The organism is Flavobacterium sp. SH_e, assembly GCF_025717045.1.
Taxonomy (GTDB): Bacteria; Bacteroidota; Bacteroidia; order Flavobacteriales; family Flavobacteriaceae; genus Flavobacterium.
The window spans coordinates 115,166-172,836 of sequence record NZ_JAOVZN010000007.1 but is presented as its reverse complement, the minus strand read 5'-3'; the positions used below and the strand labels follow the sequence as shown (position 1 = coordinate 172,836).

Annotated in this window: 50 protein-coding genes (1 of these 50 cut by a window edge); 19 read left to right on the top strand and 31 right to left on the bottom strand. The window is 33.3% G+C overall.

Going from position 1 to position 57,671, the window contains the following annotated elements; translation table 11 throughout:
- Nucleotides 1-113 precede the first annotated feature (113 nt).
- From nadD to OD917_RS17790, 5 genes are all read right to left on the bottom strand, one after another.
- Nucleotides 114-695, bottom strand: coding sequence for a nicotinate (nicotinamide) nucleotide adenylyltransferase (nadD, locus tag OD917_RS17810; RefSeq protein ID WP_263524780.1), 582 nt, complete (start codon nucleotides 693-695; stop codon nucleotides 114-116).
- Between the two features lie 111 nt (nucleotides 696-806).
- Nucleotides 807-1,379 carry a guanylate kinase gene (gene gmk / locus OD917_RS17805; RefSeq protein WP_263524779.1) on the bottom strand — a complete coding sequence of 191 codons (573 nt, stop codon included), beginning with the start codon at nucleotides 1,377-1,379 and terminating at the stop codon, nucleotides 807-809.
- 68 nt (nucleotides 1,380-1,447) lie between these two features.
- Nucleotides 1,448-1,828, bottom strand: a complete 381-nt coding sequence (locus OD917_RS17800; protein ID WP_263524778.1) for a hypothetical protein — start codon at nucleotides 1,826-1,828, stop codon at nucleotides 1,448-1,450.
- 52 nt (nucleotides 1,829-1,880) lie between these two features.
- Complete coding sequence (locus OD917_RS17795; RefSeq protein ID WP_263524777.1) at nucleotides 1,881-2,741, bottom strand: YicC/YloC family endoribonuclease; 861 nt, start codon at nucleotides 2,739-2,741, stop codon at nucleotides 1,881-1,883.
- Nucleotides 2,742-2,836: 95 nt separating this feature from the next.
- Complete coding sequence (locus OD917_RS17790) at nucleotides 2,837-3,184, bottom strand: arsenate reductase family protein (RefSeq protein WP_263524776.1); 348 nt, start codon at nucleotides 3,182-3,184, stop codon at nucleotides 2,837-2,839.
- A 79-nt stretch (nucleotides 3,185-3,263) separates the two neighbouring features.
- Here OD917_RS17790 and OD917_RS17785 point away from each other — a divergent pair, with 79 nt between their 5' ends.
- The gene (locus tag OD917_RS17785; RefSeq protein ID WP_263524775.1) at nucleotides 3,264-3,719 is read left to right on the top strand and encodes a DinB family protein; all 456 of its coding nucleotides are present in this window, start codon (nucleotides 3,264-3,266) and stop codon (nucleotides 3,717-3,719) included.
- A gap of 31 nt (nucleotides 3,720-3,750) precedes the next feature.
- Here the strand turns inward: OD917_RS17785 and OD917_RS17780 are convergent, their stop codons facing one another.
- The 13 genes from OD917_RS17780 to uvrC form a co-directional block, all read right to left on the bottom strand.
- Nucleotides 3,751-4,242, bottom strand: a complete 492-nt coding sequence (locus OD917_RS17780) for a septal ring lytic transglycosylase RlpA family protein (RefSeq protein ID WP_263524774.1) — start codon at nucleotides 4,240-4,242, stop codon at nucleotides 3,751-3,753.
- A 90-nt stretch (nucleotides 4,243-4,332) separates the two neighbouring features.
- A complete protein-coding gene (locus OD917_RS17775) occupies nucleotides 4,333-4,755 on the bottom strand; it encodes a hypothetical protein (RefSeq protein ID WP_263524773.1) in 423 nt (140 codons plus the stop codon).
- A gap of 104 nt (nucleotides 4,756-4,859) precedes the next feature.
- Nucleotides 4,860-7,514 (bottom strand): TonB-dependent receptor, encoded by a 2,655-nt coding sequence (locus tag OD917_RS17770; protein WP_318013905.1) that lies wholly within the window; start codon nucleotides 7,512-7,514, stop codon nucleotides 4,860-4,862.
- A gap of 334 nt (nucleotides 7,515-7,848) precedes the next feature.
- Nucleotides 7,849-9,492 (bottom strand): glucose-6-phosphate isomerase, encoded by a 1,644-nt coding sequence (gene pgi, locus OD917_RS17765; protein WP_263524771.1) that lies wholly within the window; start codon nucleotides 9,490-9,492, stop codon nucleotides 7,849-7,851.
- Nucleotides 9,493-9,610: 118 nt separating this feature from the next.
- The gene (locus OD917_RS17760; protein ID WP_263524770.1) at nucleotides 9,611-9,937 is read right to left on the bottom strand and encodes a hypothetical protein; all 327 of its coding nucleotides are present in this window, start codon (nucleotides 9,935-9,937) and stop codon (nucleotides 9,611-9,613) included.
- A 6-nt stretch (nucleotides 9,938-9,943) separates the two neighbouring features.
- A complete protein-coding gene (locus tag OD917_RS17755) occupies nucleotides 9,944-10,564 on the bottom strand; it encodes a hypothetical protein (protein ID WP_263524769.1) in 621 nt (206 codons plus the stop codon).
- A gap of 40 nt (nucleotides 10,565-10,604) precedes the next feature.
- Nucleotides 10,605-11,825 carry a M23 family metallopeptidase gene (locus OD917_RS17750; RefSeq protein WP_263524767.1) on the bottom strand — a complete coding sequence of 407 codons (1,221 nt, stop codon included), beginning with the start codon at nucleotides 11,823-11,825 and terminating at the stop codon, nucleotides 10,605-10,607.
- A gap of 26 nt (nucleotides 11,826-11,851) precedes the next feature.
- Nucleotides 11,852-12,793, bottom strand: a complete 942-nt coding sequence (locus OD917_RS17745) for a tryptophan 2,3-dioxygenase family protein (RefSeq protein WP_263524765.1) — start codon at nucleotides 12,791-12,793, stop codon at nucleotides 11,852-11,854.
- Complete coding sequence (locus OD917_RS17740; protein ID WP_263524762.1) at nucleotides 12,793-13,563, bottom strand: DUF3108 domain-containing protein; 771 nt, start codon at nucleotides 13,561-13,563, stop codon at nucleotides 12,793-12,795. Before OD917_RS17740 ends, OD917_RS17745 begins: the two co-directional genes overlap by 1 nt.
- A 298-nt stretch (nucleotides 13,564-13,861) precedes the next feature.
- Nucleotides 13,862-15,022 carry a 4-hydroxyphenylpyruvate dioxygenase gene (gene hppD, locus OD917_RS17735; RefSeq protein WP_263524761.1) on the bottom strand — a complete coding sequence of 387 codons (1,161 nt, stop codon included), beginning with the start codon at nucleotides 15,020-15,022 and terminating at the stop codon, nucleotides 13,862-13,864.
- Between the two features lie 172 nt (nucleotides 15,023-15,194).
- On the bottom strand, nucleotides 15,195-16,352 hold the full coding sequence (locus OD917_RS17730) for a homogentisate 1,2-dioxygenase (RefSeq protein WP_263524760.1): 1,158 nt from the start codon (nucleotides 16,350-16,352) through the stop codon (nucleotides 15,195-15,197).
- Between the two features lie 320 nt (nucleotides 16,353-16,672).
- Complete coding sequence (locus OD917_RS17725) at nucleotides 16,673-18,943, bottom strand: patatin-like phospholipase family protein (protein ID WP_263524758.1); 2,271 nt, start codon at nucleotides 18,941-18,943, stop codon at nucleotides 16,673-16,675.
- 7 nt (nucleotides 18,944-18,950) lie between these two features.
- The gene (gene uvrC / locus OD917_RS17720; RefSeq protein ID WP_263524756.1) at nucleotides 18,951-20,744 is read right to left on the bottom strand and encodes an excinuclease ABC subunit UvrC; all 1,794 of its coding nucleotides are present in this window, start codon (nucleotides 20,742-20,744) and stop codon (nucleotides 18,951-18,953) included.
- Nucleotides 20,745-20,881: 137 nt separating this feature from the next.
- Between uvrC and OD917_RS17715 the strand changes: the two genes are divergently transcribed.
- The 3 genes from OD917_RS17715 (at nucleotide 20,882) to OD917_RS17705 (ending at nucleotide 24,305) form a co-directional block, all read left to right on the top strand.
- A complete protein-coding gene (locus tag OD917_RS17715; protein ID WP_263524754.1) occupies nucleotides 20,882-21,859 on the top strand; it encodes a succinylglutamate desuccinylase/aspartoacylase family protein in 978 nt (325 codons plus the stop codon).
- A complete protein-coding gene (locus OD917_RS17710) occupies nucleotides 21,846-22,415 on the top strand; it encodes a 5-formyltetrahydrofolate cyclo-ligase (protein WP_263524753.1) in 570 nt (189 codons plus the stop codon). Before OD917_RS17715 ends, OD917_RS17710 begins: the two co-directional genes overlap by 14 nt.
- A 339-nt stretch (nucleotides 22,416-22,754) precedes the next feature.
- Complete coding sequence (locus tag OD917_RS17705; protein WP_318013904.1) at nucleotides 22,755-24,305, top strand: VWA domain-containing protein; 1,551 nt, start codon at nucleotides 22,755-22,757, stop codon at nucleotides 24,303-24,305.
- An 82-nt stretch (nucleotides 24,306-24,387) separates the two neighbouring features.
- On the opposite strand, the gene OD917_RS17700 is transcribed toward OD917_RS17705, so the two are convergent.
- The 9 genes from OD917_RS17700 to OD917_RS17660 form a co-directional block, all read right to left on the bottom strand.
- Complete coding sequence (locus OD917_RS17700) at nucleotides 24,388-25,134, bottom strand: tetratricopeptide repeat protein (protein ID WP_263524751.1); 747 nt, start codon at nucleotides 25,132-25,134, stop codon at nucleotides 24,388-24,390.
- Between the two features lie 87 nt (nucleotides 25,135-25,221).
- Nucleotides 25,222-26,970 (bottom strand): BatD family protein, encoded by a 1,749-nt coding sequence (locus tag OD917_RS17695; RefSeq protein WP_263524747.1) that lies wholly within the window; start codon nucleotides 26,968-26,970, stop codon nucleotides 25,222-25,224.
- 98 nt (nucleotides 26,971-27,068) lie between these two features.
- Nucleotides 27,069-27,839 carry a tetratricopeptide repeat protein gene (locus OD917_RS17690; protein WP_111287448.1) on the bottom strand — a complete coding sequence of 257 codons (771 nt, stop codon included), beginning with the start codon at nucleotides 27,837-27,839 and terminating at the stop codon, nucleotides 27,069-27,071.
- A gap of 38 nt (nucleotides 27,840-27,877) precedes the next feature.
- A complete protein-coding gene (locus OD917_RS17685) occupies nucleotides 27,878-28,912 on the bottom strand; it encodes a vWA domain-containing protein (protein WP_263524721.1) in 1,035 nt (344 codons plus the stop codon).
- A gap of 74 nt (nucleotides 28,913-28,986) precedes the next feature.
- Entirely contained in the window at nucleotides 28,987-29,988 is a 1,002-nt protein-coding gene (locus OD917_RS17680; RefSeq protein ID WP_263524719.1) for a vWA domain-containing protein, read from the bottom strand.
- Complete coding sequence (locus OD917_RS17675) at nucleotides 29,988-31,625, bottom strand: hypothetical protein (protein ID WP_263524717.1); 1,638 nt, start codon at nucleotides 31,623-31,625, stop codon at nucleotides 29,988-29,990. Before OD917_RS17675 ends, OD917_RS17680 begins: the two co-directional genes overlap by 1 nt.
- Before the next feature lie 88 nt (nucleotides 31,626-31,713).
- Nucleotides 31,714-32,070 (bottom strand): four helix bundle protein, encoded by a 357-nt coding sequence (locus OD917_RS17670; protein WP_263524714.1) that lies wholly within the window; start codon nucleotides 32,068-32,070, stop codon nucleotides 31,714-31,716.
- A 74-nt stretch (nucleotides 32,071-32,144) separates the two neighbouring features.
- Nucleotides 32,145-33,008, bottom strand: a complete 864-nt coding sequence (locus OD917_RS17665; RefSeq protein WP_263524712.1) for a DUF58 domain-containing protein — start codon at nucleotides 33,006-33,008, stop codon at nucleotides 32,145-32,147.
- A gap of 80 nt (nucleotides 33,009-33,088) precedes the next feature.
- Nucleotides 33,089-34,093 (bottom strand): AAA family ATPase, encoded by a 1,005-nt coding sequence (locus OD917_RS17660; RefSeq protein WP_091494435.1) that lies wholly within the window; start codon nucleotides 34,091-34,093, stop codon nucleotides 33,089-33,091.
- 212 nt (nucleotides 34,094-34,305) lie between these two features.
- On the opposite strand from OD917_RS17660, the gene OD917_RS17655 reads away from it, so the two are divergent.
- The 3 genes from OD917_RS17655 (at nucleotide 34,306) to OD917_RS17645 (ending at nucleotide 37,296) form a co-directional block, all read left to right on the top strand.
- Nucleotides 34,306-35,181, top strand: coding sequence for an aldo/keto reductase family oxidoreductase (locus tag OD917_RS17655; protein ID WP_263524710.1), 876 nt, complete (start codon nucleotides 34,306-34,308; stop codon nucleotides 35,179-35,181).
- Nucleotides 35,182-35,282: 101 nt separating this feature from the next.
- The gene (locus tag OD917_RS17650; RefSeq protein WP_263524708.1) at nucleotides 35,283-36,038 is read left to right on the top strand and encodes an SDR family NAD(P)-dependent oxidoreductase; all 756 of its coding nucleotides are present in this window, start codon (nucleotides 35,283-35,285) and stop codon (nucleotides 36,036-36,038) included.
- Between the two features lie 112 nt (nucleotides 36,039-36,150).
- The gene (locus OD917_RS17645) at nucleotides 36,151-37,296 is read left to right on the top strand and encodes an ATP-binding protein (RefSeq protein ID WP_263524706.1); all 1,146 of its coding nucleotides are present in this window, start codon (nucleotides 36,151-36,153) and stop codon (nucleotides 37,294-37,296) included.
- Nucleotides 37,297-37,465: 169 nt separating this feature from the next.
- Here OD917_RS17645 and OD917_RS17640 read toward each other — a convergent pair whose 3' ends face one another.
- Nucleotides 37,466-38,209, bottom strand: coding sequence for a DUF3298 and DUF4163 domain-containing protein (locus tag OD917_RS17640; RefSeq protein WP_263524704.1), 744 nt, complete (start codon nucleotides 38,207-38,209; stop codon nucleotides 37,466-37,468).
- Nucleotides 38,210-38,313: 104 nt separating this feature from the next.
- Here OD917_RS17640 and OD917_RS17635 point away from each other — a divergent pair, with 104 nt between their 5' ends.
- The gene (locus tag OD917_RS17635; RefSeq protein ID WP_263524702.1) at nucleotides 38,314-39,456 is read left to right on the top strand and encodes a cystathionine gamma-synthase; all 1,143 of its coding nucleotides are present in this window, start codon (nucleotides 38,314-38,316) and stop codon (nucleotides 39,454-39,456) included.
- Between the two features lie 85 nt (nucleotides 39,457-39,541).
- Here the strand turns inward: OD917_RS17635 and OD917_RS17630 are convergent, their stop codons facing one another.
- The gene (locus OD917_RS17630; protein ID WP_263524700.1) at nucleotides 39,542-40,336 is read right to left on the bottom strand and encodes a THC0290_0291 family protein; all 795 of its coding nucleotides are present in this window, start codon (nucleotides 40,334-40,336) and stop codon (nucleotides 39,542-39,544) included.
- A gap of 323 nt (nucleotides 40,337-40,659) precedes the next feature.
- Here OD917_RS17630 and gdhA point away from each other — a divergent pair, with 323 nt between their 5' ends.
- The 5 genes from gdhA (at nucleotide 40,660) to OD917_RS17605 (ending at nucleotide 49,134) form a co-directional block, all read left to right on the top strand.
- The gene (gene gdhA, locus OD917_RS17625; RefSeq protein WP_263524698.1) at nucleotides 40,660-42,003 is read left to right on the top strand and encodes an NADP-specific glutamate dehydrogenase; all 1,344 of its coding nucleotides are present in this window, start codon (nucleotides 40,660-40,662) and stop codon (nucleotides 42,001-42,003) included.
- A gap of 127 nt (nucleotides 42,004-42,130) precedes the next feature.
- Nucleotides 42,131-44,413 carry a T9SS type A sorting domain-containing protein gene (locus tag OD917_RS17620; RefSeq protein WP_263524696.1) on the top strand — a complete coding sequence of 761 codons (2,283 nt, stop codon included), beginning with the start codon at nucleotides 42,131-42,133 and terminating at the stop codon, nucleotides 44,411-44,413.
- Nucleotides 44,414-44,500: 87 nt separating this feature from the next.
- Nucleotides 44,501-45,214, top strand: coding sequence for a DNA repair protein RecO (gene recO / locus OD917_RS17615; RefSeq protein ID WP_263524694.1), 714 nt, complete (start codon nucleotides 44,501-44,503; stop codon nucleotides 45,212-45,214).
- A gap of 130 nt (nucleotides 45,215-45,344) precedes the next feature.
- Complete coding sequence (ileS, locus tag OD917_RS17610; RefSeq protein ID WP_263524692.1) at nucleotides 45,345-48,746, top strand: isoleucine--tRNA ligase; 3,402 nt, start codon at nucleotides 45,345-45,347, stop codon at nucleotides 48,744-48,746.
- Nucleotides 48,747-48,753: 7 nt separating this feature from the next.
- A complete protein-coding gene (locus tag OD917_RS17605) occupies nucleotides 48,754-49,134 on the top strand; it encodes a TraR/DksA family transcriptional regulator (RefSeq protein ID WP_012022792.1) in 381 nt (126 codons plus the stop codon).
- 250 nt (nucleotides 49,135-49,384) lie between these two features.
- Here OD917_RS17605 and OD917_RS17600 read toward each other — a convergent pair whose 3' ends face one another.
- Both OD917_RS17600 and OD917_RS17595 read right to left on the bottom strand, forming a co-directional pair.
- Nucleotides 49,385-49,765, bottom strand: coding sequence for a hypothetical protein (locus OD917_RS17600; RefSeq protein ID WP_111425195.1), 381 nt, complete (start codon nucleotides 49,763-49,765; stop codon nucleotides 49,385-49,387).
- 36 nt (nucleotides 49,766-49,801) lie between these two features.
- Entirely contained in the window at nucleotides 49,802-50,158 is a 357-nt protein-coding gene (locus OD917_RS17595) for a roadblock/LC7 domain-containing protein (protein WP_091494460.1), read from the bottom strand.
- A 180-nt stretch (nucleotides 50,159-50,338) separates the two neighbouring features.
- Between OD917_RS17595 and OD917_RS17590 the strand changes: the two genes are divergently transcribed.
- The 6 genes from OD917_RS17590 to OD917_RS17565 all read left to right on the top strand — a co-directional run.
- Nucleotides 50,339-50,554 (top strand): hypothetical protein, encoded by a 216-nt coding sequence (locus tag OD917_RS17590; RefSeq protein WP_263524688.1) that lies wholly within the window; start codon nucleotides 50,339-50,341, stop codon nucleotides 50,552-50,554.
- A gap of 120 nt (nucleotides 50,555-50,674) precedes the next feature.
- Nucleotides 50,675-51,274: a lipoprotein signal peptidase gene (locus tag OD917_RS17585; protein ID WP_263524687.1), complete on the top strand. Its 600-nt coding sequence runs from the start codon at nucleotides 50,675-50,677 to the stop codon at nucleotides 51,272-51,274.
- 139 nt (nucleotides 51,275-51,413) lie between these two features.
- A complete protein-coding gene (locus tag OD917_RS17580; protein ID WP_263524686.1) occupies nucleotides 51,414-54,572 on the top strand; it encodes a UvrD-helicase domain-containing protein in 3,159 nt (1,052 codons plus the stop codon).
- Between the two features lie 83 nt (nucleotides 54,573-54,655).
- Nucleotides 54,656-55,849 (top strand): glycine C-acetyltransferase, encoded by a 1,194-nt coding sequence (kbl, locus tag OD917_RS17575; protein WP_263524685.1) that lies wholly within the window; start codon nucleotides 54,656-54,658, stop codon nucleotides 55,847-55,849.
- Nucleotides 55,850-55,962: 113 nt separating this feature from the next.
- Nucleotides 55,963-57,429, top strand: coding sequence for an OmpA family protein (locus tag OD917_RS17570; RefSeq protein WP_263524683.1), 1,467 nt, complete (start codon nucleotides 55,963-55,965; stop codon nucleotides 57,427-57,429).
- 63 nt (nucleotides 57,430-57,492) lie between these two features.
- On the top strand, nucleotides 57,493-57,671 hold the 5' end (the start) of the coding sequence (locus OD917_RS17565) for a PD-(D/E)XK nuclease family protein (RefSeq protein WP_263524682.1). Its footprint extends 2,584 nt past the window's final position; the window shows 179 of its 2,763 coding nt (coding positions 1-179); its start codon is at nucleotides 57,493-57,495; its stop codon lies off the right edge, out of view.

Genomic DNA, 57,671 nt, shown 5'->3' with positions numbered 1-57,671 from the left:
ATTTCGACCGAAGGGAGAAATCACACTAGAAACTCCGCACAGAAAATTGCCAATCTTTATCGAATCCCGAGTGTGATTTCTTCCTTCGGTCGAAATGACAAGATTGTGTTTAATTACTTCTTATAAAAATTATTATGATCAATATATTCCCAAACCTTTGGCGGTAGCAAAGGCTGAATATTTTTGCCTTCTTTAATGCTGTTTCGGATAAAAGTTGAAGAAATTTCTACAATTGGCGCATCGATTACATGAATTTTCGGATGCGATTTTAATTCTACATTTTCTGGTTCATCAGAAATTCTTGGATAAACATAAATATCATGATTTTCTAGAATTACTTCATAGTTTCTCCATTTGTGGAGTGTCTTCAAATTGTCTTCGCCCATAATCAATGAAAACTCATGATTTGGATATTTCTCTTGTAAATGAGCGAGCGTGATAACGGTGTAACTTGGCTGAGGTAATTTAAACTCGATATCAGACGGTTTTATTTTCGGATAATCTTCTGTTGCCAGAAAAACCATTTGCAAGCGCTGTTGGTCGTCTAATAAAGTCGCTTTCTTTTTTAACGGATTATGAGGCGTAACCACCATCCAAATCTGATCTAAATCTGCAAACTCAGCCATGTGATTGGCAATGATCAAATGACCAACGTGTATAGGATTGTATGTTCCGAAATATAGACCTACTTTCATTTTTTATAGTTTCACAGAGAGTCGCTAAGATAGCACAAAGATTCGCAAAGTTTAAAATAATACTTTTGCGAATCTTTATGTTTTTCTTTGGGTATCTCTGCGGAATAAAAATTATTTATTTACGAAGTCTTTAACCAATTGATGAGCTTCTTCTAAGGCTACAGGCAAATCATAATTTTTGATAATTACGTCAAATTGAGGAGCTGTTGCCAATTCTACAGAAGCTTTTGCGATACGCATATTGATTTTGTCTTCACTTTCTGTAGAACGTTGTTTTAATCGACGTTTTAATTCGTCAACACTAGGAGGTTTTACGAAAACAGCCAGAGTTTCTTCTGGAAATTTATGTTTAATACGAAGACCGCCAACTACGTCAATGTCAAAAATTACATTTTTCCCTAAAGCCCAGATTCTTTCAATCTCCGATTTTAAAGTTCCGTAGAAGTTATCGCGGTAAACTTCTTCCCATTCCAAGAAATCCTCTGCTTTAATGTGCTTTTTGAATTCTTCTAACGAAATGAAATAATAATCTTTTCCGTGTACTTCTTCGCCACGTGGCGCACGAGATGCTGCCGAAATCGAAAATTCAAGATTTAAATCTTCTTGACCTAATAAATGTTTTACGATAGTTGTTTTTCCTGAGCCTGAGGGTGCCGAAAAAACAATTAATTTTCCTTTGTTCATTATATGTGCTTTTATTTTAGGCTTTTGAGCTAAGCCTTAATTCAATATTTTATTTATATTGAAATTGTTTATTGTATTTTTTTGTATAAAAAAGAGCAACCTTCATCACAAGCAATGCTATAATATTCATCTGCTGGTGTTAAAAACATTTTTTCAGGGTCAGTTTTATGACGATTGATGATGTAATAGTATTCTTCTTTTGGGAATGAGATATGAAGACTATTTTCAAAAGCTTCATAAGTATTATTTCTTAATTTGTCTATTGCGATGTTCCCCTTCTCAAAAGTTATTTCATTTCCATCTTCAATTCTGATCTCAAACATCTTGTTTGCATCACTTCCGCTTGATTCGATTGCTTTCCATTTTCCTATAAGAGTAAATTCTTTAGGAGGAAAATTACAGCGATCTGCTAAAATCGTTATGCAAATTAGCAGGAAAACTTTCTCCATGATTTTAAAAATAGTTTTCATGCTTAAAAAAGATCAATAAAGGATTTTTAATTTAAAGAACATTCAAAACTTGCTCTTTAATTTTCTCCAATTCATCTTTCATCATCACAACCAATTTCTGCATTTGAGCGTGATTCGATTTTGAACCCATGGTATTGATTTCACGCCCCATTTCCTGAGTAATAAAGCCAAGTTTTCTTCCGTTAGCTTCAGAACCATTTAAAGTTTCTAAAAAGTAATCCAAATGGTTTCCTAAACGCACTTTTTCTTCCGTGATATCTAATTTTTCTAAATAATAGATTAATTCTTGTTCAAAACGGTTTTCGTCAACATTAACTTGCAGTTCTGAAATTGCCGTTTGCAAACGATCTTTAATAGCTTGAACACGTTCAGGATCTAAAGCCAATGTATCGTTCATATACTGACGAATATTTCCAATTCTTAGATTGAATTCTTTTTCAAGCGATTCGCCTTCATCTTTTCTAAAACTTAAGATGTTTTGAAGCGCTTCGTCTATAATAACCTGAATTTGATCCCAATCATCTTCATCGATTTCTTCACGTTCTGTTTTTAATGTATCTGGCATACGAACCGCCATTTTCATTAATTCAGTTTCATCAGCATCAGGGTTAACTTCTTTTAACTGTGCGATATAATATTTTACAACAGGTACATTTACTTTAGTCGAAGTTTGTTCTGCGGTATTTTCGATGTAAATCGCAAAATCAATTTTTCCTCTTTCTAATTTAGTCGAAATCTGAGTTCGTAATCCAAGTTCCATTTCGCGGTAAAGCGATGGCATTCTTACATTCAAATCTAAACCTTTACTGTTTAGGGATTTTACTTCAACGGTAATTTTTTTTGTAGGCAATTGCAAAGAAGCTTTGCCAAACCCTGTCATAGATTGTATCATATAATTGAGTATAAAGGCGCAAAGATAATTAAAAGTTTGATGCCTTGTGTTGTAAATTGTGAATCAGTTTTGTAGGTCAAAATTTACGGTTATTCTTACGTTAGTGCATTTATAACTTCTGCTACATTTTTTTGGCTGTTGCCAATGTAAATTTTACCGTTAATGATAAAAACTGGACGACTTAAGAAAGTATAATGTTCTAAAATATATTTTTTAAAATCAGCTTCAGTTAAAGACTTGTTTTTTAAGTCCATTGATTTGTATAATTGAGCTTTTTTACTGAATAATGCTTCATAACTTCCTGAAAGTTTGTACATTTCTTCAAGCTGATCTTCTGTAATAGGATCTTGTCTTATGTCTTGAAAAACTAAATTGTTTTCGGGTAAACTTTTAATGATTTTTCTGCAGGTATCACAAGATGATAAATAATATATTTTGTTCATGATTTTTGAATTTTATTAGAGTACAAAGAAAATTCATTTGAAACTTAAAAATGCCTAATTTTAGAAAAAAAATAAAATTATGAGTTCAGTTTTTGATGTACAAAAAACGATTAGAGAAATTCTTTTGAAAATTTTAGATAATCATTCATTAGAACAATTAAACAAAATTCCAGATGGTTTTAATAATAATATTATTTGGAATATAGGCCATTGTATTTCTTCGCAACAGGTTTTGGTTTATAAATTATCTGGTCTTCCAACAATGGTTTCTGAAGATTTCATTAACAAATACAGAAAAGGAACCAAGCCTGAAGGCGATGTTACTCAGGCTGAGGTTGACGAAATTAGAACATTGCTTTCGACAACATTAGAAAAAACAAAAAATGATTTTGAAAGTGGTCTTTTTGTTGATTACCACGAATATACTACAAGTGTCGGATTTACGCTTCGTCATGTCCAAGGTGCTTTAGATTTTAATAATTATCACGAAGGACTTCACAGCGGAATTGCAATGGCGTTAAGAAAATTGGTTTAAATAAAAAAATCCCGCTTTATGCGGGATTTTTTTATTCTACTATGGTTTCTATGGTAACCTTCATTGCTCCGGCACCTTTGCTTTTTGTGATGTCCATAAAAGCTCTTTTTGACAAATCGATTTCGCGGGTTTTTACAAAAGGTCCGCGATCTGTAATTTTTACAATAACGAATTTGCCATTGGCTTCGTTTGTTACTTTTACCCTAGTTCCGAAAGGAAGTTTTTTGTGGGCTGCAGTGTAACTGTTGTTGTTGAATCTGCTTCCGTTAGCGGTTCTTTTTCCGTTAAAACGATCTGCGTAGTAGGATGCATGAGCGTTTTTCTTGTATGGTCTAAGCTTTAAACCTTTGTCTGTAAAAACAGAGTCCTCTGGTAAGGGAACGATAGTTGGTTTTACATTTTTAACAGTGTCTTGAACAATTTTAGGTTCTGTTGTAGGTTTGGTTTGGCTTATAACATAGGTAAAGCCGCTAAGTAACGTTAGAGCAATTGTGGCGAATAAAATGTTTTTTTTATTTCTCATGGGTTATTCTTTTTCAGACTTGGGGGGAGTTTGTACAAATAATATGCCGAGATAAAAAAAGCCCTGTAGGAGGGCTTTAATTGGTATTTTTTAGAACCAAAGGTTCCAAGGAATTCTACTTAAAATAAGCAATAATCCTAATCCGTAAAAAATAGCGAAGGTTTTAAATTTAGCTTCACTATTGATTAGTTTTTTATGTTTAGACCATCCAATTGTAATTAGGACGATAGCGATAATATTAATTAGAGGGTGTTCTAATGATGTTAATCTTAATTCTGCGTTAGACATTTGTCCAAAAGCAGCTTTTCCAAGAGGAGAAACAAAATATAAGATTAAACCAATTAATAACTGAGTATGAGTTCCAATTAAAGCAAATAAAGCGATTTTACGATCTTTAACTGTAAACTCTTTTTTGGAAGTAAATCCGATGATTGCATTAACAACTGCAACAAGTAAAAGAAGCAATGCTAAGTACGCCCAACCGGAGTGGAATTTTTGTAGAAAATTATACATAAACTTTGTTTTTTGTTTAAAAACAAATATAGCAAAAAAGGCTATAAAAAAACGGCATTAAACTTAAAAGTCAATGCCGTTTTTATTATTTATTATGGTTCTTATTAGAAGTTGTAACGTAAGCTAAAGTTCCAAGTTCTTCCTAAACCAAAGAAACCTGTATTTGCAACATTGATTCCTTTATAGTTAGTTGAAGTAGCTGTTGTAGCGGTAGCAGTAGTTAATTCAGATAAATAAACTTCATCAAATACGTTGTTTACGTTAAATCTGAAACCAATTGAATCATGGTTGCCTTTACCGATAAACAATTTGTATGAGATACCTGCATCAACTAAATCGTAGCTTGGTAACTCTAAGTTGTTTTTTACAGCACCAACGTTTGAGAACAATTTGTCATAATATCTCCAGTCAGAATCGATTGAAAGGTTTTTAACAAATTCATATCTGAAACCTAAACCGTAAGTAACTTGAGCAGCATCTCCAACTTTTCCACCATCAACATCTTGTTTTGCTTGGTCTAAAGTAGATAAGCTTTCGTCTCTAGTTGTAGTAACTACCTCACCTTTGTATTGCCAGTCTCCAAGAGAAAAGAATCCTGTTAAACTAAGATCTTGCATTGGTTTTGCAGTAAAGTCAAGCTCAAGACCAGTGTGTACTTGTTCTACGCCTTCGTTAGTTTTGTAAATTAAATCTCCTAATTGTAAAGAAGGGTATTTAGTTACATCAGCTGCTGTAGCAGTAGTAGATGTTGTTGTAACTCTGTCTTTCCAAGAGGTTCTATAAGCATTTAAACTTGCAGAGAATACTTTTGAAGAGAAAGTATATCCAGCCTCAAGACCAAAGATTTTTTCGTTTTCTGTCAATGGGTTTACTGCGTTTGTAAAGTTTAAATAGATATTATCGTGGTAAGGTTGACGGTTGTAGTAACCAGCGTTTGCATAAACAGTATGGTGCTCAGCAAATTTATAGCTAGTTCCTCCTTTAACATTGTATCCTACGTTATTAACTTTTTGAGAATCTTGATTTTCTGGTAAGTAATCAAATCTGTCCTCTCTTTGGTGTGATTGATTAGAAAGAGATCCTTGGAAGAATGCAGAGAAATTGTCATTAGAATATTCTAACTGGCTAAATACACCTCCGTAAGAAATTGTTTCTCCATAATCATAATCAATTCTTTGGTCTTCAGCAATTGTATTGAAAGTTGCTGGCCAAGGTAATGCTCTACCAGAATCAGTAACATAGTTGCTTTTCATTGTACCACTTGGGTTGCTATTACCATCTTTAAGGTTTCTTGTATCTGTCCAGCTTGATAATCCCATGAAGTCAGAAACTTGTCTGAAGTGTGTTCCTTTGTAAGTTCTTAAATCAAGACCAACATTTAATGCTAAATTTTCAGTAAGTTGGTTTTTTAAGTTAGATACTAATCCGTACCAAGCATGATTATTAACACTTGATCTAATTACGTAAGCACCATTTGTACTTCTCCCATCAGCGTTTCCTGTACCATCAACAATAGCTTGGTTACTAGCAACAATACCGTCAAAATTAATTTGACCTCCAGCAGGAGTAGCTGGTTTAGTACCGTAGCTTCCAGTTCCTCCACCTCTTCCCCAAGATCCGTATAATACAGTAGAAAGTTGTGTTTTCTCACTGATATCATAATCCCAGTTTAAGTTAGCAACTGGTTTGTGGTAGTAGTTAGTTCTCTCAGATTTGTATTCTCCGTTTTGAGTTCCCCAGTTATTGTTATATTTTCTTCCGTATTTTAAATAACTGTCAATAGACTTTGTAAAGTTTTGATCGTGCCATTGTGGAGCACCAGTTAACAAGAAGTTGAAACTGTGTTTGTCATTAGCTTTGTAACCAACAGAAATGAAGTAAGTTTGTCCTTCACCTCTAGTTCCATCATTGTAACCATCACCTTGCCAGTGAGAAAGCATAACGCTTGTTCCCCATCCGCTTTTGCTAACACCTGTGTTGTAAGCAGCAGTAGTTTTGAAATAATTGTCATTAGCAACACCTAAAGATACAAAACCACCTTCTTGTTTTTCAGTAGCTCTTGTAATAAAGTTTACAGTACCTCCTACAGAAGAAATAGCTAATTTAGAAGAACCTAAACCTCTTTGAATTTGAATTGCATTAGCAATGTCAGACATACCAGACCAGTTAGACCAGTACATTTTTCCGTCTTCCATTCCGTTAATTGGCTGTCCGTTCAATAAGAAAGCCGTGTTATCTTGAGCAAATCCACGTACGTTAACTCTTGAATCTCCATATCCTCCTGATTGTCCTGCAACGTATACAGAAGGTGTGTTAACCATTGTTTGAGTAACGTCTGCAGTACCAATTTTTGCTTGGATATCTGCAGCTTTAATCGTTGAAACTGCGATAGGAGTCTTTCTGTCTTTTGCTAAGTCGATGATTCCTTTACCCATAACTACAATCTCTCCCAATTCATTTGAGTTAGAAGCTAATGTGATAGTTCCTAAGTTTGTAGATGAGCCATTTGTCACTGTGAATTTCACAGTTTGGTTTTCATAACCTAAAAAAGAGATGATAATCTCTCCTGTGCTTGATGGCGAGTTAAGTGTAAATTTACCATCAAAATCTGTTGAAGTTGATATAGTAGATCCTTTGATCACTATATTTGCTCCTGGTAATGAACCTGTTCCGTCGGTAATAGTACCAGTAACTTTTCCTTGAGAAAATACGGTTGAAACTATCATAAAAAATAGTCCGGTCAGTAACCAATTTTTCATTTTCTTCATTTTGTTATTGAGTTAATTGTTTTTGGCAAAATTATAACAAATAACTCAGATAATGTTATCGAAATGTTAAGAAAACAAAGTTTTGTCTTTTGTGCTGCGTATTAAAATGAATTATTCTTTTTTCTTTAAATAAAATGTCGTTTTATTGAATTTATTTGGATGTTTTTTGTTAAAAATATAATTTTTCCAATTGCCTTGTAAGCGAAAACGTGCAATTTAGCGATTTTTTTAAGCTTTTTGTCGGTATTTTAGTAAAAAAAACGCCTTAATTTGAGCTAAATTAAGGCGTTTCAGAATGTTATGAAAAATTTAATTTTCTGTTTTTTTATTTATGTTTCAAGAAATGATTCAATAAAAATGAAGTTGAACTGTCATGATTTTTAACAGTCTTAGAATTGATTTCATCTAAAATAGAATTAGCCAATTGTTTTCCTAATTCAACTCCCCATTGGTCAAAACTAAAGATGTTCCAAATTACTCCTTGAACGAAAATTTTATGTTCGTATAATGCGATCAAAGAACCTAAACTTTTTGGCGTAAGTTTTTGAATCAAAATAGTATTAGTAGGTTTGTTTCCTGTAAAAACTTTAAAAGGTCTTAAATAAGAAGCTTTTTCTGCAGAAAGTCCTTGTTTGTCAAATTCTGCCTGAACTTGTGTTTCTGTTTTCCCATTCATTAATGCTTCTGTTTGTGCAAAAAAGTTCGACATTAATTTATCATGATGATCTTCGTTTCCGTAAAGTGGTTTTACAAATCCGATAAAATCTGTTGGGATCAATTTTGTTCCTTGGTGAATTAATTGAAAGAAAGCGTGTTGCGAATTTGTTCCTGGCTCTCCCCAAATAATTGTTCCAGTTTGGTAATTAACAGGTTTTCCGTCACGGCCAACACTTTTTCCATTACTTTCCATTGTTGCTTGCTGCAAATACGGAGCTAATTTTGATAAATATTGAGTGTACGGAATTAAAGCTTCACTTTCAGCGCCATAAAAATTGTTGTACCAAACACTTAATAAAGCTAAAGTTACTGGAATGTTTTTGTCAAATTCTGCAGATTTAAAATGTTCGTCCATTTCATTTGCTCCAACTAATAATTGGTTGTAATTTTCAAAACCAATTGCCAAAGCGATACTCAAACCAACTGCGCTCCAAAGAGAAAATCTTCCCCCAACCCAGTCCCACATTGGGAAAACGTTGTCTGGATTAATCCCGAATTCTGTTACATTTTTAATGTTTGTAGAAACCGCTGCAAAGTGTTTCGCAATATCTTCCTGAGTTGCCGATTTCAAAAACCATTCTTTTATAGTCTCAGAATTTGAAAGCGTTTCTTGAGTTGTAAAAGTTTTAGAAACAATTACAAACAAAGTTGTTTCTGGATTTAATTTTTTAATTACTTCATTTACGTGATCGCCGTCAACGTTTGAAACGAAATGAAGGTTTAAATGATTTTTGTAAAATTGTAAAGCTTCAACAGCCATAACAGGACCAAGGTCAGAACCACCAATTCCGATATTTACAACATCAGTAAAAGCTTTTCCTGTGTAGCCTTTTCTCTGACCAGAAATTACTTCGTCAGTGAAATTTTTAATTTTATTTTTTACTTCGTATACTTCTGGAATTACGTTTTCTCCATCAACTTTAATCACTGCCGATTCTGGAGCACGTAAAGCAGTATGTAAAACAGCACGATTTTCAGTTTGGTTGATTAATTCTCCTCCAAAATATTGTGCGATAGCATCTTTTACTCCAATTGAATTTGCTAATTCCAATAAAAGAGAAACAGTTTCTTGACTGATATTATTTTTTGAATAATCTACTAAAAAGTCATTCCATTGTAAGTTGAATTTTTCAGCACGAGCACTATCTTGTTGAAACAATTCTTGTATGGTGGTTTTATGAATTGCGTTATAGTGGTTTTGGAGATTTTTCCACGCTTCAGTCCCAGTTGGGTTTGTTGTGTTTAAAGCCATTTTTATCTATAATTGAGTTTGTTTTCTGAAATACAAAAATACTGAAATAACTTTTAAATGCGGAGTGGTTCACGATTATATAACAATTAGTTACGAAAACGTTTTATAGATTCCTAGATTAAATTTTAATGGTTATAATTATTGCGCCATCATTTTCTTTTTCATTATATATTATGCGACTGCTATTTTTGTTTAAAAACTCTAAACTAGATATGTCTGTTTTTTTTAAAGGTACTATTATAGTGTCTTTGTTTTTATCGTAAATTAAAGGTTTTCCGTTTATTACAATTAAAGGTGAAGTGCCTATTTCATTTTGTTCAAAAGTATTATTTACGAATTCTGAAACATAATATTTGCTTTTTCCAGTATCATTTAAGAGAAAAGTTTTTGGTTTAGAACATCCAATTGTAATTGTAGAGAGAGAGATTAATAAAATGTGTTTCATGAAATGTTACCAAAATTTCCACCAAGGTTTCTTGTTAATTGCTATGATTTTTTTAGCTACATCAATGTCAATTCTTTTTGGAGATTCTGTTTTTATTTTAGAATCATCAAAAAACAATTTGCCTTGCTCGTCCATTCCAAGAGGAAGTTTAGTTCTTTCTTTCCAATTTTCAGTTTGTAATTCGGGAATTAAGACAGCATCGATTTTTTCGCGAAAGCGTTTTTGAGCTTTTTCGATAATTTCTTCTTCTAAGTTTGAAGATGAATTTTTGAAAAGTGAAATCGAGTTGTCTGGAATACTTAAAAGAAAAATCTGTGTTTTATCGCCAATTTTCTGAATATCCAATACTTTAAAATAGGCAATTGAATCTAAAAGGAAATGACCAATTTTTGCCGAATCAGGATTAAATTTTGATAAATCTTTGGCGTGAGCACTTGCAATTAAATATCGCAAATTTCCAGAAAGTCCGCCGCCAAGCGAACTCATATCTGTAAAGCCTCTTTCTTGAATTATCTGGCCAATTTTATAGTTTGAAATTAAATTCTCTGAAAGATTAGTGTCTCTGTAAAATAGTTTTAAACCAGAAAAAGTTTCATGATACATGGTTTTGAGGCGCGAATTTTTCATGGTTTTCAATTTAAAAACTAAAATTTTAAAAGTGAATTATTTACAAATTGCCAATGCTGTCCAATTCTCTTTTCAAAGGTTCAATCTGTTTCATGAAACGAGTTCTGTCATTTCCTGTCAAAGATTCTCCAGTTGGAAGGTTCAATCGAAGTGCATCTACTTGAACGCCATTTTTCCAGAAACGATAACAAACGTGAGGACCAGAAGCCAAACCTGTACTTCCAACTAAACCAATTGTCTGGCCTTGAGTAACGCGCTGTCCGCGGCGAACCAAGATTTTAGACATGTGTAAATATTGAGTAGAGTAGGTTCCGTTGTGTTTTACTTTTACGAAATTTCCATTACCTGCAGTATATCCAGTAGTTTCAACAACTCCAGAAGCGGTTGTAGAAATTGGCGTTCCTGTTGGTGCAGCATAATCGGTTCCTTTGTGTGCTTTCCAAGTATGTTGAACAGGGTGAAATCTATTCATTGTGAATCTTGAAGTGATTCGGCTGAATTTGATTGGAGTTTTTAAGAAGAAGTTTTTAAGTGTTTTTCCTTCGTCATCATAATATTCAATCTTTCCTGAAGTAGTATCTTTTTCAAAAGGGAAAGCATAAACGATTTTACCTTTATACTCAAAAAATGCAGCTTCAAGATCTTCAACACCATCATATGTTTTTCCGTTGATGAAACGTTCTGTGAAAATTAATCCGTAACGATCTCCTTTTTTAAGTTTAAAGAAGTCAATCGACCAAGAAAATACTTTTGTAATTCTGCTAGCCAATGCTGTTTCAACATCTTCACCTCCTAAAGTTTCAGACAATGAAGTTTTTAAAACGCCGCCAATCATTTTCCTTTTTAAAGTAACAGGTTTTATTTTTTTGTAAGCTTTGGCTATGCTGTCTCTTAAATCGATAACATAGTAGCTTAAAGCGTCTGGCTGATAAATGAAAACCTGTAAATCATTGGTTTTGTTTTTTGAACGAAGTAAAGTAAAAGGTTTGCCGTAACGAATACTTCTTACATTAAAAGAATCTTTAACTTGTTCAACAATATCAAAAACTTTTTTGTCTCCAATATTTTGGCTTTGAACAATTGACCCAAAAGAATCTCCTTTTGAAATAGTATCATTTACAACATTAAAATCTGCGTAATTAAAACCGAATTCTATTTTTTTGGTTGCTGGTTTAGTGATTTTGGCTTCTACTTTTTCTTCTTCTTTTTTACAAGAAAAAACAGAAAACAAGACAATTAAAATTACGACTGCTTTTTTCAAACTTTATAGATTTTTTGGTGGAGAAATTATTCTTCATTTTCATTCCCCCAATTGGACAATTCTTCTTCGGTCCACAATTTAGGAAAAAAGATGCGTTTTTGGTATTTTGGATGCATATATTTTTGCCAGTCGCTTCCTCCAGTTGCTTCGCCATTTCCTTTTCCGCTTTCTAAAATGTATTTTCTAGCGGTATTTAGGTGTTGCATTACCCAAGTAATATTTACCGTTTGGTCGTAATGGCGCATTGCTGCAATTAATGCTGCATTTTGCTGATCTTCAATTGGTAATTGCGTGAATTTTTGCCAAATATTTTTCGTTTTAAACGAAGCCATTTGTCTTAAAAATTGCCCTTTATATTTTTTCTCAAACTCATTTAATAAGTAAGATTTTTCACCAGTATGATAATCTTTTCCAGCTGCCTGCCAATAAAGATGTTCGAAACTAGTTTCTAAATCAGTGTTTTCGTCAAAGGTTGCTTTGTATCTGCGGTCTGTTAAATTGATAACGTCAGTCGAAGCAAATTCGATCATTCTATATTGTGCACTCTGAAAACCACTTGCTGGAGTAAGAGTATTTCTAAATTTCATGTATTGATCTACTTCCATTCCGTTTTCCATTATACTGAACGAATTGGTAAGCATATCAAAATATCTTGTGATTCTTGATAATCTTTCGCTGAAAAAATCTACTTGGATGTTTTCTGTTTCAGCAATCTGCTCAATTTCCCACAGAATCATTTTGAAAATTAATTCGTTTACCTGATGGTACATGATGAAAACCATTTCGTCAGGAAGTGTGGTGCGTTGTATTTGTAAATTTAAAAGTGCATCAGTTTGAATATAATCCCAATATGTAATTGGTTTAGCCCAAAGCAATCCTTCCAATTGAACATCAGTTTTTTGATTTATGGCTTGAAATTTAAGATCAATTTCTTTTAAAATTGCTTCAGAATTATCTGTAGGGTTCATTATTTTTTTACTTTAAGTGGACTTTTTAATCCTTTATATTCATCAAGATCAGCCTTAAGAGAACCTACTGCTAAATCTGCTTTAATTCTAATAGGAACTTTGTTTACATCATCTGTTATCCAGAGTGTTAAGCTCTCTTTTTCTTTAAATACTCTACCTGTCTGTACTAGTGGTTTGAAGACCATTGTAGAAACCGTGCCAAATTTAGTCGTAATATCTTGACGGCCTACAAATTTTAACTTAAATTTTGTGATTTCTTCATCAAAAAACATGTCTATTGTAATGGCTTCTCCAGATTTCAATTTGTCAATATTTGGATGGTTTCTCAAAAAGTAAAACGCAGATACAATATCTTGTACTTCTTCGGTAACAATAATCGTTTTTTCTGATTTACGTTTATAGTCTTTTACTAAAACTCGGTTTTCATTTTGATTAAAAAAGCCTTCTTGATTTTTGGTGTAACCACCTTCGTCAATTTTTCTAACATATCGATAAGGTTTCCCCGTTTCTTTGTCAAAATAACTTTCGTATAAATCTTCTACTTTAAAGAAAAATTTAGACATACCAGTTGTGTAACCTTTTCCAACAGAATGAAATACTTTTTTATTATTTATGGTAGCATCTTTAACTTCGAGAGTTGCGTAGCCAGCATTTACGATTCCGTAATGTATTCTAAATTTGAAATATTCTCCAGTATCGAAAGCATCTTCTTTTTGAGGCGTAAAAGAGAGTATTGTTAGTGCTAATATAGTGAGGACGAACTTTTTCATAGTATAATCTTTACGTTTTATTATAAAGGTAGATAAATGCAAATTCTATTCCAAATGTACCAAAACAAAAAAACTCAGTCAAAGATGACTGAGTTTTTATGCTATTAACTAACCAAAAAACTATAAATTATGAAATTTATATCAATTCGGAAGGAAACCACCCCTTCCTGATTTGCGAGTGCAAAGATAGATAGAAAGTTCAAAAATCAAATAGCCAAAGTCAAGTTTAACATAACATTTGCAAAAAAAGCATCGTTTTTTAGAGAATTATACTGTTTTGTGTATGAAAATTAACAGTTTACAGTGTTCCTCGCAATTCTTGCTCTCTTTCAATTGACTCAAAAAGGGCTTTAAAGTTACCTGCGCCAAACCCTTTTGCACCCATTCTTTGAATAATTTCGAAGAAAAGCGTAGGTCTGTCTTGAACTGGCTTTGTAAAAATCTGTAATAAGTAACCATCTTCGTCGGCATCAACCATGATCGCCAATTTTTCGATTTCGTTCAAATCTTCTTTCATCATATTCATATGAACACCCAATCTTTCTGGGATTGCTTCGTAATAAGTATGAGGTGGAGCTGATAAAAATTCAACACCACGTGCTCTTAATTGAGATACGGTTTTGATAATATCATCTGTAGCAATGGCGATATGCTGAATTCCAGGACCACCATAGAAATCTAAATACTCTTCAATTTGAGATTTTTTCTTTCCTTCAGCTGGTTCGTTGATTGGAAATTTAATTCTTCCGTTTCCGTTTGACATTACTTTACTCATTAAAGCAGAATATTCTGTAGTAATTTGTTTGTCGTCAAATGATAAGAAGTTTACGAATCCCATAACTTCTTCATAGAATTTTACCCAAGTATTCATTTCGTTCCAGCCTACATTTCCAACCATGTGGTCAATGTATTTTAATCCCGTTGGTTCTGGATTAAAATCAGATTTCCATTCTCTGTAACCTGGCAAGAACACTCCATTGTAGTTTTTTCTTTCTACGAAAATGTGAACTGTTTCTCCGTAAGTATAAATTCCAGAACGAACTACTTGTCCAAATTCATCTTCTTCAACTGTTGGTTCCATGAAAGAACGTGCGCCACGTTTCATAGTTTCTTCGTAAGATTTTGTAGCATCTTCAACCCAAAGAGCCGCAACTTTTACTCCGTCACCATGTTTTTTCAAATGTTCGTTGATTGGTGAATCTGCCGTTAGAGGCGTAGTTAAAACAATTCTGATTTTGTCTTGTTTCAAAACATAAGACGCTCTGTCTTTTACTCCAGTTTCTAATCCCGCATAAGCCAATGACTGGTATCCGAATGCAGATTTATAATAGTGTGCTGCTTGTTTAGCATTCCCTACATAAAATTCTACATAATCTGTTCCTAATAATGGAAGGAAATCTTGTGCTCCTTCAAATATTTTCTCTAATCCGTATTCTACTGATTTTACTTCTTTTGACATAATGTTTATTTGTTTAATCGGTTAATCGTTTAACTGATTTTTCCGAAATGTTGTGTTTAGGTTGTTTTTTTACCGCAAAGAGCGCAAAGGCAATCGCAAGGTTCACAAAGGTTTTTATATCGATCTTTGCGCAAAATCCTTGCGAACTTTGCGGTTAGATCGAAAGTGAAATTTATTCACACCACGATTTATAGTACTGACCGTCATCAAGACCCATTGCTTCTTCGGTAACCATTAATGGACGGAAAGTATCCACCATAACAGCTAATTCTTGAGTTTCTTTGTGACCAATACTACGTTCCATTGCGCCTGGCGCTGGTCCGTGTGGAATTCCTTTTGGGTGTAAAGTGATGTGACCTTGCTCAATATTATTACGGCTCATAAAATCACCATCTACATAATACAGAACTTCATCAGAATCTATATTGCTGTGATTGTATGGCGCCGGAATTGCTTTCGGATGATAATCGTAAAGTCTTGGGCAGAATGAACAAACGACAAAAGTGGCCGTTTCAAAAGTTTGGTGTACTGGCGGCGGTTGATGAACACGTCCCGTTATAGGCTCAAAATTGTGAATTGAAAATCCGTATGGAAAATTGTAACCGTCCCATCCCACAACGTCAAAAGGATGTGTAGCATAAACCACTTCGTGAAGCATGCCTTCTTTTTTGATTTTAATTAAAAAATCACCTTTTTCGTCGTGCGTTTCCAATTCGCTTGGCAAAATAAAATCACGCTCGCAAAATGGAGAATGTTCTAAATGCTGACCAGATTGGTTTTTATATCGTTTTGGAGTATAAAATGGAGAATACGATTCTACATAAAATAGACGATTATCTTCCGTTTCAAATTCTATTTGGTAAATAATGCCACGCGGAATAATTAAATAATCGCCATATTCAAACGGAATATTTCCTAACATGGTTCTTAATTTTCCTTTTCCTCTGTGAATGAAAAGCATTTCATCAGCATCAGCATTTTTGTAGAAATAATTTCTAAGCGATTCTTTCGGTGCAGCCAAACCGATAATGCAGTCTTTATTAACCAACATTGCTTTTCGGCTGTCCAGAAAATCATTTTCAGGATTCAATTCAAAACCTTTAAAAAGAAGTGATTTTATATTTTTTCCGATTGCAATTTTAGGTTCAACTGAATAGGAATTTAAAATTTCTTTGACCTGTGTTGGTCTGTGTATGTGATATGATAACGACGAATGCCCGTGAAAGCCTTCGGTTCCAAACAATTGTTCGTAGTAAAAACCTCCATTTGGTTTTTCAAATTGGGTGTGTCGCTTTTGAGGAAAATCCCCAAGTTTATGATATAGTGGCATGGCTTTTTCAATTAGATAATTAGTAAATTAGATAATTCGAAAATTTGAATTGCAGAGATAAATAATCGGTTCAATTTTTTGTAATTGACTGATTATTTCAATTCGATAGAGCCATTACTCAGGATTTCTCTTGATGAGGAATTGAAGATACTCTAATAAACCTGTCCAATTTGTTTTCATTATAACAAATGTCGTAATTTTTTCGGAGTAAAAATAAAAATTATATTATTTATAACTATAAAATAACTTAGTTTTTTTGATATAATTTTTAGGATGTAAAAAAATAGGCAGAATTTATTGAAGTATTCTCGATTATACTACTAAAATTGAAATCCTATACTAAACCACGTAAAACTTTTTGACATTTCTGGAGACCAAGATTGTTTTACTTCTATAGGGCCAATTATAGTTTCTAAACCATAACCAATTGCGTATCCTGTATATTTTGGCATAGAGACCCAATCGACAGAAGAGAAAATATCATCTCCTAAGTTGGCAAAATTAGCAGATACATTGATGTGATTTTTTTTGAAGATTTCGTAATCAATATTAATATCAGTTTTAATATAACTGTTGCCGGCAATACTTAGAAAATCATATCCGTAGAAATAATTAAAATTATTTATTTTGTTGTAGCCATAACCTCCAAGTATAAAATCAAAAAACGGAACGCTATCGCTGCCAATATTAAACCCAGCATCGGCTCCAAATTTTATGGTTGCTTTTCTAAATAATGGTCTAACAACTGACACCTCGGCTTTTGCAATCGAAAAAGGTTTAAATTGCTGAGTATAATCTGATGATGCCATATAAGTTTGCAAATCTGTAGAAAAATATAATCCAGAACTTGGGTAATATTTTTCATCTAGCGAATCGTATTTTAAATAGGCAAAGGCACTAAAATAATTGCTTTTTTCAATTATGTTGTCTTCGTTGGTAAGGGTTGGTGAGCTAATTTTTAGATATTTATATTCTAATCCACCGCCCATTAAAAATTTCTGCACAAAAATAGTCTGGAAATAAGCTTGATTGGTCACATCCATGAAATCAACATTAATAAGGTTGACATTTGGATTTTCTTTAAGAACGCCACTCAAACTAGTAGTTACATTTCGATTAAATTGATTCAATCTGGAACGGAAACCAAAACTGATATTAAAACCATTCTCAACATAATAATTAAAATCATATCTAAAATTATCACCTAAAATGATATCCAGAGAAGTAACATCGTTTTTTAAGAAAGTCTTTTTATGAGTAAGATTTAATAAAACGGCACTTTTGTAAAGACCATCATAATGAAGTCCAAGTTTTAAATAAGTCTGCGTCGGATTTTCTCTTAGAACCAAATCAAGATCATCTTTGCCTCCGTTTGGCTGAAGACAATATGAAATAGTGCTAAAGTTTTGAGTAGCATTTAAGTTATTGATTCCGGTTTTAAGACCGTCGTAAGTTATAGTGCTTCCAGGCTTAAAACGAAGTTTTCCGCGAATATATTCTTTGGTGTAATTTTCTAATTTATCAGTATTTATATTCTGTATTTGAAGAGTGTCTGTGCCAATTTTCAGTTTTGGTTTTTTATAAAAATTGTTTTCATCTGTTAATGATTTGATTTTTTCATAAACAGCAAAAGCAGCTTCTTCACCTTTTCTAATAATTTCTTCACCTCTGTCAAATGAAATTACGCCAAAATCACGAATATCTGGTCTTATGTAAATATCCGTGTCTTTAATTTTGCTTTTCATTTTTTCTATAGATTGCAGATTGGTGATCTGAACTAAGATTCGAGTGGCATTTTTCAGATTTTTTCTTTTCATCAAATCGTCCTGAACATCCACACCAATAATTATATCAGCACCAAGATTTCGAACTTCTTGTATTGGATAATTGTTTACAACACCACCGTCAACTAATAAATTTCCATCAATCTCTACAGGAGTAAATAGGGAAGGGAAAGCCGCACTCGCCATCATGGCTTGAACAAGATTTCCTTTATTTAATAAAACTTCTTCACCCGTTTCAATATTAGTTCCGATACATAAAAAGGGAGTTGGTAGTTTATTGAAATCACGAACATGACGCACATTTCTAGTTAAACTACTCAATAAATTGTAATTGTACATTCCTTTTGAAAGTGCTTCTGGAATGCCTACTCTGAAATTACTAAAAGGCAAAACGACAGCATATAATTCGTCGTTCTTTTTACCATAAAAATTCTTAGAAGAACGCGGAATATAATCGTTTATTAATTCGTCAAAATTGGTTTGTTTGAAAATGGAATCTATTTGCGAAGCATTGTAACCAGAAGCATAAAGTCCGCCAATTACAGATCCCATGCTGGTTCCGCCAATGTAGTCAATTTTGATTCCGGCTTCTTCCAAAACTTTTAAAACTCCAATGTGCGCAAAACCTTTGGCGCCACCGCCACTTAAAACTAATCCGATTTTTGGTCTTTTAACACTGTCTTTTTTTATTTCCTGAGAAAATGATTTTTGCGAAAAGAAAAATGCTGTAAAAAAAACAAATGCAAATATGCCCCAAGAAACTCCTTTTGACCAAATATTTGAAATGTACAGTTTTGATGGGTGCATAAATTCTTTAGTTGGTTTTGTAAAAATCGACAATTTTTTTGGCTTTAGAAACACCTATAACGTCTGAAATTTCTTTTTCTGTGGCTAATTTTAATCTTTTAACACTTTTGAAATGTTGTATTAATGTTGTCATTGTCTTTTCGCCAATTCCAGGAATGCTTTCTACCGAAGAATTAAGCGCCGATTTACTTCGTTTATCTCTATGAAAAGTAATTCCAAATCGGTGTGCTTCATTTCTTAAATGCTGAATCACTTTTAAAGTTTCTGATTTTTTATCCAAATACAACGGAATAGAATCTCCGGGATAAAAAAGCTCTTCGAGACGTTTTGCGATTCCGATAATGGCCACTTTTCCTCGTAATCCTAAATCATCAATACTTTTTAGCGCTGCCGAAAGCTGTCCTTTTCCACCGTCAATAATAATCAATTGCGGAAGAGGTTCATTTTCGTCCAACAATCTTTTGTAGCGGCGGTAAACAATTTCAGTCATCGAAGCAAAATCGTTCGGTCCTTCAACGGTTTTGACATTAAAATGGCGGTAATCTTTTTTGCTTGGTTTTCCGTCTTTAAAAACTACACAAGCCGCAACAGGATTCGTTCCTTGAATGTTCGAGTTATCAAAACATTCGATGTGTCGAGGTTCAGAAGGAAGACGTAAATCTTTCTGCATCTGAGCCATAATTCGATTTACGTGGCGATCGGGATCTACAATTTGCAATTGTTTCAATTGTTCAATTCGATAAAACTTGGCATTTCGAATTGATAAATCTAAAATCTGTTTTTTATCTCCAAGTTGCGGAACTGTTATTTTAATGTTTTCACCCAAATCCAATTCAAAAGGAACAATGATTTCTTTTGATAATAATTGAAAACGCTCACGAAGTTCTACAATCGCAAGTTCTAATAATTCTTCGTCGCTTTCGTCTAGCTTTTTTTTCATTTCTAAAGTGTGCGAACGAATAATCGAACCATGAGAAATTTGTAGAAAGTTGACATAAGCCGCACTTTCGTCAGAAACAATCGAGAAAACATCAATATTAGTAATCTTCGGATTGATAATCGTAGATCGAGATTGGTAATTTTCCAGAACTTCAATCTTTTCTTTGATTTTTTGCGCTTCTTCAAATTGTAAATTCTGCGCATAAGTGTTCATCAATTTTTTAAAATCCTTTAAACTTTCTTTGAAGTTTCCTTTTAGGATTTCGCGAATCGCATTGACTTGTCTTTGATATTCTTCTAAAGGTTCTAGACCTTCGCAAGGACCTTTACAATTGCCAATGTGATATTCCAGACACACTTTAAATTTTCCCGAATTAATATTCGACTCGCTCAAATCATAATTACAAGTTCGAAGCGGATATAATTCTTTAATCAAATCCAAAATTGTATACACCATTTTAAAATTGGTGTATGGGCCAAAATATTCAGAGCCGTCTTTGACCATTCTTCTAGTTAAAAATATTCTAGAAAAAGGTTCTTTTTTAATGCAAATCCAAGGATAACTTTTGTCATCACGAAGCAATACATTGTATCGTGGCTGAAGTGTTTTAATTAAATTATTTTCTAATAAAAGCGCATCGGTTTCCGTTGGAACTACAATGTGTTTTATAGTCACGATTTTTTTTACCAATACATTAGTTTTGGCTGTATCGTGAATTTTATTGAAATAAGAAGAAACCCTTTTTTTTAAATTTTTGGCTTTGCCTACATACAAGATTTTCCCGTCTTTATCATAATATTGATAGACGCCAGGATTATCTGGTAAAGTTAAAATTTGAAGATCTAAGGCTGGTTTTTGCATTCTTTTTTATGTCTGAAGATACTCGAAAAGCTTTTTTCAAAAACCATTCCGATTTCTAAAAGAAGCTTAACATTGAATTAGTTTCAAATTTACGAAATCAAAAGAATAATTTCTATATTTAGATTTTATAATTCTACATGAAAAATAGTGCTCCATTGGTTATTTTCGGCGAATCGATTTTGCCGGGAGAACATAGAACCATAAACGTCGAAATTGCTAGACTGCATACCACAACTAAACTGAATATTCCTGTTATTGTGCGCCGTTCCAAACATGAAGGCCCAACTGTTTTATTTTCTGCGGGAATACACGGAGACGAAATTAACGGTGTTGAAATTGTCCGTCAGATTATCAGTAAAAAAATAAATAGACCAGCTCGCGGCACAATAATTTGTATTCCAGTCATCAATATGTACGGTTTTGTGAATAAATCTCGAGAATTTCCAGACGGGCGTGATTTAAATCGTGTTTTTCCAGGAAGTAAGAAAGGGTCGCTTGCCAGTAGATTTGCTTATCATATTGTCGAAGAAATTCTGCCGATTTTAGATTATGCAGTCGATTTTCATGCTGGTGGAGCAAGCCGTTTTAATGCGCCGCAAATAAGAATTACCGAAAATAATCCTGAACTGAAAGTTTTAGCAGATGTATTTAACGCGCCATTTACGTTATATTCCAAAAACATAAATGGTTCTTTCAGAAAAACTTCTGAAAGCGCCAATGTGAAAATGCTGCTTTTTGAGGGCGGAAAATCTTTAGATATCAATAACGAAATTGCAAATCAAGGTGTTTTGGGAACCAAACGTTTGCTTCATTATTTGGGAATGTTGGATTCTAAACAAATTATGGAACCTGCCTTAACTCCTTCAATTTACATTAAACAATCAGTTTGGCTTCGTGCTAAATGTTCGGGTTTGCTGCATGATTTTAATTTAGTTGGAAAATATGTAACCAAAGGTACTATCTTGGCTATTATTACAGATCCGTTTGGGAAATTTGAACAAAAAGTCAAAGCGCCGCATGATGGTTTTGTAATTAATGCCAATCATTCGCCAATTGTTTACGAAGGCGATGCAATTTATCATTTATCTAAAGTCCCAGACAATGCCGACGAGTAAAAAAGAACTTCGAATAGAATATAAAAATTTCCGTAAAGCTCTTTCTTTTGATGAAGTAGAAGAGAAGAGTTTGGCAATTGCAAATCAATTAATCCAAATGCCAATTTGGGATAAAATCTATTATCATGTTTTTCTTCCAATCGAAGAACAAAAAGAAGTGAATACCGAATATGTCCTGCATTTACTTTCTGGAAAAGATAAAGAAATCTTAGTTTCTAAAAGTGATTTTGAAACCAGAAAAATGATGCATTTTCTTTTAACAGATAATACTAAAATCAGAAAAAACGAATATAATATCCCTGAGCCCGTTGATGGAATTGAAGTGCCTTCGTCTAAAGTTGAAGTGGTTTTTGTACCGCTTTTAGCTTTTGATATTTTTGGAAACAGAATTGGTTACGGAAAAGGTTTTTATGATAAATTCCTTGCCGAATGCAAACCTGAAACGATTAAAATTGGACTTTCTTTTTTTGAAGCCGTAAACCAGATTGATGATGTTTTTGAATCGGATATTAAATTGGATTATTGCGTTACGCCAGAGAAAATTTATCAGTTTTAATTTAACTGCAAAAAAACGCATTTTTTTTACACCTCATTTTACTATAGAGACGCACTGCGGTGCGTCTAACACAATCTTTGTCGATATGCTGGGTGTAGACGCACTGCGGTGCGTCTCTACAATCTGTGTGGAAAAGAAAAAAACAAAAAATATTTCCGCGCAAAATGCCTTTAAAAACAAGGGATTTCTAAATTATTTTCAAGTAAGAAAAATATTTGTAAAAAATTTGGCACGATTTTGCATGCTCGAAAATTGCAAATAATCACCTCTAGTAAATCCGGAATGCTAGTCCTTATTTGAAGCCTATAACCTTTTATTAATTTTTTAAAAACTTACTTTATGAGAAATCTTAATTTCTTTATGATGGCATTCCTTGTACTTACTATTTTCGGCTGTAAGAAAGTTGATTATGCTACCGTGGAAACTGCAGATTCTACTGCAGTTGCAGCTACGACCGATTTAATTGAAGAGGAAAATTATATTCCTGAAACCAATACAGAAAGTTATGCAGGATTAGAAGAAAATCCGTTTGAATCTCCGCTCAAAGAACCGCTTTCTACTTTTTCTATCGATGTTGATAACGCATCTTATACCAATATCCGCAGATTTATAAACGAAGGGCAGAAAGTTCCAAAAGATGCTGTTCGAGTTGAGGAAATGATCAACTTCTTTAAATACAAATATCCACAGCCAGATGGCGAGCATCCATTTTCCATTAACACAGAATACAGTGATTGTCCTTGGAATAAAAACAGCCGATTACTAAAAATTGGTTTGCAGGGAAAAAACATTCCAATGGCAAATTTGCCGGCTTCTAATCTGGTTTTTTTAGTTGACGTTTCAGGTTCGATGGACGAACAGAATAAATTGCCATTGCTGAAAGAATCGATGAAAGTTCTGGTAAAAGAACTTAGAAGAATTGACAAAGTTTCGATTGTGGTTTATGCAGGATCTGCGGGAGTAGTTTTAGAACCAACTTCTGGAGATAATAAAGATGAAATTATGGATGCTTTTGATAATTTGCAGGCAGGTGGAAGCACGGCTGGAGGGGAAGGAATAGAATTAGCGTATAAACTTGCACAGCAGAATTTTATCAAAGAAGGAAACAATAGAGTAGTGATTGCTACTGACGGTGATTTTAATGTTGGCGCTTCTTCTGATGATGATATGCTGAAATTGATTGAGCAAAAAAGAGAATCTGGTGTTTTCTTAACCGTTTTAGGTTTTGGAATGGGGAATTACAAAGACAGTAAAATGGAAATTTTGGCTGATAAAGGAAATGGAAATTACGCTTATATCGATAACATTCAAGAAGCAAATCGTTTTCTTGGAAAAGAATTTAAAGGATCAATGTTTGCTATCGCGAAAGATGTAAAAATACAAATTGAGTTTAATCCAAATCATGTTCAAGCATATCGATTGATTGGTTATGAAAACCGAAAACTGAATGCAGAAGATTTCAAAAATGATAAAATTGATGCAGGAGAATTAGGTAGCGGACATTCAGTTACAGCTTTGTATGAGATTGTTCCGGTTGGTGTAGAAAGCGATTATGTTCCTTCGGATCTAAAATATACTAAAACGCAAAAAGCACCTGAAAATCATAGTGATGAGTTGGCTACAGTGAAATTTAGATATAAAAAACCTGATGGCAACAAAAGTGTTGAAATTGTAAATGTTATTGGAGACAAGAAAACGGACTTAGAAAACAGTTCTCAAGATTTCAAATTTACGACTGCTGTTTCTTGGTTCGGATTAAAATTACGTGAATCAAAATATATAGCAAACAGTTCAAGTTCGGATATCAAAAGATTAGCAAAATCTGGTTTATCAAATGACGAAGAAGGATACAGATCTGAGTTTGTCAGATTGGTTGATGCAGTAAATTAATTCAAATTTCAAAAATGAAAAAATCCCAAATTCCAATCTTACTTTGGAATTTGGGATTTCTATATTTAAATATTTTAAAACTTTATTTTACTTCTTTGATAGTTGAAGAATCGATCCAGCCTTGAGTTCCGTCTGTCAATTCGATTTTTTTCCAACCAGCAACACTTTCTAAGACATAAACTTTTGCTCCTTCATGCAATAAAATAATTCCGTTCGAAGATTTTTGAGGTTCATGTCGAACTTGGCTTAATTCAGAAAAAACAATAGCAACACGATCATTATCAAAATGGTTTTTTTCAGACATTCCAGCTGAAATGCTTAAAGCAAAAGCAACCAAAACAATAAACATTCCAACAAAATAAATTCTTTTTGCAAGTGTAGCGTTTGAGAAATAATAGCCAATAAAACTCAATAAGAACACAAAACCAAGCGCAATAGAAATTTTAGCCCAAGTATTGTAATCAAATATTGATGTAAAGTTTTGAATTAGTTTTGCAAATCCCACTTTAGGAACTTCTTTTATCTCGTCAATCGTTAGCTTTTTAGCAAATTTTAGATTGTTTAAAGTTTCTGGGTCATTTGGTTTAAGAACCAGAGCTTTTTCATAATTATAAATCGAAGGCGCAACCTGATTTAGTTTATAATAACAGTTCCCCAAATTAAAATACACTTCAGCAGAATGTAATTTGTCTTCTGTTATAATGTTTTCATAAACCTGCGCAGCTTCTTTATATTGTCCCTTTTGGTACAACGCATTAGCCGATTCAAAACGCCCTTGCGCAAAGAAAACCTGCGAGATGAATAAAAAGAGATATAGTATGTTTTTCATTTTCTTTATAATAAGATTTTCAACTTTGCGAACTTAAATTCGACTCAATCTAAATCAATTTTCTTAGCGAGCTTCGCGGTAAAAAAATTAAACAATCTGTTTTTCTAATTCAGAAATAATCATAACCGCTTTATCATAATCCTGCTGAATCGAAGCGCTTGATGCTGGTGCATAACGTGCAAATTCGCAGTTTTCAGTTAGAGTAATAAAATTCTGAACGGTTTCTGCATTAGCTTTTCTAGATAACAGCAATTCTCTAATATTGTCTTTACTCATTTCTGAGGTTTCAATATGCAGTTTTGCTTTCAAGAAATTATGCATTGCTTTTTCCAGTGCAATATAGAAAGGCTCTTTATTGTTAAGATGTTTCTTCGCTTGAGATAAATATTTCTTCGCCAGCTTATTGTTCATTCTAATTCTATTTCCAGTAACATCACTATCAATAGCTTCTTTTCTTTTTCTAGCTAGAATAATTAGTGGAATAATAACAAATGGAGCAAGCAGTAAACCTAAATACAAATTCGAACCATAGAAATCGTTTTTTGCAAGAGGAATTAAAGCCGTTCTAGTTTTAATGTGTCTAAACTGATCTGTTTTTGCAATTGCATTTTTAGAAGCTTTTTCTCCCGTATTTGCTTCTGCAGGTGTTGGTCCGTCTAAAACATCAACCATGATTTCCTTAGAAGTAATGGTTTTATAAGTGCCTGTACTCAAATCGAAATACGAAAACTGCATTGGTTTTATTGCATATTTTCCTCTGTATTGCGGAATGATTGTGTATTTATCTGTAATTCTTCCAGACATTCCGCTCAATGACGTTGTTACATTTTCGTCATGAACGGGATCATACATTTCAAGTGCATTTGGCACAACAGGTTTTGGAAGCGTAAATAACTTCATATTTCCTGTTCCTTGAGCGCTAACAATTAAATCTAGACTTTCACCATTTTTAAGTGTTGTTTTCGAAGGTGTAACTGTAAAATTAAGTCTGCCGACAGCGCCAGTAAATCCTTCTGGTTTTGTGCTTTCAGGAAGTGGTCTTACATTGATCGTTTTTGCTCCAGCAGAAACTACTTTATTGTCTTCAACAGTAATCATCTGGCCGAACATGTCGCGACGATTTGTTGGTAATTGTACCCCAATATCGAGTGAAAGAGGTTCAATTGTTAGTTTTCCAGATTTTTGCGGATATAAAATTGCTTTTTTCAAGATAACATAATAACATCTTTGTCCTTGGAAATTACCTTCCTCAATTGCAAGCTGTTTGATCTCAATGTTTTGATTCCAAAAATCATTGTATTTTGGTTTTGCCAGTTCTTTAAAACCAGTTACTCCAATATTATTAAAATACAATTTGTACACAACCGTAATTGGTTCGTTCAGATACGGATTTGTTTTTGAAATTTCGGCAACAAGAGTTAACAATTCATTTCCAGATCCTGGAGGTCTGTCGTTTGGATCTCTTTCTTGAGCTACGGCATTGGTTACAGTAACTTTTATTGGGTTTGTTTTGTAAATCTGACCATTGAATTCTATTGCCGCCTGTTTAATAGTCAAAGCACCTTTTTTCTCGGGCTGTAAGATATAAGAATAGATTTTTTGAAAAGAGCTTCGTCCATTTATCCAAGATTGACTAATCTGCTGACTTGGCCCTGCAACAAGTTTGAAACCTTCAAAAGAAGGTTGTTCGAAATTGTCTCCGTCAACATTCATGATGAAGTCTATGCGAAGTCTTTCGTTTACTCCAAGCGTGTTTTTGCTGACTCTGGCTTCAAATTGTACTTGAGCCATAAGTCCTTGAAAAGTGAGTAGAAATAGAATTAAATATCTTTTCATTTAATGTTTAATCGTTGTTATTTAACTGTTTAATCGTTTAATCGTTTTTGAATATTTCTTCTAATAAACAAATTAACGATTAAACGATTCAAATTATTTTACCAGTCTTTTTCTGTTTTTTTAGGATTACCTTTTACTTTTTGAGCGTTTACTTTGTCCTGAATTTTCTTTTCTTCATTGTTAACCGCATCTAACAAATTCTGAACTCGTTCTTTTGATATTCCTCCAGGCTGTGGTTTTGGCTCTCCTTGGTTGTCAGACTTGTCGTCTTTTTTAGGATCGTTTTTACCATCTTTTTTATCCTTGTCTTTATCGCCCTTGTCGTCTTTTTTGTCTTTATCCTTATCCTTGTCCTTATTCTGATCTTTGTTTTTGTCTTTATTTTTATCCTTGTCTTTGTCCTTATCCTTATTCTTGTCTTTATTTTGGTCGTTTTTCGGAGGATTTTCTTTTAATTTTTGTTTTGCGTAAGCATAATTGTAACGCGTTTCATCATCGGTTGGATCATTACGTAATGCCTGTTTGTAAGCTTCAACTGCTTGCGTATAATCTTTCTCTTTCATGAAAACATTTCCAAGATTGTGAAAAGCTTTGTGTTTTTCAGGTCTTGTTTTAGCATTTTTTATCGCTTTCGCGTAAGCGTATTTTGCTTCCGAAACTTGATTTTGTCTATAAATAGTATTTCCTAAATTATATGGCGCTGTTGATCGTTTAGGAAATTTTGATTCCGAAATTCTATAGTTTGCCTCAGCATCAACAAATTTATTCTGTTTATATTCTTCATTACCAGCGGGCAATGTTTTGTCTTTTTCTTGAGCAGAAACTGCAAAAGAAACCGTTAGTAAAATATAAAGAAGTAAATTTTTCATTCTAATTTTGTTTTCTGTTCCGAATTTAATCTGAACATTTATTTCTTTTCGTTAAATAAATCCAACTCTTTGATCCAATTTGTTTTTCTCTCTAATAAGAAAATATCTAGGAACAGTAATAAAAAGGCAAACCCAATAAACCATTGAAACTGCGATTGGAATTCGGCCATTTGTGTAGCTTCAAACTCTGTTTTTTGAATATTGTTTAAAGCATTTTTTACATATTCTAAAACTTCTTTAGTGCTTCCGCCGTAAACGTAGCCACCTTTTGTTGCTTTTGCAATTGTTTTTAAACCTTCTTGATTTAATTTGGTGATTACTGTTTCTCCGTTTAGATCTTTTTGATATCCTCTTACAACACCATTTTCTTTTAACGGAATTGTTCCTCCTTTTTCTGTTCCAACACCAATTGTAATAATCTTCATTCCTAATTTATTGGCTTCTTCTGCCGCAGCAGCAGCACCCTCAGAATGATCTTCACCATCAGAAATTAGAATTAATAATTTGCTGGTTTTACTTTTTTCATCAAAATAAGTTGATGATAGTCTAATTGCTTCGTCAAGAGAAGTTCCTTGTGATGAAACCATTCCTGGGCTCATACTCTGCAAGAACATTTTAGCAACGCTATAATCTGATGTAATTGGCAAAACAGGGAAAGCACTTCCTGCATAAGCTACGATTCCAATTCTATCGCTTCCTAAATTATTAATGATCTGAGAAACCAATTGTTTACTTTTGTCCAGACGGCTAGGAGCAACGTCTTCTGCAAGCATACTTTTAGAAACGTCGACAGCAAAAACAATATCAATACCTTCTCGTTTTACGGTTTCCATTTTAGTTCCAATCTTTGGATTAACTAAACCGATAATCAAGCAGGTAAGAGCCAAAAGAATCACTACAATTTTTAAAACAGGTTTAAAAACAGATTTCTCAGGACTCAGCCTTTTTACCATTTCTAAATCACCAAACTCGCGTTGTGTTCTTCTTTTCCAATACATATTGAAAAGGAAAATACACACCACAATTGGGATCAGTACTAAGAGATATAAATATTTTTTTTCGTCTAATTCCATTTTTTAATTCTAGTTTTCAGTTTTCTGTCACAGTTTTCAGCTGTAAACTGAGAACCGAGACTGGACTAAAATATTTAAATAAAGCTTCTGTAAACTGTATTTCTTAAACCAACTTCAAGCAATAATAAAAAGGCCGCAAATAAAACAAATCCTCTGTATTTTTCGTCATAATCGTAGAATTTCAATTCTTGGATTTCCGTTGTTTCCAGTTTATTGATTGAGTTGTATATTTCTGCTAATTTATCGTTGCTTGTGGCTCTAAAATATGTTCCGTCTGTTTTGCGGGCAATACTTTTCATCAGTCTTTCATCGATTTCAACTTTCTGCATTTTGAAAAGGAAACCTCCGTTTGGTGCATAAGCGTACGGAGATTCTGCCATTCCGTTTGTTCCAAGACCAATTGTGTAAACTTTTATGCCATATTGTTTTGCAATGTCAGCAGCGGTTTCTGGCTCGATAAATCCAGCATTATTTACACCATCGGTAAGAAGAATGATAACGCGGCTTTTTGCTTTACTATCTTTCAGACGATTTACAGCAGTTGCCAATCCCATTCCAATTCCAGTTCCGTCTTGTAAAACATTATCATATTTAATGCCTTTTATAGCTTCAAGAATAATGGCTTTATCACTTGTAACTGGAGTTTTAGTATAGGCTTCAGAAGCATATAAAACTAACCCAATTCTGTCGTTTGGCCTTTCTTCAACGAAATCGCCAGCAACTCTTTTCAGAGCTTCCATACGATTGGGTTTTAAATCTTTTGCCAGCATAGAACCAGAAACGTCAATTGCCATAACGATATCAATTCCTTTTGTTGTTTTAGTTTGGTTGCTAATATCTACGGTTCTTGGTCGAGCCAATGCAATAATCAAAGAACATAAAGCAAGGATTCTGAAAACGTATAGAGCAGGTTTAAACTTTGTCCAAAACGATTCGCTATTTTGGAATCCTGCTGTTGAACTCATTTTTAAGGTAGCCGACTGCTGGTTGCGTTTCCAGAAAAACCAGATTATCGCAATCGGAATTAATAGAAACAACCAAAGAAATTCTGGATTTAAAAAACTCATCTTACTCATTAGTTGCTCGCTCTTTGAAGTTCAACAGAATTTAATACTCGGGTTGTAATCTCGTTTGCATACGTGTCGCCTTCTTCATGTAAAATCAAAATTTGCTGTAAACCTTGGTCTTGTTTGAAAAGCAATAATTCATAATATGCTTTAGTACTTGTTTTGGTCGCTGGGTTCAAAATAGACATTGTTCCGTAACCTTTTACACCCTGAATACCTTCATTGGTTTGAAAATCTTCTTGTTTTACAATTATATTTTGTGCTCCTTGAGCTTCCATTACTTTTAAAGATCCTTCAAGAGCTTTAGCTAAATCTATATCAGTTGGCTGTTTAAATTTAGTTGTAGAAACCGTAATGTAGAAATTATCGATCATGCTTCCGTATGCAAACAGCTGCATTTCTTTGATTAATGCCATCGTTTCTTTTGGAAGTACTTTTTCTGCATCCATTCTTTTTAAAACTTTTGGAGTTTCTATAAGAACAGCTGGATTTCCGTAAGCACTTTTTACCCATTCGCCTTCTAACAATTCTTTAGAAGGATGGCCAATAATATTGTCTTTCACGTAATTGAAACCTTTGGTAACCACAAAGAAAGTTGTCGTAGCAAACAATAAAAGTATGACTGCTGCAACAGAATAACCAATTCTTGCATTACGCTGTTTTTTAAGCTGTGCCTGAATTTGTTTTTGTCTTTGCGCTTCGTTCAATAACTGATCCTCAATGTCTTCTGGGACTTCAGTTGGGATAGCATTATCAAGAGTTAAAATAACTTTTTGAATTTTATTTTTATCTTCTTTAATTTCAAAATCAAGCGGTTTAGATTTTGCAAATTTTACTAAATCGGCCTGACGTAAAACACGTTCCAGATTTTCAACAGTTTCTGGTGTAAGCGTCATTTTCTTTTTAGTAGAAGCGTCTCTAATTGCAGCAATTAACTCAGAAGTTGTGCTTTCCATTGCTGGAATATGAATGGCTTCTTCGATATAATTTCTGGCAATATCGGTTAATTCACTATAATATTCTTTAATTTCACCTTTTTGAACCAGTTCTTTTTGCTCCAGATTATTTAATAAACTTGTCGCTTTTTCGATAGGAGTTTTATAAACTTCTTCTTCGATTTTTTTCAGCTGACGTTTTTTAACATACCAGTAAACAAAAGCTCCAATTCCTAGAATAGCTAAAACAATTAAAAGGTAAATCCACCAATTTCCCATTCCTTCATCAACTGAAGAAATATCTTTAATGTCGTACATTTTCTGCTGTAAAGTGTCCACTTTTACATTGGCAACTTCTACTTTAAGAGAATCAGAATAGAAAGGTTTTTTATCAATTAAAATTTTAACGCTCGGAATTGTATAACGTCCAGAATCAAACTGCGTTAAACCATATTTTTTTATAAGTTCATAATTAGTGGCATCTTTCTTAACCGTATCAATTGGATAAGACTGAATAACTTCTAACGGACCAATGTTTTTAAGTTTCGGAAATTCAACTTTTGCTGTTGAAGTCACAACTGTTTTCAGGGTCAGTTTGAACTCGGCACCAATTTTATTTTTGGTGGTGTCAATACTTGTTTCTACTTGTTTTTGCTGTGCAAAAATCATGGTAGAAAAAAGCAATAAAAATATATAAAGTTTAAATTTCATTTGATTAACGATTGAAGATTAACGATTTTTGATTTTTGATTTTTCCAAGGATTTCTCAATAGTTTTCTAAAATTGTAATCTTTAATTTTTATGAATTATTTTTTGATGTTTTAATGCTGGATACAAAAATGGAAATTAATTGATTTGCTTCTATTTTTACCTGCATTAAACTTTCTCTGTCTGTTGATAAATTTGCTTTGTCTATTATTTTCAAACAAACAAATGTTTCTCTTAATTCTTTCAGACAAATTCCCATTTTATGAATAAAATCTTTTTTACTCTCTGCACTTTGCGCTTCACCGTAATTTAGCGCTGGCGATGTTCCTGATCGAATTATTTGTCCAGATAAATGATTTCCTGCATAATTTTTTTCAAACTTACTTGCTATAATTATAATTGTTGCTGCAAAATCAATCAATCTATTTTCTAATTCTTGTTTAGTCATTTCTTAAATACTTCCTTTAATCTCAAATCACACACATCATAAATCAAAAATCGTTAATCAAAAATCAAAAATCTTTATCTCGATTTGAAATAGCCTAATAGTTTAGTAACGTAATTTTCGTCGACTCTAGTGTTTACAATTCCTGCTCCAGATTTACGGAATGTATCTTTAAAGTAATTAAACTTTTCTTGATAATGTTTCTCGTAATTCAGACGGACAGTTTTAGAACTAGTATCAACCAATTGTATTTTTCCTGTCTCAGAATCCAACATAGAAACCATTCCTAAATTTGGAATCTTTTCTTCGCGCATGTCATAAACACGAACTCCAGTAATATCATGTTTTTTGGAAGCAATTTTTAATGTATGCTCGTAAGAATCAGACATAAAATCTGAAATCATGAAAATAATGGCTTTCTTTTTTTGAGTTCCAGACAAAAACTTCAAAGCTTGTGCAATGTCTGTTTTATGACTTTTTGGTTCAAATTCGATCAATTCACGAATGATGCGAAGTACGTGCGAACGTCCTTTTTTTGGCGGAATATATAATTCTACAGTATCAGAAAATAAGATTAAACCAATTTTATCATTGTTTTGTGTAGCCGAAAAAGCCATCGTTGCCGCAATTTCGGTTACGATGTCTTTCTTGAATTGATTTTTAGAACCAAAAGATTCCGAACCCGAAATATCAACCATTAAAACCATAGTCAATTCGCGTTCTTCTTCAAATACCTTAACGTGAGCTTCGTTATAGCGTGCGGTTACATTCCAATCGATGTTACGAATATCATCTCCGTATTGGTATTGACGCACCTCGCTAAACGTCATTCCTCGTCCTTTAAATGAAGAGTGGTATTCTCCCGAAAAGATATGATTGCTCAGTCTTTTCGTTTTGATTTCTATTTTCCGTACTTTTTTTAAAAGCTCTTTTGTATCCATTCTATTTGTTTAAAGTTTAAAGTTTAAAAGTTTCAAGTTAGTCTTGCAACAACTTGAAACTTGAAACCTGAAACAAATTTTTAAGGTACTTCAATCTCGTTAACGATTTTGTTGATAATGTCTACAGAAGTAATGTTTTCTGCTTCTGCTTCGTAAGTAATTCCAACTCTGTGACGTAATACATCGTGAACCACTGCACGAACGTCTTCTGGAATTACATAACCACGGCGTTTGATGAAAGCATAACATTTAGCAGCATTAGCCAAGTTGATACTTCCACGAGGAGAAGCTCCAAAACTGATAAGCGGTTTTAAATCGGCTAATTTGTATTTTTCTGGGTAACGTGTAGCGAAAATAATATCTAAGATGTATTTCTCAATTTTTTCGTCCATATAAACTTCACGAACAGCTTCTTGCGCACGTAAAATCTGATCTACAGAAACCACTGGATTTACTTTTTCGTAAGTTCCTTTTAAGTTTTGACGAATTACAAAACGCTCTTCATCAATTTTTGGATAATCAATAACAGTTTTCAACATAAAACGGTCAACTTGTGCTTCAGGAAGTGCATAAGTACCTTCTTGCTCAACAGGGTTTTGTGTTGCCAATACTAAAAACGGACGATCTAATTTGAAAGTTGAATCACCAATTGTAACTTGTTTCTCCTGCATCGCCTCTAAAAGTGCTGACTGAACCTTTGCAGGTGCACGGTTAATCTCATCGGCAAGTACGAAATTGGCGAAAATTGGTCCCTTTTTAATAGAGAATTCGTTTGCTTTAATGTTGTAAATCATGGTTCCGATAACATCGGCTGGCAGTAAATCTGGCGTAAACTGGATACGGCTGAAAGATCCTTGAACCGCTTGAGAAAGCGTATTGATGGCTAAAGTTTTTGCCAGCCCAGGAACTCCTTCCAATAAAATATGCCCTTGTCCAAGTAATCCGATCAATAGACGCTCGACCATATGTTTCTGACCCACAATAACTTTGTTCATTTCCATTGTAAGAAGGTCTATAAAAGCACTTTCTCTTTCAATTTTTTCATTTATCGCTCTAATGTCTAAAGTCGTTGTATTTTCTTCCATATAAATATTTTTAAAACCTTGATTTTTACGCCTAATTTTTGAGAGTGCAAATTGAATATTTTTTGAGAAGTAAGATGTTAAAGAATGGTTAAAACTTCGACCAACAACCTAATTTTAAGGACTAATTGTGAATCTATTTTTATATTTTTAAGAACTTTGATGATTATGTTTTATGAAAGCATAATTATTACCAAAAATAACGCATAACTATTATGAGCAAAACAGTCTTATCGCCTATAATTTCGGGCACTATGAATTGGGGAGTTTGGGATAAAAACCTTACAACCAAAGAAATGGAAAACATGATACAAATGTGTATCGAAAACAAAATTACGACTTTTGATCACGCGGATATTTACGGTTCGTATACGACCGAAGCCGATTTTGGAAAAGCCTTTCATGCAAGTAAAATTGCCCGTGAAAAATTACAATTAATTACCAAGTGCGGCATTCAGATGATTGCTGATAAACGCCCAGAAAACAAAATTAAACATTATGATTATTCTAAAGATTATATCATTAAATCTGTAGAAGGATCTTTAAAGAACTTAAAAACAGATTATGTAGACGTTTTTTTACTGCACAGACCAAGTCCGTTAATGCAGGCAGATGAAATTGCAGAAGCTGTTGAGAAATTAAAAGGAGAAGGAAAAATTATCGATTTTGGACTTTCAAATTTTACAAGTTCTCAAACAGAATTGATTCGTCAGAAAACAGAAGTGAGTTATAATCAAGTTCAGTTTTCAGCTACGCATTACGAAGCAATGACAGATGGAAGTTTAGATTATATGCAGACTAACGGAATTCGTCCTTTATCTTGGAACCCGCTTGGAACTGTTTTTAGAGAAGACACAAAACAGACTCGCCGTCTGAAAAAACTTTTTTCTACTTTATTAGAGAAATATCATTTAGGAGCAGATACACTTTTATTGGCATGGATTTTAAAACATCCAGCAAAAGTAATTCCGATTGCGGGAACAGTAAATATTGCTAGAATTCAATCTCTATCAAAAGCTATTGAATTAGAAATGGACAAAGAAGACTGGTTCGCGATCTGGACAGAAAGCATGGGCGACGATGTGCCTTAAATTTTAGTGTTCAGTTAAATGCAAAATCAAAAAAATATTTGCCACAGAGTAAAAGGATTTAAATGATTTTTTTAATCTGTGGCAAAATGAAATAAATAAAAATGAAAAAAACAGTTTTAATTACTGGTGCCACAAGCGGAATAGGAAAAGCAACCGCTGAGATTCTGGCAAAAAATAATTATAAAGTTATTCTTTGCGGAAGACGTACAGACCGTTTAGAAGAACTTCAAAAAGAACTTTCCGTTTTTACAGAAGTACATTCTTTAGCATTTGATGTTCGCGATAAAGAAGATGTTTTGAAAAAAATAGGTTCTTTACCTAATGATTTTGCTACAGTTGACGTTTTAATAAATAATGCAGGAAATGCTCATGGTTTAGATCCAATTCAGAATGGAGATTTGGACGATTGGGATGCCATGATCGATATTAATGTAAAAGGACTTTTATATGTTTCAAAAGCGATAATTCCACAAATGGTTGAAAGACAATCGGGACATATTATTAATATTGGTTCAACTGCGGCCAAAGAAGTTTATCCAAACGGAAATGTTTACTGCGGATCTAAACATGCTGTAGATGCAATTACAGCTGGAATGCGAATTGACTTGAATCCGTTCGGAATTAGAGTTGGCGGAATTCATCCAGGAATGGTTGCAACAGAATTTAGCGAAGTTCGCTTTAAAGGTGATGTCGAAAGAGCCGCTAATGTTTATAAAGGATTTGATCCATTAAAAGCAGAAGATATTGCCGATATTATTCACTTTGTCGTTTCTAGACCTTATCATGTAAATATTGCAGATTTGGTTGTTATGAGTACAGCGCAGGCGTCTTCGACAATTGTCAAGAAAAATATTTAAAAATAGATGATTAGACTTCTTAGAAAGTTAGATCTTTAGATTATCTTAGGAATCTGAAAATCATAAGTCTAAGAAGTCTAAAAATCTAAGTAAGTCTAATAATCTAGAATAAATGATTAATAAGCGCCTTTTAATTAAAAATCTTCTCGCTCATAATGACGAAAGCAGTTTTTATGATAAGAAAAGGCAATTGAATCTTCATTCCAGAGAAGGAAAAGGAAAGTTCTTAAAACACATTTGCGCTTTATCGAATTCCAATCCAAACAATAATTCTTATATCGTTGTTGGAGTAGAAGATCAAGATAACGAAATTGTAGGTGACGATTTCTTCGATGACAGCCGAATTCAGAATCTGGTCAATGCATTTTTAGAAAATCCTCCAAAAATTCAATATGAAAATGTCCCTTTTCCAAACCTTCCAAAAGACAAAGTAATCGGTCTGGTTACTATAAAGCCAAAAAACAAAATCTCGTACTTTAAAAAAGGAATTCATACTATTCTCGCCAACAGTGTTTTTGTGAGACGTGGCAGCAATTCGATTCCTTTAGAAGAGCATGAAGTAATCGAAAAAAACAATCAAAACACCGAAACGGTAATTGGAATCGAGAATAGTTCTCGAAATAGTATTCAATATACTTTAGATGGTGTTATCGATTTTATGAATTTTAGACATAAAGATATGTCTCCAAAATATCGCGTTTTCAAAGAATTATTTGTGATTTGCTGGGCTGGAGTTCCGAAAAAAATGCGTGATAAAACCTTTCTTTCACGTGTTGACATAGAATTGATCAACGAACAGATTAAGCTTTTTTATTCTGCACAAGATGTTGTTACTATCGAATATAACGATGATACTTTTACCATTACAGAATATGTTCCGTTGGGATTAAATGACAAAACCAGTTATTATCCGTTAGAAGAACAAACCATTCATTTCTTTGATAACGGTTATTATAAAATTGACCGTCAAATGCTTTTTCAGCCGCCAGAGTTTAACCGAAAAATGCTGTACCATATTTATAATGCAAATATGTCTTTATTGGCGAAACTTCAAAAAGAAATCAATTTGTCTGATCGTGAAATGAAAGATTTAGAAAATCTGCCTTCTACTTTTATGATTTGCTATTTGAACGGTTTTGAAGATGCCAGACAAAAATTAATTGATGCAAAAATGCTTCTCAAACCTTATAAAAATGTCTATTCTTCTTTTAAAGAAGCTTTAAGGGTTTTACGTAAAATGAAGTATGATGTCCAGTAAAAAGGGCAAAGGTTCAGAGGTTCAAGTGACAAAGGTTTTTCTGTAGAGACCGCAGTGCGTCTACGTCCAGCATATCGACAAAAATTGTGTTAAAAGATTGTGTTAGACACACAGCAGTGCGTCTCTACGATATATTAGGGACTAAATAAAATGTTTTGATTTTATTTTTCTATTGAAAATTCAAATATTGCTGCACTTCTTCATAAGAAAATATAAGCTCTTTTGGACCATCTGCATACGATGCTGCTTCGTATGAATTATAATATAAAAGTAAGCCTGAAGAGGTATAAAAAATGTTTTGAGGCAGTTGAAATTTGTCGTTTTCAAACATTAATCCTGTAGCATTTATATTAGCTTTTTCTGGGATTTTGTACTTTGCTCTAAAAGTCTTTTCGGCGAAAGCCTTAAACTCATTTTCGTTTTTAAATAACTGATTATTGAAAATCGTTTTTCCTGTCTTTTTATTGAATAATAAGGAACGATAACCTTGATATCCGTGAGCGCCGCCCGTAAAAGTGTAGTGATCAATTTTAAGGTTTAAGACTTGATCAGATTCAAATTCGACATTTCCGGTTATTTTTGCTTCCCAGCCAAAAGTATCATTCGGGAATTTTTGATGCATTTCTTCGTATGAAGCAATAAACGATTTTGCCAATGATTCGTAATCATTGACTTTCGTCGAATCTTCACCAAAAAATACAATTTCTTTAATAACAGCAAATACTTTTTTATTGATGCTGTCTGATGTTACTTTAATATTTTTAGCAATTGGAACTTCTATTGTGATTTTCGGGCAGTCATTTTTGCACGGAATTGTAGATTTTTCTTCAAAGGTTTCATTTTCAAATGAGAGCTCTTTTTTGCAACTTGTAAAAATCAAACACAATAAGATTGTAAATATGTAATTTTTCATATCAAAAAGTGTTAATTATCTACAAAGGTAAGAAGTTGTGTCAGGATAAAATAAATTAAGCGGTAAATTTGTACAAGAATTAAGGAATTAAAATTTAGAACTATATGAAATTCAATACAAAAGTAATACACGGAGGACAGCATCATGATCCAAGTACAGGGGCAGTTATGCCACCAGTGTATCAAACTTCAACATTTGTGCAAACTAGTCCAGGTAAACCTTTGGCTGATTATGAATACAGCAGGGCTTCAAATCCTACGCGTACTGCTTTGGAAGATGCGCTAGCAAGTATAGAAAATGGAACTCGCGGACTTGCATTTTCATCTGGTCTTGCAGCAACAGACTGCGTTTTGAGATCTTTCAAAGCTGGAGACGAAATCATTGCTATGGATGATTTGTATGGCGGAACGTATAGAATGTTTTCTCGTGTTTATAAAGATTCTGGTATTAAATTTCATTTTGTTGATATGACGAATATCGAAAAATTGAAAAGTTTAATCAACGATAACACGAAGTTAATCTGGGTAGAAACACCAACAAATCCGTTGATGAAATTGGCAGACATTCAAGAAATAGCAAAAATTACGCAGGAGAAAAAAATTCTTCTTGCTGTAGATAATACTTTTGCAACTCCGTATTTACAGAAACCTTTAGATTTAGGAGCAGATATTGTAATGCATTCGGCTACAAAATATTTAGGCGGACACTCTGATGTTATTGCTGGAGCATTAATTGTAAAAGATGCAGCGCTTGGCGAACAATTGCATTTTCAGCAATTTGCTACTGGAGCAACTCTTGGTCCAATGGATAGTTTTTTAGTTTTAAGAGGAATTAAAACTTTGGCTTTAAGAGTTCAAAGACATTGTGAGAATGGCGAGAAAGTAGTAGAATATTTAAGTAATCATCCTAAAATTAAAACGGTTTATTATCCAGGTTTAGAAAATCATCCTTTTCATGAAATTGCTAAAAAGCAAATGAAAGCTTTTGGGGGAATGGTTTCTTTTGATTTTAAATCAGGTAAAAAAGAAGATTCTATTGCCTTTTTAGAGAAATTAAAAGTGTTTACTTTGGCAGAATCTCTTGGCGGAGTAGAATCATTGGCTAATCACCCAGCCTTAATGACGCATGCATCAATTCCTGCAGATAAGAGAGCTGAAGTTGGTATTACTGATGATTTGGTTCGATTAAGTGTTGGTATTGAAGATGCAGAAGATTTAATTGCAGATTTAGAACAAGCTTTATCTTAAAAATAAGCAATAAAAAAAATCCCAAAATTCCAAAAGTAAAATTGGAAATTTGGGATTTTTTATATTTTGAAATTTAGAGTGTTTTTTAGAATTCTAAATAGTAAATATATCCAAAGTTAAACCAAACCTGCCAGTCGTTAGATTTGTTTTCTTTATAAATATCTTTATTTGGATTTAAACCATCAATCCAGTCTGAGTTGTACATTTGGAAACGAGTTTCAAACATTAAATCGCTCATTTCAGTTAATTTATAATGAACGCCGACAGCAGCTGTTGCAGATAAAGCTACACCAGTTTCTGTAGAAAACCCATGCGCACGTCCGTCAGATGGAGTTAAGTATTTTCCAGGAGTAACATTAGGAAGAGTAATATCTCCTAAATGAGATCCAACTTTAGTTGAATAATAACTTACTTGAAATCCTAAACTTCCATACGGACTGAAGCTACCAATTGTGTTTTCAAAATCATGAATTTTCATGAAAGGCGAAAATTCCAATTGAGCACCAAGATTTACTACAGAAGAACTTGCATGCATGTTCTTTAATTGTTGAGCAAATACTCCGTCAGGTTTTCTTTCAACCCACTCTCCAAAGTGCTTCAAAGTTGTTTTACTAAAAGACAATTCTGACCTAACTTTAAAGTGCTCTGTAAAGAAGCTCTCTCTATTGTTGGCTGCAGAAAAGTTTATGAAATGCATAATTCCAACTCCAAAACCAGTATTCCCAACATTGGTGTCAACGTTATGTCTTTCACCAAAATCTGACTGTAATGTAACTGGTCCTGCAAATATTCCTATCTCTTGAGCTAGGTCCGACTGCGCTGATGCTACGGTTGATATACCAAAGATGGCAAATAATGTGATAAATAGGTGTTTAGGCATTTTTTAGGGGCTTACAAATCTCGGCAAATATATAAAAAACCTAATCGATTCAAAATATTAAATTGCTGTATTGAAAAATAAGTATCAAAATACTTAATTTACTAACTTTTAAAAGGTGATTTATATGTAAACACCTACATGTAAAATGTGTTTTTTTGTAATATTTGAAAAAAACACAAATCGCTTCAAAAAAGTGAAAAATATAACATCGAATCATTATTTGATATATCTTTGTGTGTTAAAACGAAAACGTTTTCTTAAACATAATTTCTTATTTATAAGAATAGGAATTAAATCAAATTATCTGAAAAATTTATTTCAAAATGGAACAAAAAATAAATGAATTTATGGCTCTAATTGAGTCGAAAAATCCAAACGAACCAGAATTTCTTCAAGCGGTTAGAGAATTTGCAGAAACTGTAATTCCTTTTATATCTGAACGTAAAAAATACGATGGAAAGAATATACTTCTAAGAATCGCTGAACCGGAGAGATCAATTATATTTAGAGTTCCGTGGGTAGACGATAAGGGAGAAATTATTGTAAATAGAGGTTTTAGAATTCAGATGAACTCTGCAATTGGACCTTATAAAGGAGGAATTAGATTTCATCATACAGTAAATTTATCAGTCTTAAAATTCCTTGCTTTCGAACAAGTATTTAAAAATAGTTTAACTACACTTCCAATGGGTGGTGGAAAAGGTGGTTCTGATTTTGATCCAGAAGGAAAATCAGATGGCGAAATTATGCGTTTCTGCCAATCTTTTATGACAGAATTATGTCGTCACATTGGTCCAGACCTTGACGTTCCTGCTGGAGATATTGGTGTTGGTGCTCGTGAAATCGGATATTTATTTGGACAATATAAAAGAATTAGAAATGAATTTACTGGAGTTTTAACTGGAAAAGGTTTGGCTTACGGTGGTTCATTAATTAGACCAGAAGCTACAGGATATGGAGTAGTTTATTTTACTGATCAAATGCTTCGTACTATTGGGCATGAAATTAAAGGTAAAAGAGTTGCTATTTCTGGATTCGGAAATGTAGCTTGGGGTGTTGCCTTGAAAGTAAATGAACTTGGAGGTAAAGTAGTTACTATTTCTGGACCTGATGGTTATATTTATGATGAAGAAGGAATTTCTGGAGAAAAAATCGACCACATGCTTGAAATGAGAGCAACAGGAGATAATAGAGCAGAAAGATATCTTGAAAAATATCCAAATGCAATATTCCATAAAGGGAAAAGTCCTTGGGAAGTAAAAGTAGATATCGCAATTCCATGTGCCACTCAAAATGAATTGAACGGAGATGATGCTAAGAAATTAATTGACAACGGAGTTCTTTGCGTTACTGAAGCAGCTAATATGCCTTCTACTTTAGATGCAATCAAACTTTTCTTAGATAATAAAGTACTATTTGCTCCAGGAAAAGCGGCTAACGCTGGTGGTGTTGCTGCTTCTGGATTGGAAATGACTCAAAACTCTATTCGTTTAAACTGGACTAGTGAAGAAGTAGATTTAAGATTGAAAGAAATCATGATCGGAATTCATAACCAATGTAAAAAATATGGTGCAGAAGAAGACGGATATGTAAACTACGTAAAAGGAGCAAACATCGCTGGATTTGTAAAAGTTGCCGACGCTATGCTTGCGCAAGGTGTCGTTTAAAACTTAGTTATAATTATAGAAATGCCTTCAGTTATCTTTATTAAGATATCTCGAAGGCATTTTTATTTATATCAAAAATTAAATAATTCTCGTTTGTAGTATATTTGTCTATCCGAATACATTAATAATGAAAAAAACATTCTTCTGCGGTCTATTTTTAGTTCTAATTCAATTTTGCCAAGCTCAGGGTAAGTTGTCTTGGCAGGGATATTTTTCGTTTAATGAAATAAAAGATGTTTCAGAATCTTCCACTAGCGTATTCGCAGCATCAGAGAATGCTTTGTTTTCTAAAAATATTTCAACTAATGTTCTAAAAACAACAACTACAGTTGATGGATTATCGGGACAAACTATTTCAGCGGTCTATTATAGTGAAGCTTTCAAAAAAACTATTATCGGTTACGAGAACGGTTTGATGATTTTAATCAATGAAACTGATGGAAGCATATTAAAAGTTGTAGATATAATTAATAAACAACTCCCAGCAAATACAAAAAAGATCAATCATTTTATGGAATACAATGGTTTGATTTATGTTTCTTGCGATTTCGGAATTGTACAATTCAATTTAACTACTTCTCAATTTGGAGATACTTATTTTATTGGAGACAATGGAGCTGAAATCAGTGTAAAACAAACTACTTTTTTTAACGGATTTATTTTCGCAGCAACTACAAGCGGTATAAGAAAAGCAGATAGTACCAATCCTAATTTAATAGATTATAATCAATGGTCGGTAGTAAATACTGGAAGTTGGTCAAGTGTAGAAGCTTTGGATACAGAACTTATTGCTGTAAACGATTCTGGCTATATTCATCGATTTAACGCAAGTACATTTGTAGGTTTTTCTCAATTGCCTCAGGCTTCTGTTGATATGAGAGCTAAAAATCATAATTTATTTATTACAACGGCCAGCACTGTTTATGTCTACAATAATCAGATGGTTTTGAATAGACAAATTACAAATACACAGGTTTTAAATAATACGCTGAGTTTTTCGTGTGCAACGGCAATTGGAGATCAGCTTTTTATTGGAACAAAAGAAAACGGATTATTTGGTTCTACATTAAGTACGGCTTCGGCATTTGCAAGTACAACGCCAGCAGGACCTTTTCGTAATAACATTTTTTCATTAGATGCAACTGCCAATGTTTTGTGGGCGGTTTATGGTGACTACGATGCTTCTTATAATCCTTATAGTTTGGATAGTTATGGAATTAGCAAATACAATGCTTCGGGTTGGTTGAACATTCCTTATTCTGAAGTTTATGACGCAAAATCAATTACAAGAATTCTTGTGAACCCAAACAACGAAAAGCAAGTTTATGCAAGTTCGTTCTTTTCTGGTTTGCTGAAAGTTGAAGATGATGTTCCGAATTTTTTATACAATGAGACAAACAGCGGATTGGAATCTATTACAACAGAAGGTCCAGATTATATTGATGTGCGTATTAATGCAACCGCTTTTGATAAAACAGGAAATCTTTGGGTCACTAATAGCCGAATTAAAAATGGTCTAAAAGTATTAAAAACAAATGGACAATGGGGCAGTTATGCAATGTCTTCAATTTTGATCAATCCAGAATCTAGCAGCTATTCTAGTATAGTTGTAGATAAGAATAATGTAAAATGGATTGGAACCAATAGAGATGGAGTAGTTGGTTTTAATGAAACTACTAATACATTTAAGAAAATGACATCTGGTACCGATGAAGGAAATTTACCAGTAGAAGATGTTCGAACTTTGGCGATAGATACAAAAAATCAGCTTTGGATAGGAACAACAAAAGGGTTGAGAGTTTTATCGAATGTTAGCAATTTTCAGTCAGAAAGCCAATTAAAAGCAAATGCAATTATTATTACTGAGGATAATTTGGCGCAAGAATTAATGTATGAGCAATTTGTTACTTCTATTGCTGTCGATGGGGCAAACAATAAATGGATTGGAACAGCAGATTCGGGTGTTTTTATGGTTTCATCAAACGGACAGGAAACAAAATATCATTTTACCATAAATAATTCTCCGTTGCCAAGCAATTATATAAATGATATTAAAATAAACGGTAAAACTGGAGAGGTTTTTATTGCAACCAATAAAGGTTTAGTTTCTTTTAATGGAATTTCAACAGATGCAAACGATGATTTGAGTAATGTATATGTGTATCCAAATCCAGTTCGTCCAACTTATACAGGAACCGTTAAAGTCGCTGGATTAATTGATAAAGCAAATGTCAAAATCACAGATATTGAAGGGAATTTAGTCTTCGAAATAACTTCTTCTGGTGGAACAATCGAATGGGATACAACTGCTTTTGGAAAATACAAAGTAGCTTCTGGAGTTTATATGGTTTTTATTTCTGCGCAAGACGGAGGAGAAACTAAAGTAAAAAAAGTGATGATTATTCGTTAAGTATTCAGTCGCAGTCTCAGTTTTCAGTTCAAAACCTGAAACTTGAAACTTGAAACTTGAAACTTGAAACAAAAAAAAACAAAAATATTGCTCGTCAAAACCAAAGCCATAGTAATTTCGTCTTTAAAATTTCAGGAAAAAAGCTTGATCGTAAAATGCTTTACACTTTCAAGCGGATTGAAATCTTATTTTGTACGCGATGCTTTTTCGAGCAGAAAAGCAAGTCAGAAGATTGCCTATTTTCAGCCATTTTCAATTTTAGAAATTGAAGCGGTTCATAAAAACAAAGGCACTTTAGAGAATTTTAAAGAAATAAAAAGTGCTGTTCCGTTTCAAAGCATTCATACTGATATTGTAAAAAGTACGATGGTAATGTTTCTGTCAGAAATGCTGCATCATTCCATTCAAGAAGAAGAAAAAAACGAACAGCTTTTTCTGTTTTTAGAAACCGCACTGACTTGGCTCGATCATCATGATGAAATTTCTAATTTCCATTTAATTCTACTTTTGGAAATTACAAAATATCTTGGTTTTTATCCGGATCTTTCAGAAAATAATCTTCCTTTTTTTGAAATGAATGAAGGTGTTTTTACACTTTTTCAAAATGGAAATGTTTTGTCTGAACACGAAACAAATTTGTTTAAAAAGCTTTTGGATTTAAAATTCGATAACGATCAAAAAATCTTTCATGTTTTGGAAAGACAAATCCTGCTGAAAATCTTAATTGATTACTATAGTTTGCATTTGGACGGATTCAAAAAACCTAAATCTTTAGAGATTTTAAAAGAAGTTTTCTCTTAAATCAATAAAAACAACAATATTTATTGCGGAATCTACTTGAAATTTCCTGAAACCAGTCTTTTTTCCGTTATCTTTTCTCTATTTTCCTCAAAATTCCTTACTTTCGCACCTCGTTTAAGAAAAGGATAAAATGAGTACAAAATTTACTGAATACAAAGGACTTGACTTACCAACTGTAGCGTCTGAAGTTCTTGATTTTTGGAAGAAAGAAAATATATTTGAAAAGAGTGTAACAACTCGCGAAGGAGCTGAGCCTTTCGTATTTTTTGAAGGTCCGCCTTCAGCAAACGGATTACCTGGAATTCACCACGTAATGGCACGTGCGATTAAAGATATTTTTTGCAGATATAAAACTCAGAAAGGTTTTCAGGTAAAAAGAAAAGCCGGATGGGATACTCACGGTTTGCCTGTAGAATTAGGAACCGAAAAAGAATTAGGAATTACAAAAGAAGATATTGGTAAAACAATTTCGATTGAAGAATATAACGAAGCGTGTAAAAAAACCGTTATGCGTTATACCGACGTATGGAATGATTTGACCGAAAAAATGGGTTATTGGGTAGATATGGAAGATCCGTATGTGACTTATAAACCGAAATATATGGAATCTGTTTGGTGGCTTTTGAAACAAATCTATGATAAAGGTTTGTTGTATAAAGGATACACAATTCAGCCATATTCTCCAAAAGCAGGAACAGGACTATCTTCTCACGAGGTAAATCAGCCTGGAGCTTACCGTGATGTAACTGATACTACAATTGTAGCGCAGTTTAAAACACTTCCAGAAACTTTGCCTTCATTCTTGCAAGGTTTTGGAGATATCCACATTTTAGCTTGGACGACAACTCCTTGGACGCTTCCGTCAAATACCGCTTTGACAGTTGGTCCAAAAATCGATTATGTTTTAGTAAAAACTTTCAATCAATATACTTTTGAGCCAATCAATGTGATTTTGGCTAAAAACTTAGTTGGAAAACAATTCGGAAAAGGATATTTTGTAAGTGAAGATGACGCTGATTTTGACAATGTGAAAAATGGCGACAAAAAATTGCCATATAAAATCTTAACTGAAGCAAAAGGTGCAGATTTAGTAGAAATCCGTTACGAACAATTATTGCCTTACGTGTTGCCATATCAAAATGCTGAAAATGCATTTAGAGTAATTTCTGGTGATTTCGTTACAACAGAAGACGGAACAGGAATCGTGCATACAGCACCGACTTTTGGAGCAGATGATGCTAAAGTAGCAAAAGAAGCAAAACCAGAAGTTCCGCCAATGTTGGTTTTGGACGAAAACGGAACTGCAGTACCTTTAGTTGACTTACAAGGTAAATTCACTTCTCATGTTGGGGATTTAGCTGGTAAATATGTTAAAAACGAATATTACGATGCGGGACAAGCTCCAGAGAAATCTGTAGATGTTGAAATCGCTATTCGTCTGAAAGAAGAAAACAAAGCTTTTAAAGTTGAAAAATACGTGCACAGTTATCCACACAGCTGGAGAACAGATGAGCCGTTATTATACTATCCTCTAGATTCATGGTTCATCAAAGTAACCGATGTAAAAGATAGAATGTTCGACCTGAACGAAACTATCAATTGGAAACCTAAATCTACTGGTGAAGGACGTTTTGGAAATTGGCTTAAAAATGCTAATGATTGGAACTTATCTCGTTCTAGATATTGGGGTATTCCGTTGCCAATTTGGAGAACAGAAGATAAAACGGAAGAAGTTATTATCGGTTCTGTTGAAGAATTGTACAATGCAATCGAAAAATCGATCGAAGCAGGTTTCCAAAAAGAAAATCCGTTTAAAGGATTTGAAATCGGAAATATGTCTGAATCAAATTATGATTTAATCGATTTGCACAAAAATGTTGTTGATGCTATCACTTTGGTTTCAGCTTCTGGAAAACCAATGAAGCGCGAAAGTGATCTAATCGACGTTTGGTTCGATTCTGGAGCAATGCCTTATGCACAATGGCACTATCCTTTTGAAAACAAAGATAAAATTGACGGAAACAAAGATTTTCCAGCGAATTTCATTGCTGAAGGTGTAGATCAAACTCGTGGATGGTTTTATACTTTACACGCTATCGGAACTTTGGTTTTTGATAAAATCGCATATAAAAACGTAGTTTCAAACGGTCTTGTTTTGGATAAAAACGGAATTAAAATGTCTAAGAGTAAAGGAAATACTATAGACCCGTTTAAGACCATTGCAGAAAACGGTCCTGATGCTACACGTTGGTATATGATTATGAATGCAAATCCGTGGGATAACTTGAAGTTTGACCTTGAAGGAATTGCTGAGGTTAAACGTAAATTCTTTGGAACTTTATACAACACATATTCATTCTTCTCGTTATATGCTAACATCGACGGATTTAAATATGCTGAAGCTGAAATTCCGTTAAACGAAAGACCAGAGATCGATCAATGGATTATTTCTGAATTACATTCTTTAATCAAATTCGTTGATGAATGTTATGAAGATTATGAGCCAACGAAAGCTACAAGAGCAATTTCTGACTTCGTTCAGGAAAACTTAAGTAACTGGTACGTTCGTTTATGCCGTCGTCGTTTCTGGAAAGGAGAATACGCTAAAGATAAAATTGCGGCTTACCAAACGCTTTATACTTGTTTGTTAACTATAAGCAAATTGAGCGCTCCAGTAGCTCCATTTTTTATGGATAAATTATACAGAGATTTGACATCATCTACGGGAACCGAGGATTTTGCTAGTGTTCACTTGGCTGAATTCCCAAAATTTGTCGAAAACTTTGTTAATAAAACGTTGGAAAGTAAAATGCAGAAGGCGCAAACTATCTCATCTTTGGTTTTATCACTGCGTAAAAAAGAGATGATAAAAGTTCGTCAACCTTTGCAAAAGGTAATGATTCCAGTACTTGACGACAATCAGCGTGCTGAAATCGAAGCGATTTCTGACCTTGTAAAAGCTGAGGTAAATGTTAAAGAAATCGAACTTTTAGACGATGCGTCGGGTATTTTGGTAAAACAGATTAAGCCTAATTTTAAGGCTCTTGGACCACGTTTTGGAAAAGATATGGGTCTGATTTCTAAGGAGATACAAGGTTTTTCTGCAGATCAGATTAATCAATTAGACAAGCAAGGAACGCTAGATATTGTTATTGCAGGAAATAGTGTAACTTTATCACTAGAAGATGTAGAAATTACATCACAAGATATCGAAGGATGGTTAGTTGCTAATTCAAACGGAATAACAGTTGCGCTTGATATTACTCTTACCGAAGAATTGAAAAACGAAGGTATCGCCAGAGAATTAGTAAATAGAATACAAAACATCCGTAAAGATTCAGGATTTGAGGTTACGGATAAGATTAAAGTTCAAATAAAAAGAAACGGTATTTTAGAAGATGCAGTTTCAAAAAACGAAGACTATATTAAGTCTGAAACATTAACAGACGAACTTGTTTTTGCTGACACGTTAGAAAACGGCACAGAAATTGAGTTTGATGATATTAGAACCATTATATTAATTTCAAAATAGTTAGAAAATGATAGATGAAATTACAAGATACTCTGATGCAGATTTAGCAGAGTTCAAAGAGATAATCCAAGCAAAAATTAAAAAAGCACAAGAAGATCTTGATTTGATCAAAAGTGCCTATATGAACGATTTGAATAATGGTACTGACGATACTTCTCCAACTTTTAAAGCTTTTGAAGAAGGAAGTGAGACTATGTCTAAAGAAGCAAACTCGCAGTTGGCTATCAGACAAGAGAAATTCATTCGGGATTTAAAAAATGCTTTATTCCGTGTAGAAAATAAAACATACGGTATCTGCAAAGTAACAGGTAAATTAATTAGCAAAGAAAGGCTTAAAATCGTTCCTCATGCAACAATGAGTATCGAAGCTAAAAACTTGCAACGATAAATTACAGAAATGTAAAAAAAGCGCTCCGTTATGGGGCGCTTTTTTTGTTTAATGTTTAACTTAATCTGGTGATATTGTTAGATTAATAGTTTGAAAGAAATTATTTATACTTAATCAAAATAAATATAATTGATTGATACTTGTTTTTGTAAGAACTTATTCGATTGATAAATTGAAGATTAATAAATAAATACAATAAAAAAAACCGTCTTGATAAAGACGGTTTTTATTTTGAAATCAAAAGAAATGATTAAGCTAGATTTTTTTCAACGTCAGCTTTATGTTTTCTCAAAATAGCTCTGGTCATACCTAAGTTAGCTTTTGAAGCATCTGCAGCTAGGTAGATCATAAATTTTTTGTTTGGAGAAATATCGATAATGTGAATTTGATTAGAAAGTGTAATCAAAATATCTTCGATGTCCTGGTTTAAGTTTAATGCTTTTACAGCACTCAATTTAGCTTTCACAACTTCTAGGTTGTAAGCAGCTGCAAGCTCTGGGTCAAAACTTGGATCAATAGTTAAATTTCCAAAGCTTAATCCAGATTCAATTTCTGTTACAGCCACAGCGATAAAGCCGTTTACGTTGGTTTTCATTTCGTTTAAAAACACGTTTAAAAAATCATTGCTCATAGTACGTTCGGTTTGTTGTTAATAGATAGATTTATGTTATTTTAATAGGGAATTCTTACTTAGTTCAGCAGAAACTTCTTCTGTTGAACGCATCAATAATGCTAGATTGCTGCCTTCTTTAGAAAAAGCAACGATAAAATTAGAACCACTAATTTTGTTTCCAACAATAACGCCTTCTGCACTTTTAAGGTATAATTGTTTTAATGAACCTTTTTCTAAATCAATTAAAAATTTTTCGCTCATAGATAAAATAGCTGCGCTCATAGCGGCAATACTATCGCCATAGTCTAGGTTTAAGGAAGTTATAAGTTTTCCTTTTCCGTTCAAAATTAATGCTGCTGTAGATTTGGTGCTGACAAGAAAGTCGTTTAAGGTAGTTGTAATTTCATTCATGATTTGTAGGATTTAGGGAAGAATTTTAAATTTAGTTTTTGGTGTTTGGTTTAAATAAAAATTAACTAGAGTGATCCTAAACAAGTGTTAATTTTTATTAACAAATATAAATTAAATTATGTATCATTGTAGTACCAAATCATTAATAATTTAAATTATTTACTATAAAAAACTTACATTATGGCTAAAGTACTGAAATTCAAAGAAGTAAACTCTGACGTAGAGCGCAGAATGAAAGAATTTGAAAAACTGCGTGTTAAGTTTAAAGCAGATGTAAAGAAGGGCGAAGCAAAGAAATTAGCTGCCGGAAAAGAAAGCAAAGGAATATTCAAATCTATCTCTGATTTTTTCTCCGACAGTCCAAAACCAGCTGCAAATGCTCCTGTAAAAAAATAAGCTTTATCGGGTTTAGATTAGCATTTCGACCTTCTTTAGTTTATTAGAAAACAATTAACGCTCCTTAAGGAGCGTTTTTTTTGATTAAATTGTTATTTTTGCCCATCAAAAAATCATAAAATGTCATTACGAAAAGCGTATTTCCTTATATTCTTAGTTTTAATTGTTGATCAACTTTCTAAAATCTATGTCAAAACAAATTTCATTCTTGGTGAAGAAGTGGTAATTTCTGATTGGTTTAGAATTCATTTTATTGAAAATGAAGGAATGGCTTGGGGAACAAAAATACCTGGAGCATACGGAAAATTAATTTTGACTGTATTTAGAATTTTTGCTGTTTTCGGAATTGGCTGGTGGCTTTCTGATTCTATAAAAAAACGCCATTCAACTTATTTAGTTGTAGCTATTGCATTAATCTTTGCTGGAGCTGCAGGAAATATTATCGATTCTGTTTTTTACGGAGTTATTTTTGATGACAGCACACATAATTTAGCAACTCTTTTTTCACCTGAACCTTATGGAACTTGGTTTCATGGTTTGGTAGTAGATATGTTTTATTTTCCAATATGGGAAGGAAATCTTCCAGAATGGCTTCCAATGGTAGGCGGAAAACATTTTGCTTTTTTCAATGCGATCTTTAATGTAGCCGATATAGCAATTTCTACAGGAGTAGGAATACTTTTGGTTTTTAATAAAAGAGCTTTTCCAAAACACGGATAAATTAAAAAATCCAAAATTTTCAAAATTCCAAATTCCAATATTTAAGGCATTCGCAACAAAAAGATATTGGAATTTGGAATTTTTCATTATTGAGGGTTGAATATTTTGTATTATTTTTACAATACAAAAAAATCAAACTATGCAAAGTCCGTCTTTTTCCATTTATGATGCTTCTGCGGGATCAGGAAAGACGTATACTTTGGTAAAAGAATATTTAAAAATTATTCTTTCTTCGCCAAAAAACGATGCATATCGAAATATCTTAGCGATAACTTTTACCAATAAAGCGGTTCATGAAATGAAAAGCCGTATTGTTGGAAATCTGTCTGAATTTGCAAAAGATGATCCGTCGCCAAAAGCGGTTGATTTAATGGAGGATTTATCACGCGATACTGGACTTTCGATCATAAAAATGAAAACTAAGTCGCAGCAAATTATTAAGCACTTAATTCATAATTACGCTGCTTTTGATATTTCGACAATTGATAAGTTTACCCACAAAGTTATTCGTGCTTTTGCACACGATTTAAATCTTCCAATGACTTTTGAAGTCACTCTGGATACCGAAAATTTATTGGTTGAAGCTGTCGATGCGATTATAGCTCAAGCTGGAGAGGATGAAACATTGACAAAGCTTCTCATCGATTTCACTATGGAAAAAACCGATGACGATAAAAGTTGGGACGTTTCTCGAGAAATTCTGGACACAGGGAGATTGGTTTTGAATGAAAACAATCGAAACGAAATTCTGCATTTTCAAGACAAAACTATCGGAGAATTTGTTGAAATTAAAGCAAAAATGCAAGCGCTTTGTAAAGAGCTTGAAGAAATCAACGAAGGTTTTGCAACCAAAGCGATTGAATTGATTGATAAAAACGGAATTGATCCAAAATCATTTTCAAGAGGAACTTTTCCAAATCATTTAGAGAGTATTCGAAGCGGAAAATTCAATCCAAAAAATAAAACATTTCATGAATTTGATGATATTGCGATTAACAAAACGGCAAAAGATCGTGCGTTAATTGAAAATATTATTCCAGAATTACTCCAAATATTAAAAGAGGTTTATCAAAACTTTGAAAAAAGAGATTTTTATAAAGCCTTTTTAAAAAATATTACACCGCTTTCTCTATTGAATACCGTAAGTAATGAACTTGCAAAAATTCAATCGGAGCAAAATATTTTATCCATTTCAGAATTCAATGCGATTATTCATCGCGAAATCCAGAATCAGCCAGCGCCATTTATTTATGAACGTTTGGGCGAGCGTTATCGTAATTTTTTCATTGATGAGTTTCAGGATACTTCAGAAATGCAATGGCAAAATTTGATTCCTTTAATAGATAACTCACTATCGGGTTTAGATGATTTAGGAAATAAAGGAACTTTAATGATTGTTGGCGATCCTAAACAATCTATTTATCGCTGGCGCGGAGGTAAAGCGGAACAGTTTATCGAATTAAGTAAAGATGTGAATCCGTTCAATAATCCGGATAAACAACTTAAACATTTAAATACTAATTACCGGAGTTATAGCCAAGTTATTGAGTTTAATAATGCTTTTTTTAAACTGATTTCGGCTGAATTTTCAAATGAAGATTATAAAGATTTATATGAGAATCATAGTTTTCAGAATACAAATTCGAAGAAGGGTGGTTATGTAAATATATCATTTCTTCCAATCGTTGATAAAAATGAATTTGTAGATGAAGAAGAAGTTGTTGAAAAATCTGATCTCTATGTCTTAGCTACTTTAAACACAATTCAGGAAGTTGTGAGACAAGGTTTTGAATATAAAGATATTGTAATTCTTACCAGAAAAAGAGATCAGGGAATTGCAATTGCTAATTATTTGACCGAGCAAGGAATTCCTCTTTTGTCTTCGGAAACATTAATGATTCAAAATGCATCAGAAGTTCGTTTGATCGTTCATCTTCTTAGATACTTAAATAATAGTGCAGATTTAGAATCAAAAGCACATTTTTTACATTTCCTAGCTTCGAACAAAGATTTGGCAATGCCTATTCATGATTTCATTGCAATGGGAATGAATCATAGATTTGAAAAAGATTTTGAAGAATGGCTTCTAACTTTTGATGTTTCTTTTTCTTTTGAAGATGTTAGAAAAAAATCATTGTATGAAGCAGTAGAAGTTGTTATTTCGAAGTTTATTCTTCCGTCTGAAGGAAACGCTTATGTTCAGTTTTTTCTAGATATTGTTTTAGAAAGAGATATCCGAAATCAATCTGGAGTCGCAGATTTTCTGGTTTTCTGGGATAAAAATGCAGAGAAATTTAGTATTCCGTCGCCAGAAGGAAACAATGCAGTTCGAATTATGACTATTCATAAATCAAAAGGATTGGAGTTTCCAGTTGTAATTATGCCTTTTGCTGATGAAGATTATAATAGGAAACCAAAAGATAAACTTTGGCTCGATACAGAAGAAATTGATTTGGGAGTTCCCAAAGCGCTTGTTGATAATAGTAGCGCGGTTGAGGGTTTTGGCGAAAGTGCATCGGCAGTTTTTAATTTGAAAAAACAAGAAGAACTTCTAGATAATATAAATGTATTATATGTGGCTCTGACTCGTGCAGAAGAGCAACTCTATGTAATTTCTCAATCATTAAAAGCAAAAAATGATGGAGAATATCCAAATAATATGGCTTCCTTTTTTATTAAATTTTTGATTAATGAAGGGCTTTATGAGGAAGAAAAATTAAACTATGAATTTGGAAATAAAATGAGGCTTTCGAAAATTTCTGAAACAGTTAATCTAGTCAAATCAATTCCGATTGTGAGAGAAGTTTTGAATCCAAAGAATATTAAAATAGCACAACGCGAAGCTTTAATGTGGGGAACTCATCAGCAGGAAGCAATTTCGTACGGAAATATTGTGCATGAGATTTTGGCTTTCGTTAAAGATAAATCGGATATTGATTTAGCAGTAACAAAATCACTTGAAAACGGATTGATAACTTTTGATCAAGTTGATCAGGTGCTTCAGACTTTGAGTGAAATAGTAACTCATCCAGAATTGGATGTTTGTTTTAATGGGAAAGATACTGTTTTAAATGAGCAAACTATTGTTCAGAAGGAAGGAAGAATTTTAAAGCCAGACCGAGTTGTGTTTTTAGAAAACAAACAAGCTTATTTGCTGGATTATAAAACAGGAGCTGTAAATGCTAAATATCAACAGCAAATTCAGGAATATCAAGATGCTATTGAAGATTTAGGATACAAAGTGTTAAAAAAAGCATTGGTGTATATTGGGGCAGAAATTGAAGTGGTAAATTTGTGAAAAAATTAATCAGATGTTAAAGAAATAACGAAGCTTTATTTTTGTTAAGTTGTTAATTTTTAACGTTTTAAATAAATATAAAAATGTACGGTAAAATTAAGGAGTATCTGCAAAGTGAGCTGCAGACAATCGAAGAAAATGGAATTTTCAAAAAGGAGCGTATCATTACTTCTCCTCAAGGTGCAGAAATTACAATTTCGACTGGAGAAACAGTTTTGAATTTTTGTGCTAATAATTATTTAGGACTTTCGTCACATCCAGAAGTGGTGCAGGCTGCTAAAGATGCAATGGACACACATGGTTTCGGAATGTCATCGGTTCGTTTCATCTGCGGGACACAAGATATTCATAAAACATTAGAAAAAAAGATTGCAGATTTTTATGGTACAGAAGACACTATATTATATGCAGCCGCTTTTGATGCTAACGGAGGTGTTTTTGAGCCTTTGCTTGGTGAAAATGATGCAATTATCTCAGATAGTTTAAATCACGCTTCAATTATTGATGGAGTTCGTTTGTGTAAAGCGGCTCGTTATCGTTATGAAAACAATAATATGGAAGATCTGGAGCAGCAGTTGATTAAAGCAAATGAGGCTGGAGCACGTTTTAAGTTAATTGTAACCGATGGTGTTTTTTCAATGGATGGACTTGTGGCGCCATTAGATAAAATTTGTGACTTAGCTGATAAATACGATGCAATGGTTATGGTAGACGAATGTCATGCTGCGGGTTTTATTGGCGCAACAGGAAAAGGAACTCTTGAAGCGAAAAAAGTTATGGGAAGAGTAGATATTATTACAGGAACCCTTGGTAAAGCTTTAGGTGGAGCAATGGGAGGATATACTACTGCAAAAAAAGAAATAATTGAGTTATTACGCCAAAGATCTAGACCTTATTTGTTTTCAAATTCATTAGCGCCTGCAATTGTTGGAGCTTCAATAAAGGTGTTTGAGCTATTGGAAAAAGATACAACGCTTAGAGATAAATTAGAATGGAATACTAATTACTTTAAAGAAGGAATGAAAAAAGCAGGTTTTGATATTATTGATGGAGATTCTGCAATTGTTCCTGTTATGTTATATGATGCCAAACTATCTCAAACGATGGCAAACGAACTTTTGAAGCAAGGAATTTATGTTATTGGATTTTTCTTTCCGGTAGTTCCAAAAGAAAAGGCAAGAATTCGTGTCCAGCTATCTGCAGCACATGAAAAAGAGCACCTTGATAAGGCGATAAATGCCTTTACAGTTGTCGGTAAAATGTTAAAAGTTATATAATTACCACTTTGGTTAAATTTTTGTAGGTTTTTTTTAACATTTCATTTTGTATTTAAAAAATTTGGTGTTACTTTTGCTTGTAATTAACTAAATTGTAATTAAAAAAATTAAGTATGAAACATCTTAACAAACTTTTAGTTGCTGTATTGATGGCGATGGGTTTAAGTTCTCACGCGCAAGACAGTAACAATCCATGGGCGATCTCTTTCGGGGTTAATGCTGTGGATACAAGGACTAGTGCAAGTCCAGATCATGTTGACTTTTTTCCTGCACACTTTTCTCAGCCATTCGCTGTAAAGGATAACTGGAATATTCTTCCTTCTTTATCTTACATTGGAGTATCTAGATATGTAGGGCATGGTTTCTCTGTAGGTTTACAAGGGTCTGTAAACAAAATCGACAAATATGTTGTTTTTGCGCCAGATGCAGCAGGTCATGATGGAAGAGGTATGATCGTAACAAATCCTGGTGACTTAATGTACTACGGAATTGATGCTACGGTAAAATATAGCTTCCAAGAATTGATCAAATCAAAAGTAATTGATCCTTCGTTATCTGTTGGTGGAGGTTATACTTTCTTTGGAGATAGTAGCTACGGAACTGTTAACCCAGGTGCTGGTATTACTTTCTGGTTTACAGATGCTATTGGTCTTGAGCTTGCTACAAGATACAAATGGTCAGTTAGTGGAGATAGAGAAGATGCTTCTGGTGCTCCAGATGCTCCATCTCACTTCCAACACACTGCAGGTTTAGTTTTCAAATTCGGAGGTAAAGATACTGACGGAGACGGAATCTATGACAAAGATGATGCTTGTCCAGATGTTGCTGGTTTAAAACAATTCAACGGATGTCCTGATACTGACGGTGACGGAATCGTTGATGCTTCTGACGCTTGTCCAGATGTATTTGGTTTAGCTGCATTAAACGGATGTCCTGATACTGACGGAGACGGAATTGCTGATAAAGATGACGCTTGTCCAGATGTTGCTGGTTTAGCTGCTTTAAAAGGTTGTCCTGATACTGACGGTGACGGAATCGCTGATAAAGACGATAAATGTCCTACAGTTGCTGGTCCTAAAGAAAACGGTGGTTGCCCAATCTTAGATGCTGATAAAGATGGTGTTGCTGATAAAGATGACGACTGTCCTACAGTTGCAGGTCCTGCTAGTAACAGAGGATGTCCAGAAGTAACTTCTGAGGCGTTAGAAGATCTTAAAGTTCAAGCTAGAGCGGTATACTTTAACTCAGGAAAAGCTACTTTCAAAACTGGAGATAAAGAAACTCAAGCTAGATTAGATGCTATTAAAGAAATCCTTAAAAACTATCCAAACGCGAAATTCTCTATCGAAGGACACACAGATAGTACAGGTTCTGCTAAAGTAAACCAAAAACTTTCTGAAGATAGAGCTAAAGCTGTATTAGATGCATTAGTTCAAAGAGGTGTAAATCCAGAGAACTTAGAGTCTAAAGGATTTGGTTCTAGCCAACCAGTTGCAAGTAACAAAACTGCTGCAGGTAAAGCTCAAAACAGAAGAACTGAAATTAGACACATTGGTTCTAAATACCAAGGAAAACTATAATTCAGTTTTTAAATAAATTTGAAAAGCCATTCTTAATTGAATGGCTTTTTTTATTTTTATCATATGGTAAATACTTCTTTTCTTCAAAAAATTGCCTCTGTTGTAATTCAGGATTTTGCAGATAAATTATCTGAAATTACAATAATACTTCCTAATAAAAGGGCAAAAGTCTTCTTGATTGAAGCTCTTAAAAAAGAGACTTCAAAAACTATTATTGCTCCTGAGATTACTAGTATTGAAGA

Excerpts from the sequence above, each read along its gene's own strand:
- nadD (WP_263524780.1), bottom strand. The coding sequence starts at position 695 with ATGAAAGTAGGTCTATATTTCGGAACATACAATCCTATACACGTTGGT.
- gmk (WP_263524779.1), bottom strand. The coding sequence starts at position 1,379 with ATGAACAAAGGAAAATTAATTGTTTTTTCGGCACCCTCAGGCTCAGGA.
- OD917_RS17800 (WP_263524778.1), bottom strand. The coding sequence starts at position 1,828 with ATGGAGAAAGTTTTCCTGCTAATTTGCATAACGATTTTAGCAGATCGC.
- OD917_RS17795 (WP_263524777.1), bottom strand. The coding sequence starts at position 2,741 with ATGATACAATCTATGACAGGGTTTGGCAAAGCTTCTTTGCAATTGCCT.
- OD917_RS17790 (WP_263524776.1), bottom strand. The coding sequence starts at position 3,184 with ATGAACAAAATATATTATTTATCATCTTGTGATACCTGCAGAAAAATC.
- OD917_RS17785 (WP_263524775.1), top strand. The coding sequence starts at position 3,264 with ATGAGTTCAGTTTTTGATGTACAAAAAACGATTAGAGAAATTCTTTTG.
- OD917_RS17780 (WP_263524774.1), bottom strand. The coding sequence starts at position 4,242 with ATGAGAAATAAAAAAAACATTTTATTCGCCACAATTGCTCTAACGTTA.
- OD917_RS17775 (WP_263524773.1), bottom strand. The coding sequence starts at position 4,755 with ATGTATAATTTTCTACAAAAATTCCACTCCGGTTGGGCGTACTTAGCA.
- OD917_RS17770 (WP_318013905.1), bottom strand. The coding sequence starts at position 7,514 with ATGAAAAATTGGTTACTGACCGGACTATTTTTTATGATAGTTTCAACC.
- pgi (WP_263524771.1), bottom strand. The coding sequence starts at position 9,492 with ATGGCTTTAAACACAACAAACCCAACTGGGACTGAAGCGTGGAAAAAT.
- OD917_RS17760 (WP_263524770.1), bottom strand. The coding sequence starts at position 9,937 with ATGAAACACATTTTATTAATCTCTCTCTCTACAATTACAATTGGATGT.
- OD917_RS17755 (WP_263524769.1), bottom strand. The coding sequence starts at position 10,564 with ATGAAAAATTCGCGCCTCAAAACCATGTATCATGAAACTTTTTCTGGT.
- OD917_RS17745 (WP_263524765.1), bottom strand. The coding sequence starts at position 12,793 with ATGAACCCTACAGATAATTCTGAAGCAATTTTAAAAGAAATTGATCTT.
- OD917_RS17740 (WP_263524762.1), bottom strand. The coding sequence starts at position 13,563 with ATGAAAAAGTTCGTCCTCACTATATTAGCACTAACAATACTCTCTTTT.
- hppD (WP_263524761.1), bottom strand. The coding sequence starts at position 15,022 with ATGTCAAAAGAAGTAAAATCAGTAGAATACGGATTAGAGAAAATATTT.
- OD917_RS17730 (WP_263524760.1), bottom strand. The coding sequence starts at position 16,352 with ATGCCACTATATCATAAACTTGGGGATTTTCCTCAAAAGCGACACACC.
- OD917_RS17725 (WP_263524758.1), bottom strand. The coding sequence starts at position 18,943 with ATGCACCCATCAAAACTGTACATTTCAAATATTTGGTCAAAAGGAGTT.
- uvrC (WP_263524756.1), bottom strand. The coding sequence starts at position 20,744 with ATGCAAAAACCAGCCTTAGATCTTCAAATTTTAACTTTACCAGATAAT.
- OD917_RS17715 (WP_263524754.1), top strand. The coding sequence starts at position 20,882 with ATGAAAAATAGTGCTCCATTGGTTATTTTCGGCGAATCGATTTTGCCG.
- OD917_RS17710 (WP_263524753.1), top strand. The coding sequence starts at position 21,846 with ATGCCGACGAGTAAAAAAGAACTTCGAATAGAATATAAAAATTTCCGT.
- OD917_RS17705 (WP_318013904.1), top strand. The coding sequence starts at position 22,755 with ATGAGAAATCTTAATTTCTTTATGATGGCATTCCTTGTACTTACTATT.
- OD917_RS17700 (WP_263524751.1), bottom strand. The coding sequence starts at position 25,134 with ATGAAAAACATACTATATCTCTTTTTATTCATCTCGCAGGTTTTCTTT.
- OD917_RS17695 (WP_263524747.1), bottom strand. The coding sequence starts at position 26,970 with ATGAAAAGATATTTAATTCTATTTCTACTCACTTTTCAAGGACTTATG.
- OD917_RS17690 (WP_111287448.1), bottom strand. The coding sequence starts at position 27,839 with ATGAAAAATTTACTTCTTTATATTTTACTAACGGTTTCTTTTGCAGTT.
- OD917_RS17685 (WP_263524721.1), bottom strand. The coding sequence starts at position 28,912 with ATGGAATTAGACGAAAAAAAATATTTATATCTCTTAGTACTGATCCCA.
- OD917_RS17680 (WP_263524719.1), bottom strand. The coding sequence starts at position 29,988 with ATGAGTAAGATGAGTTTTTTAAATCCAGAATTTCTTTGGTTGTTTCTA.
- OD917_RS17675 (WP_263524717.1), bottom strand. The coding sequence starts at position 31,625 with ATGAAATTTAAACTTTATATATTTTTATTGCTTTTTTCTACCATGATT.
- OD917_RS17670 (WP_263524714.1), bottom strand. The coding sequence starts at position 32,070 with ATGACTAAACAAGAATTAGAAAATAGATTGATTGATTTTGCAGCAACA.
- OD917_RS17665 (WP_263524712.1), bottom strand. The coding sequence starts at position 33,008 with ATGGATACAAAAGAGCTTTTAAAAAAAGTACGGAAAATAGAAATCAAA.
- OD917_RS17660 (WP_091494435.1), bottom strand. The coding sequence starts at position 34,093 with ATGGAAGAAAATACAACGACTTTAGACATTAGAGCGATAAATGAAAAA.
- OD917_RS17655 (WP_263524710.1), top strand. The coding sequence starts at position 34,306 with ATGAGCAAAACAGTCTTATCGCCTATAATTTCGGGCACTATGAATTGG.
- OD917_RS17650 (WP_263524708.1), top strand. The coding sequence starts at position 35,283 with ATGAAAAAAACAGTTTTAATTACTGGTGCCACAAGCGGAATAGGAAAA.
- OD917_RS17645 (WP_263524706.1), top strand. The coding sequence starts at position 36,151 with ATGATTAATAAGCGCCTTTTAATTAAAAATCTTCTCGCTCATAATGAC.
- OD917_RS17640 (WP_263524704.1), bottom strand. The coding sequence starts at position 38,209 with ATGAAAAATTACATATTTACAATCTTATTGTGTTTGATTTTTACAAGT.
- OD917_RS17635 (WP_263524702.1), top strand. The coding sequence starts at position 38,314 with ATGAAATTCAATACAAAAGTAATACACGGAGGACAGCATCATGATCCA.
- OD917_RS17630 (WP_263524700.1), bottom strand. The coding sequence starts at position 40,336 with ATGCCTAAACACCTATTTATCACATTATTTGCCATCTTTGGTATATCA.
- gdhA (WP_263524698.1), top strand. The coding sequence starts at position 40,660 with ATGGAACAAAAAATAAATGAATTTATGGCTCTAATTGAGTCGAAAAAT.
- OD917_RS17620 (WP_263524696.1), top strand. The coding sequence starts at position 42,131 with ATGAAAAAAACATTCTTCTGCGGTCTATTTTTAGTTCTAATTCAATTT.
- ileS (WP_263524692.1), top strand. The coding sequence starts at position 45,345 with ATGAGTACAAAATTTACTGAATACAAAGGACTTGACTTACCAACTGTA.
- OD917_RS17605 (WP_012022792.1), top strand. The coding sequence starts at position 48,754 with ATGATAGATGAAATTACAAGATACTCTGATGCAGATTTAGCAGAGTTC.
- OD917_RS17600 (WP_111425195.1), bottom strand. The coding sequence starts at position 49,765 with ATGAGCAATGATTTTTTAAACGTGTTTTTAAACGAAATGAAAACCAAC.
- OD917_RS17595 (WP_091494460.1), bottom strand. The coding sequence starts at position 50,158 with ATGAATGAAATTACAACTACCTTAAACGACTTTCTTGTCAGCACCAAA.
- OD917_RS17590 (WP_263524688.1), top strand. The coding sequence starts at position 50,339 with ATGGCTAAAGTACTGAAATTCAAAGAAGTAAACTCTGACGTAGAGCGC.
- OD917_RS17585 (WP_263524687.1), top strand. The coding sequence starts at position 50,675 with ATGTCATTACGAAAAGCGTATTTCCTTATATTCTTAGTTTTAATTGTT.
- OD917_RS17580 (WP_263524686.1), top strand. The coding sequence starts at position 51,414 with ATGCAAAGTCCGTCTTTTTCCATTTATGATGCTTCTGCGGGATCAGGA.
- kbl (WP_263524685.1), top strand. The coding sequence starts at position 54,656 with ATGTACGGTAAAATTAAGGAGTATCTGCAAAGTGAGCTGCAGACAATC.
- OD917_RS17570 (WP_263524683.1), top strand. The coding sequence starts at position 55,963 with ATGAAACATCTTAACAAACTTTTAGTTGCTGTATTGATGGCGATGGGT.